At 58.3% G+C, this 54,663-nt stretch carries 56 protein-coding genes and 5 tRNA genes (2 of these 61 running past the window's edge); 30 read left to right on the top strand and 31 right to left on the bottom strand.

What is annotated here, in order from left to right; genetic code table 11:
* Positions 1-325: the 3' portion of a hydrogenase maturation peptidase HycI gene (hycI, locus tag ACMWKK_RS07035; protein ID WP_045330663.1), read on the top strand. It extends 131 nt beyond the left edge of the window; the window shows 325 of its 456 coding nt (coding positions 132-456); its start codon lies off the left edge, out of view; its stop codon occupies positions 323-325.
* 67 nt (positions 326-392) lie between these two features.
* Here the strand turns inward: hycI and ACMWKK_RS07030 are convergent, their stop codons facing one another.
* Both ACMWKK_RS07030 and ascF read right to left on the bottom strand, forming a co-directional pair.
* On the bottom strand, positions 393-1,817 hold the full coding sequence (locus tag ACMWKK_RS07030) for a 6-phospho-beta-glucosidase (protein ID WP_112780940.1): 1,425 nt from the start codon (positions 1,815-1,817) through the stop codon (positions 393-395).
* An 18-nt stretch (positions 1,818-1,835) separates the two neighbouring features.
* Positions 1,836-3,287, bottom strand: a complete 1,452-nt coding sequence (ascF, locus tag ACMWKK_RS07025; protein WP_112780939.1) for a PTS cellobiose/arbutin/salicin transporter subunit IIBC — start codon at positions 3,285-3,287, stop codon at positions 1,836-1,838.
* A gap of 214 nt (positions 3,288-3,501) precedes the next feature.
* Here ascF and ACMWKK_RS07020 point away from each other — a divergent pair, with 214 nt between their 5' ends.
* From ACMWKK_RS07020 to ACMWKK_RS07005, 4 genes are all read left to right on the top strand, one after another.
* On the top strand, positions 3,502-4,515 hold the full coding sequence (locus ACMWKK_RS07020; protein ID WP_112780938.1) for a LacI family DNA-binding transcriptional regulator: 1,014 nt from the start codon (positions 3,502-3,504) through the stop codon (positions 4,513-4,515).
* Between the two features lie 134 nt (positions 4,516-4,649).
* Complete coding sequence (gene hydN / locus ACMWKK_RS07015; protein ID WP_045330675.1) at positions 4,650-5,195, top strand: electron transport protein HydN; 546 nt, start codon at positions 4,650-4,652, stop codon at positions 5,193-5,195.
* A gap of 6 nt (positions 5,196-5,201) precedes the next feature.
* Entirely contained in the window at positions 5,202-7,418 is a 2,217-nt protein-coding gene (gene hypF, locus ACMWKK_RS07010) for a carbamoyltransferase HypF (RefSeq protein WP_112780937.1), read from the top strand.
* A 1-nt stretch (position 7,419) separates the two neighbouring features.
* Positions 7,420-8,442: a HoxN/HupN/NixA family nickel/cobalt transporter gene (locus ACMWKK_RS07005; protein WP_112780936.1), complete on the top strand. Its 1,023-nt coding sequence runs from the start codon at positions 7,420-7,422 to the stop codon at positions 8,440-8,442.
* A gap of 57 nt (positions 8,443-8,499) precedes the next feature.
* On the opposite strand, the gene gutQ is transcribed toward ACMWKK_RS07005, so the two are convergent.
* From gutQ to srlA, 7 genes are all read right to left on the bottom strand, one after another.
* Complete coding sequence (gutQ, locus tag ACMWKK_RS07000; RefSeq protein WP_112780935.1) at positions 8,500-9,465, bottom strand: arabinose-5-phosphate isomerase GutQ; 966 nt, start codon at positions 9,463-9,465, stop codon at positions 8,500-8,502.
* A complete protein-coding gene (srlR, locus tag ACMWKK_RS06995) occupies positions 9,458-10,231 on the bottom strand; it encodes a glucitol operon DNA-binding transcriptional repressor SrlR (RefSeq protein ID WP_021241949.1) in 774 nt (257 codons plus the stop codon). The genes gutQ and srlR overlap by 8 nt, the downstream gene beginning before the upstream one ends.
* Before the next feature lie 63 nt (positions 10,232-10,294).
* Complete coding sequence (gutM, locus tag ACMWKK_RS06990) at positions 10,295-10,654, bottom strand: transcriptional regulator GutM (protein ID WP_045330685.1); 360 nt, start codon at positions 10,652-10,654, stop codon at positions 10,295-10,297.
* Between the two features lie 93 nt (positions 10,655-10,747).
* On the bottom strand, positions 10,748-11,527 hold the full coding sequence (gene srlD / locus ACMWKK_RS06985) for a sorbitol-6-phosphate dehydrogenase (protein WP_112780934.1): 780 nt from the start codon (positions 11,525-11,527) through the stop codon (positions 10,748-10,750).
* Between the two features lie 14 nt (positions 11,528-11,541).
* The gene (gene srlB / locus ACMWKK_RS06980) at positions 11,542-11,904 is read right to left on the bottom strand and encodes a PTS glucitol/sorbitol transporter subunit IIA (protein WP_024907705.1); all 363 of its coding nucleotides are present in this window, start codon (positions 11,902-11,904) and stop codon (positions 11,542-11,544) included.
* 12 nt (positions 11,905-11,916) lie between these two features.
* Complete coding sequence (locus tag ACMWKK_RS06975) at positions 11,917-12,876, bottom strand: PTS glucitol/sorbitol transporter subunit IIB (protein WP_112780933.1); 960 nt, start codon at positions 12,874-12,876, stop codon at positions 11,917-11,919.
* On the bottom strand, positions 12,873-13,436 hold the full coding sequence (srlA, locus tag ACMWKK_RS06970) for a PTS glucitol/sorbitol transporter subunit IIC (protein ID WP_023333189.1): 564 nt from the start codon (positions 13,434-13,436) through the stop codon (positions 12,873-12,875). Before srlA ends, ACMWKK_RS06975 begins: the two co-directional genes overlap by 4 nt.
* Before the next feature lie 253 nt (positions 13,437-13,689).
* Between srlA and mltB the strand changes: the two genes are divergently transcribed.
* The 18 genes from mltB to luxS all read left to right on the top strand — a co-directional run bounded on the left by mltB (position 13,690) and on the right by luxS (position 27,441).
* Complete coding sequence (gene mltB / locus ACMWKK_RS06965; RefSeq protein WP_112780932.1) at positions 13,690-14,790, top strand: lytic murein transglycosylase B; 1,101 nt, start codon at positions 13,690-13,692, stop codon at positions 14,788-14,790.
* A gap of 313 nt (positions 14,791-15,103) precedes the next feature.
* Entirely contained in the window at positions 15,104-15,757 is a 654-nt protein-coding gene (locus ACMWKK_RS06960; protein ID WP_112780931.1) for a metal ABC transporter ATP-binding protein, read from the top strand.
* The gene (locus ACMWKK_RS06955) at positions 15,754-16,614 is read left to right on the top strand and encodes a metal ABC transporter permease (protein WP_112780930.1); all 861 of its coding nucleotides are present in this window, start codon (positions 15,754-15,756) and stop codon (positions 16,612-16,614) included. Before ACMWKK_RS06960 ends, ACMWKK_RS06955 begins: the two co-directional genes overlap by 4 nt.
* 14 nt (positions 16,615-16,628) lie before the next feature.
* Positions 16,629-17,507: a metal ABC transporter substrate-binding protein gene (locus tag ACMWKK_RS06950; RefSeq protein WP_112780929.1), complete on the top strand. Its 879-nt coding sequence runs from the start codon at positions 16,629-16,631 to the stop codon at positions 17,505-17,507.
* 128 nt (positions 17,508-17,635) lie between these two features.
* Positions 17,636-18,133: a nicotinamide-nucleotide amidase gene (pncC, locus tag ACMWKK_RS06945; RefSeq protein ID WP_032643004.1), complete on the top strand. Its 498-nt coding sequence runs from the start codon at positions 17,636-17,638 to the stop codon at positions 18,131-18,133.
* An 89-nt stretch (positions 18,134-18,222) separates the two neighbouring features.
* Complete coding sequence (gene recA, locus ACMWKK_RS06940; protein WP_008499546.1) at positions 18,223-19,281, top strand: recombinase RecA; 1,059 nt, start codon at positions 18,223-18,225, stop codon at positions 19,279-19,281.
* Positions 19,282-19,349: 68 nt separating this feature from the next.
* On the top strand, positions 19,350-19,850 hold the full coding sequence (gene recX / locus ACMWKK_RS06935; protein ID WP_045330702.1) for a recombination regulator RecX: 501 nt from the start codon (positions 19,350-19,352) through the stop codon (positions 19,848-19,850).
* Between the two features lie 130 nt (positions 19,851-19,980).
* Positions 19,981-22,608: an alanine--tRNA ligase gene (alaS, locus tag ACMWKK_RS06930; protein ID WP_045330704.1), complete on the top strand. Its 2,628-nt coding sequence runs from the start codon at positions 19,981-19,983 to the stop codon at positions 22,606-22,608.
* A 241-nt stretch (positions 22,609-22,849) separates the two neighbouring features.
* Positions 22,850-23,035, top strand: coding sequence for a carbon storage regulator CsrA (gene csrA, locus ACMWKK_RS06925; protein WP_000906486.1), 186 nt, complete (start codon positions 22,850-22,852; stop codon positions 23,033-23,035).
* Between the two features lie 342 nt (positions 23,036-23,377).
* Positions 23,378-23,470, top strand: a tRNA-Ser gene (locus tag ACMWKK_RS06920).
* Positions 23,471-23,474: 4 nt separating this feature from the next.
* Positions 23,475-23,551, top strand: a tRNA-Arg gene (locus tag ACMWKK_RS06915).
* Positions 23,552-23,615: 64 nt separating this feature from the next.
* A tRNA-Arg gene (locus ACMWKK_RS06910) sits at positions 23,616-23,692 on the top strand.
* Between the two features lie 161 nt (positions 23,693-23,853).
* Positions 23,854-23,930 (top strand) — tRNA-Arg (locus ACMWKK_RS06905).
* A gap of 28 nt (positions 23,931-23,958) precedes the next feature.
* Positions 23,959-24,035, top strand: a tRNA-Arg gene (locus tag ACMWKK_RS06900).
* Between the two features lie 117 nt (positions 24,036-24,152).
* Positions 24,153-24,719 (top strand): fructose-1-phosphate/6-phosphogluconate phosphatase, encoded by a 567-nt coding sequence (gene yqaB / locus ACMWKK_RS06895; protein WP_112780605.1) that lies wholly within the window; start codon positions 24,153-24,155, stop codon positions 24,717-24,719.
* Entirely contained in the window at positions 24,716-25,144 is a 429-nt protein-coding gene (locus tag ACMWKK_RS06890; RefSeq protein WP_008499541.1) for a YqaA family protein, read from the top strand. The genes yqaB and ACMWKK_RS06890 overlap by 4 nt, the downstream gene beginning before the upstream one ends.
* Before the next feature lie 83 nt (positions 25,145-25,227).
* On the top strand, positions 25,228-26,772 hold the full coding sequence (gshA, locus tag ACMWKK_RS06885; protein ID WP_112780604.1) for a glutamate--cysteine ligase: 1,545 nt from the start codon (positions 25,228-25,230) through the stop codon (positions 26,770-26,772).
* A 153-nt stretch (positions 26,773-26,925) separates the two neighbouring features.
* The gene (gene luxS, locus ACMWKK_RS06880) at positions 26,926-27,441 is read left to right on the top strand and encodes an S-ribosylhomocysteine lyase (RefSeq protein ID WP_008499539.1); all 516 of its coding nucleotides are present in this window, start codon (positions 26,926-26,928) and stop codon (positions 27,439-27,441) included.
* A 106-nt stretch (positions 27,442-27,547) separates the two neighbouring features.
* On the opposite strand, the gene emrB is transcribed toward luxS, so the two are convergent.
* From emrB to ACMWKK_RS06820, 12 genes are all read right to left on the bottom strand, one after another.
* Complete coding sequence (gene emrB / locus ACMWKK_RS06875; protein WP_045331065.1) at positions 27,548-29,095, bottom strand: multidrug efflux MFS transporter permease subunit EmrB; 1,548 nt, start codon at positions 29,093-29,095, stop codon at positions 27,548-27,550.
* Positions 29,096-29,111: 16 nt separating this feature from the next.
* Complete coding sequence (gene emrA, locus ACMWKK_RS06870) at positions 29,112-30,284, bottom strand: multidrug efflux MFS transporter periplasmic adaptor subunit EmrA (RefSeq protein ID WP_045331067.1); 1,173 nt, start codon at positions 30,282-30,284, stop codon at positions 29,112-29,114.
* Positions 30,285-30,410: 126 nt separating this feature from the next.
* The gene (mprA, locus tag ACMWKK_RS06865; RefSeq protein WP_032642977.1) at positions 30,411-30,941 is read right to left on the bottom strand and encodes a transcriptional repressor MprA; all 531 of its coding nucleotides are present in this window, start codon (positions 30,939-30,941) and stop codon (positions 30,411-30,413) included.
* Positions 30,942-31,254: 313 nt separating this feature from the next.
* The gene (locus tag ACMWKK_RS06860) at positions 31,255-32,439 is read right to left on the bottom strand and encodes an MFS transporter (RefSeq protein WP_112780603.1); all 1,185 of its coding nucleotides are present in this window, start codon (positions 32,437-32,439) and stop codon (positions 31,255-31,257) included.
* Positions 32,440-32,621: 182 nt separating this feature from the next.
* Positions 32,622-33,617 (bottom strand): glycine betaine/L-proline ABC transporter substrate-binding protein ProX, encoded by a 996-nt coding sequence (gene proX / locus ACMWKK_RS06855; RefSeq protein WP_045331073.1) that lies wholly within the window; start codon positions 33,615-33,617, stop codon positions 32,622-32,624.
* A 9-nt stretch (positions 33,618-33,626) separates the two neighbouring features.
* Complete coding sequence (proW, locus tag ACMWKK_RS06850; RefSeq protein ID WP_045331074.1) at positions 33,627-34,691, bottom strand: glycine betaine/L-proline ABC transporter permease ProW; 1,065 nt, start codon at positions 34,689-34,691, stop codon at positions 33,627-33,629.
* Entirely contained in the window at positions 34,675-35,886 is a 1,212-nt protein-coding gene (gene proV / locus ACMWKK_RS06845; RefSeq protein ID WP_045331076.1) for a glycine betaine/L-proline ABC transporter ATP-binding protein ProV, read from the bottom strand. The genes proW and proV overlap by 17 nt, the downstream gene beginning before the upstream one ends.
* Before the next feature lie 331 nt (positions 35,887-36,217).
* Entirely contained in the window at positions 36,218-37,177 is a 960-nt protein-coding gene (gene nrdF / locus ACMWKK_RS06840) for a class 1b ribonucleoside-diphosphate reductase subunit beta (protein WP_045331078.1), read from the bottom strand.
* 9 nt (positions 37,178-37,186) lie between these two features.
* Entirely contained in the window at positions 37,187-39,331 is a 2,145-nt protein-coding gene (gene nrdE, locus ACMWKK_RS06835; protein ID WP_112780602.1) for a class 1b ribonucleoside-diphosphate reductase subunit alpha, read from the bottom strand.
* The gene (nrdI, locus tag ACMWKK_RS06830) at positions 39,304-39,714 is read right to left on the bottom strand and encodes a class Ib ribonucleoside-diphosphate reductase assembly flavoprotein NrdI (RefSeq protein ID WP_045331082.1); all 411 of its coding nucleotides are present in this window, start codon (positions 39,712-39,714) and stop codon (positions 39,304-39,306) included. The genes nrdE and nrdI overlap by 28 nt, the downstream gene beginning before the upstream one ends.
* Positions 39,711-39,950, bottom strand: a complete 240-nt coding sequence (nrdH, locus tag ACMWKK_RS06825; protein WP_045331084.1) for a glutaredoxin-like protein NrdH — start codon at positions 39,948-39,950, stop codon at positions 39,711-39,713. Before nrdH ends, nrdI begins: the two co-directional genes overlap by 4 nt.
* Positions 39,951-40,193: 243 nt before the next feature.
* On the bottom strand, positions 40,194-40,520 hold the full coding sequence (locus ACMWKK_RS06820; RefSeq protein WP_045331085.1) for a DUF883 domain-containing protein: 327 nt from the start codon (positions 40,518-40,520) through the stop codon (positions 40,194-40,196).
* Positions 40,521-40,680: 160 nt separating this feature from the next.
* On the opposite strand from ACMWKK_RS06820, the gene ACMWKK_RS06815 reads away from it, so the two are divergent.
* Positions 40,681-41,025, top strand: coding sequence for a DUF2002 family protein (locus ACMWKK_RS06815; protein ID WP_023333165.1), 345 nt, complete (start codon positions 40,681-40,683; stop codon positions 41,023-41,025).
* A gap of 32 nt (positions 41,026-41,057) precedes the next feature.
* On the opposite strand, the gene alaE is transcribed toward ACMWKK_RS06815, so the two are convergent.
* Positions 41,058-41,507 (bottom strand): L-alanine exporter AlaE, encoded by a 450-nt coding sequence (alaE, locus tag ACMWKK_RS06810; RefSeq protein WP_045331087.1) that lies wholly within the window; start codon positions 41,505-41,507, stop codon positions 41,058-41,060.
* A gap of 494 nt (positions 41,508-42,001) precedes the next feature.
* Between alaE and stpA the strand changes: the two genes are divergently transcribed.
* Positions 42,002-42,406 (top strand): DNA-binding protein StpA, encoded by a 405-nt coding sequence (gene stpA / locus ACMWKK_RS06805; RefSeq protein ID WP_045331089.1) that lies wholly within the window; start codon positions 42,002-42,004, stop codon positions 42,404-42,406.
* Between the two features lie 37 nt (positions 42,407-42,443).
* Here the strand turns inward: stpA and ACMWKK_RS06800 are convergent, their stop codons facing one another.
* From ACMWKK_RS06800 to ACMWKK_RS06790, 3 genes are all read right to left on the bottom strand, one after another.
* Positions 42,444-42,623 (bottom strand): hypothetical protein, encoded by a 180-nt coding sequence (locus ACMWKK_RS06800; RefSeq protein ID WP_045331090.1) that lies wholly within the window; start codon positions 42,621-42,623, stop codon positions 42,444-42,446.
* 79 nt (positions 42,624-42,702) lie between these two features.
* Positions 42,703-43,224: a rhodanese family protein gene (locus ACMWKK_RS06795; RefSeq protein WP_112780601.1), complete on the bottom strand. Its 522-nt coding sequence runs from the start codon at positions 43,222-43,224 to the stop codon at positions 42,703-42,705.
* 9 nt (positions 43,225-43,233) lie between these two features.
* Positions 43,234-43,533 (bottom strand): ArsR/SmtB family transcription factor, encoded by a 300-nt coding sequence (locus tag ACMWKK_RS06790; RefSeq protein ID WP_045331094.1) that lies wholly within the window; start codon positions 43,531-43,533, stop codon positions 43,234-43,236.
* 179 nt (positions 43,534-43,712) lie between these two features.
* On the opposite strand from ACMWKK_RS06790, the gene ACMWKK_RS06785 reads away from it, so the two are divergent.
* Positions 43,713-43,871, top strand: coding sequence for a YqaE/Pmp3 family membrane protein (locus ACMWKK_RS06785; RefSeq protein WP_032642954.1), 159 nt, complete (start codon positions 43,713-43,715; stop codon positions 43,869-43,871).
* A gap of 121 nt (positions 43,872-43,992) precedes the next feature.
* Positions 43,993-44,745, top strand: coding sequence for a class I SAM-dependent methyltransferase (locus tag ACMWKK_RS06780; protein ID WP_112780600.1), 753 nt, complete (start codon positions 43,993-43,995; stop codon positions 44,743-44,745).
* On the opposite strand, the gene ACMWKK_RS06775 is transcribed toward ACMWKK_RS06780, so the two are convergent.
* A complete protein-coding gene (locus ACMWKK_RS06775) occupies positions 44,742-45,344 on the bottom strand; it encodes a short chain dehydrogenase (protein WP_112780599.1) in 603 nt (200 codons plus the stop codon). The two genes, ACMWKK_RS06780 and ACMWKK_RS06775, sit on opposite strands and share 4 nt — an antisense overlap.
* A gap of 97 nt (positions 45,345-45,441) precedes the next feature.
* Here ACMWKK_RS06775 and ACMWKK_RS06770 point away from each other — a divergent pair, with 97 nt between their 5' ends.
* The 3 genes from ACMWKK_RS06770 (at position 45,442) to ACMWKK_RS06760 (ending at position 48,135) form a co-directional block, all read left to right on the top strand.
* A complete protein-coding gene (locus ACMWKK_RS06770; protein ID WP_112780598.1) occupies positions 45,442-46,329 on the top strand; it encodes a LysR family transcriptional regulator in 888 nt (295 codons plus the stop codon).
* Between the two features lie 20 nt (positions 46,330-46,349).
* Positions 46,350-47,531 (top strand): PLP-dependent aminotransferase family protein, encoded by a 1,182-nt coding sequence (locus ACMWKK_RS06765; RefSeq protein WP_112780597.1) that lies wholly within the window; start codon positions 46,350-46,352, stop codon positions 47,529-47,531.
* Positions 47,532-47,616: 85 nt separating this feature from the next.
* Positions 47,617-48,135, top strand: coding sequence for a DUF6622 family protein (locus ACMWKK_RS06760; protein WP_112780596.1), 519 nt, complete (start codon positions 47,617-47,619; stop codon positions 48,133-48,135).
* Positions 48,136-48,155: 20 nt separating this feature from the next.
* Here the strand turns inward: ACMWKK_RS06760 and ACMWKK_RS06755 are convergent, their stop codons facing one another.
* From ACMWKK_RS06755 to ACMWKK_RS06735, 5 genes are all read right to left on the bottom strand, one after another.
* Positions 48,156-48,458, bottom strand: a complete 303-nt coding sequence (locus tag ACMWKK_RS06755) for a HigA family addiction module antitoxin (RefSeq protein ID WP_112780595.1) — start codon at positions 48,456-48,458, stop codon at positions 48,156-48,158.
* 78 nt (positions 48,459-48,536) lie between these two features.
* Entirely contained in the window at positions 48,537-49,706 is a 1,170-nt protein-coding gene (locus ACMWKK_RS06750) for an HlyD family efflux transporter periplasmic adaptor subunit (RefSeq protein WP_112780606.1), read from the bottom strand.
* Positions 49,707-49,716: 10 nt separating this feature from the next.
* Complete coding sequence (locus ACMWKK_RS06745) at positions 49,717-51,915, bottom strand: type I secretion system permease/ATPase (protein ID WP_112780594.1); 2,199 nt, start codon at positions 51,913-51,915, stop codon at positions 49,717-49,719.
* Positions 51,912-53,315 carry a TolC family outer membrane protein gene (locus ACMWKK_RS06740; protein ID WP_112780593.1) on the bottom strand — a complete coding sequence of 468 codons (1,404 nt, stop codon included), beginning with the start codon at positions 53,313-53,315 and terminating at the stop codon, positions 51,912-51,914. The genes ACMWKK_RS06745 and ACMWKK_RS06740 overlap by 4 nt, the downstream gene beginning before the upstream one ends.
* A 78-nt stretch (positions 53,316-53,393) precedes the next feature.
* Positions 53,394-54,663, bottom strand: the end of a protein-coding gene (locus ACMWKK_RS06735) for a BapA/Bap/LapF family large adhesin (RefSeq protein ID WP_112780592.1). Its footprint extends 8,843 nt past the window's final position; the window shows 1,270 of its 10,113 coding nt (coding positions 8,844-10,113); the start codon falls outside the window, past its right edge — the gene reads right to left on this strand; the stop codon is at positions 53,394-53,396.

Genomic DNA, 54,663 nt, shown 5'->3' with positions numbered 1-54,663 from the left:
AAATGACGTGGTCGCCATCCGCGAGCTGCGCCCGGACAGGCTGTTAATCGTCGATGCCACCGATATGGGGCTCAATCCCGGCGAGATCCGCCTGATTGACCCGGACGACATTGCCGAAATGTTTATGATGACCACCCACAATATGCCGCTGAACTACCTGGTCGATCAGATTAAAGACGACGTCGGCGAGGTGCTTTTTTTGGGCATTCAGCCGGATATCGTTGGGTTTTATTACCCGATGACGCCACCGGTGAAGGAGGCGGTGGAGGTGGTGTATTCACGACTAGCCGGGTGGGCTGGAGACGGAGGGTTTTCTCAGCTTTGAGCAGCGGCTTACCGGGCCTACGGTTTTGTAGGCCGGGTAAGGCGAAGCCGCCACCCGGCAAAGCAGGCTACTCCAGATCCCCCCCGTTACTGGCAATCACCTTCTTATACCATCCGAACGATTTCTTGCGTTTCCGCTCCAGCGTGCCGTTCCCGGCGTCGTCGCGGTCCACGTAGACAAACCCGTAGCGCTTGCTCATCTCGCCCGTTGATGCAGCCACCAGGTCGATGCAGCCCCAGGTGGTGTAGCCCATCAGCGGCACGCCGTCCTCAATCGCGTCGCCCATCGCGCGGATATGCTCGCGCAGGTAGCTGATGCGGTAGTCGTCGTTGATCTCGCCGTTTTCATCAATGACGTCTTTCGCGCCGAGGCCGTTTTCCACCAGGAACAGCGGCTTCTGGTAGCGGTCGTACATCATGTTCATGGTGATGCGCAGGCCGAGCGGGTCAATGCCCCAGCCCCATTCGCTCACCTGAACATGAGGGTTGCGCAGGGATTTGACGATGTTCGCCGCATTAGTGTTGTTCGCGTTCATATCCGCCGACGCGCAGCGCGAGGCGTAATAGCTGAACGAGACAAAATCGACGGTGTTTTTCAGCAGCTCATCGTCGCCCGGGTCTTTCACAATCACCACGCCTTTCTCGCGGAACACGCGGGCAGAGTAGGCCGGGTAGCTGCCGCGCGCCTGCACGTCGATAAAGAACAGGTTCTCGCGGTCTTTCTCCAGCGCCATCCACACGTCTTCCGGCTTGCAGGAGTACGGGTAGAAGTTACCGCCCGCCAGCATGCAGCCGACCTGGTTTTCCGGGTTCACCTCGTGGGCGATTTTGGTCGCCAGCGCGCTCGCCACCAGCTCGTGGTGCGCGGCCTGGTATTTCACCTGGTCTTCGTTTTCACCTTCCTCAAACACCAGCCCCGCGCCGGAGAACGGGCTGTGCAGCATGATGTTGATTTCGTTGAAGGTCAGCCAGTATTTCACCAGGCCGTTAAATTCCTCAAAGCAGGTGCGGGCGTAGCGGGCGAAGAAATCGACCATCCTGCGGCTGCGCCACGAGCCGTACTCCGTGACCAGGTGCATCGGCACGTCGAAGTGGCAGAGCGTCACCAGCGGCTCGATGCCGTACTTTTTGCACTCCTCAAATACCGCGCGGTAGAAGGCAATGCCCTCTTTGTTGGGCAGCGGTTCGTCGCCGTTCGGATAGAGGCGGCTCCAGGCAATCGAGGTGCGGAACACCGTAAAGCCCATCTCCGCCATCAGGGCGATGTCTTCTTTATAGCGATGGTAAAAATCAATTGCCTCGTGGCTCGGGTAGAACTCGTCGTCACGCAGCGAGAAACGCTTTTCCTTACCCAGCTTCACCGCCAGACGGTTCGCGCCGTGGGGGATCATATCGACCGTCGTCAGCCCTTTGCCCCCTTCACGGTAAGCCCCTTCACTCTGGTTGGCGGCAAGCGCGCCGCCCCATAAAAATCCTTGTGGAAAAACAGACATTCTTACCTCGCTTTCAATTTATGCTTTTGCTGCGCCGTTCGGTACCGGCGCGGTCTGCAGGGCGCGCGCTTTTTCGGCCTCGTCTTCGACCGGGATATCCTCAAACCCTAACAGCAGGGTCAGAACAAACGACAGCACCACTGCCAGCCCCATCACGCCAAACACCCAGACGATGGTCATCGGGTTGGCCGGATCGAAGAACTGCACGCTGGTAAACAGCCCCGGCGCTGCCATCGAGTGGCTGGCAAGACCCGCCATGCCGGCTACCGCGCCGCAGATAAAGCCGCTGATCAGGCTCGCAACCAGCGGACGTTTAAGACGCACCGCCACGCCGTACAGGGCCGGTTCGGAGATCCCCGCCATAATGGCGGAGGCTGCCGCCGCCAGCGCCGTCTGGCGCAGCTCCGGGTTTTTGGTTTTCCACGCCACCGCCAGCGACGATCCGCCGAGCGACAGGTTGGCGCCGATTTCCGACGGCATCACCATCCCTTCTTTGCCCGTTTCGGCAATGGTCTGAATGATGGTTGGCGTAAAGACGCGGTGCATCCCGGTCATGACCAGCAGCGGCCAGAGTGCGCCCATAATGGCGACGGAGAGCCAGCCCAGGTAGCCGTGAATGGTGTAGACCAGCGCGGAAATGGCGCTCCCGATCCAGATCCCCAGCGGCCCAATCAGCACGATGGCGAGCGGGGCGGCAATCAGCACGATCAGCATCGGCTTGAGGAAGTTCTTCGTCACCGCCGGGGTAATGCGATCCACCCAGCGTTCGATGTACGACAGGCACCAGGTCATCACCAGCGCGGGGATGACGGTGTAGGTGTATTTCACCGCCGTCACCGGAATAAAGGCGAACTCAACGTGCTCGCCCTGCGCGGCCTTCGCCATCAGCTCGATAAAGCTCGGGTGCACCAGCACGCCCGCAATGGCGATCGCCAGCGACATGTTGGTTTTGAACTTCACCGCCGCCGAGGCCGCCACCATGAGCGGCAGGAAGAAGAACGCCCCGTCGCCAATCACCGTCAGAATGGTGAGCGTCGGCGCGCCTTTTGGCAGCACGCCGGTCATCTCAAGGATCATCGCCAGCAGCTTGACCATCGAACCGCCGATGATCGCCGGGATCAGCGGGGACATGGTGCCGATCAGCGCGTCGAGGATCCCGGCGCCGATGCGGCGTAAGGTCATCTTCTGCGGCCCTTCCGGCACGGCGGGCTGCAGGTCAGTAGGCAGCAGGCTCACCACTTCGCGGTAAGCCTGTGAAACGGTATTGCCAACGATCACCTGGCACTGGTTGTCGTTGCGCACTACGCCGAGCACGCCGCTGATGCTTTTCAGGCGCGCCGCGTCGGTAAGGCTCTCGTCTTTCAGAACGAAGCGTAAACGCGTCATGCAGTGGGTGACGGCGACGATGTTCTCTTTGCCGCCCAGCGCGCTGATAACGTCGTTCGCCAGCGCAGCGTAATTTTTGGCCATCGGATGTGATCCTGTTATCGTTGTGAGAAGTGTAGGAAACCGGTTTCACATAATCATCATGAGTTTTTATGATTGAAACAAGATCGCTTTTTGACCATTTTTTCGTTTCGTGATGCGGATCGCGATAGGGTGTCGAAAGCGTGATTTCGACGCCAGGACAATTTTTTTGCAGTGCAGTACACTGCGCTTCATCGGATTCAGATGGAATAACAACATGACCACGATGCTTGAAGTGGCGAAGCGGGCAGGCGTTTCGAAGGCCACGGTATCTCGGGTGCTGTCGGGAAATGGCTACGTCAGCCAGGAGACCAAAGACCGGGTGTTTCAGGCCATTGAAGAGAGCGGCTATCGCCCGAATTTGCTGGCGCGCAATCTGGCAACTAAGCGTACCCAGACGCTGGGGCTGGTAGTGACCAATACCCTTTATCACGGCGTCTACTTTAGCGAACTGCTGTTTCACGCCGCGCGCATGACGGAGGAGAAAGGGCGGCAGCTGATCCTTGCGGACGGCAAGCACAGCGCGGATGAGGAGCGCGAAGCGATCCAGTACCTGCTCGATATGCGCTGCGACGCGGTGATCATCTACCCGCGTTTCCTGAGCGTGGAAGAGATGGATGAGATCGTCGAGAAGTGCGATCAGCCCATTATGGTGCTCAACCGCCGCCTGCGGAAAAATAGCAGCCACAGCGTGTGGTCCGATCATAAGGCCTCCAGTCAGGAGGCGGTGTTAAAGCTGATTGCCAAAGGGCACCGGGAGATCGCGTTTATTACCGGCTCGCTGGATTCTCCCACCGGGGTTGAGCGTCTCTCAGGCTATAAGGACGCGCTGGCGCAGCACGGTATTCCGCTGCGCGAGGGGCTGATTGCGCAGGGCAAGTGGCACCCCGCCAGCGGCGCGGCGGCGGTGTCCGAGCTGCTGGCTCGCGGCGAACGCTTTACGGCGCTGGTGGCGAGCAATGACGATATGGCAATCGGTGCCATGAAGCAGCTGCACGACAGCGGCGTCGCCACCCCGGACGCGGTATCGGTGATCGGATTCGACGACGTGGCCATCGCGCCCTACATCGTGCCGTCGCTCTCCAGCGTGCGTATTCCGGTGACGGAGATGATCAAAGAGACCATCAGCCGGCTGATCTTCATGCTCGACGGCGGTGAGTTTAAATATCAGCAAACCTTCTCCGGCGAGCTGGTCCTGCGCGACTCGGTTATTGACGGCCCGCACCGCTGATGTCGACAGCTGTCATCGTCATAAGTGACGATGACGGCACTGAAGTGATTTTTAAATTCCTATAAAATCAATGTGTTAATTATTGGCACGTTTTATGAATATCTCCGCGCATAACTGTAATGCTGGAGAAGCAGATGAACCGTTTTATTATGGCCGATGCCAGTAAGTGTATCGGTTGCCGTACCTGTGAAGTGGCGTGCGTGGTTTCCCATCAGGCGGAGCAGGACTGCGCGTCGCTGACCCCTGACACCTTCCTGCCGCGCATCCACGTCATCAAAGGCGTGAACATTTCCACCGCCGCCATTTGTCGCCAGTGCGAAGACGCCCCGTGCGCGAACGTCTGCCCGAACGGGGCGATTAAACGCGAGAAAGGTTTTGTGCACGTCATGCAGGAGCGCTGCATCGGCTGCAAAACCTGCGTGGTCGCCTGCCCGTATGGCGCGATGGAGGTGGTGGTTCGTCCGGTGGTGCGCAACAGCGGCATGGGTCTGAGCGTGCGCGCAGACAAAGCCGAAGCCAACAAATGTGACCTTTGCTACCACCGTGAAGCCGGCCCGGCCTGTATAGAAGCCTGCCCGACGCACGCGCTGGTCTGCGTGGATCGCGAAAAGCTGGAGCAGATGAGCGCCGAAAAGCGCCGTCGCGCGGCGTTCGACACGTCGTCATCACTGCTGTTCTGAACCGTCATGAGCAGCAACGGCGTTCAGCTGCGCGTGCGCGGCAAAGTGCAGGGCGTAGGGTTTCGTCCCTTCGTCTGGCAGCTTGCGCAGGCGCTTCAGTTGACCGGTGACGTCTGCAATGACGGAGAGGGCGTGCTGGTGCGCCTCGCGGGTAATGGGGGGGCCTTTACCGCGAGGCTGCATCAGGACTGCCCGCCGCTGGCACGCATCGATCGCGTTGAAACGCAGCCGTTTACCTGGGCGCACGTGCCGGAGGACTTTACCATCCGCCACAGCGTGGGCAGCGCGATGAACACCCAGATTGTGCCGGATGCCGCGACCTGTCCGGCGTGTCTGGCTGAAATGCGCGACCCCGGCGAGCGCCGTTACCGCTATCCGTTTATCAACTGCACCCACTGTGGGCCGCGGTTTACCATTATCCGCGCCATGCCCTACGACCGCCCGGCCACCTCAATGGCGCTTTTCCCGCTCTGCGCGCCGTGTGAAGCGGAGTACCGCAATCCTGCCGACCGCCGCTTTCACGCCCAGCCGGTCGCCTGTCCGGACTGCGGGCCCGCGCTGGAGTGGCAGGCGGGCGGCGTCGCGGCTGCCCGCGAGGCTGCGCTGCACGCGGCGGTGGCGATGCTGAAAAGCGGCGGTATCGTCGCGGTCAAAGGGCTGGGCGGTTTTCATCTCGTCTGCGACGCGCGTAATCCGCAGGCGATCGCGACGCTTCGGGCGCGCAAGCAGCGTCCCGCGAAGCCGCTGGCTGTGATGATCCCCCATGCGGACGATCTGCCGGAGACGATTCAGACGCTGCTGCGCTCACCCGCCGCACCGATTGTGCTCACGCCAAAAGCCTGGCTGCCCGTGTTCCCGGAAGATATCGCGCCCGGTCTGGATAGCGTGGGCGTCATGCTGCCCGCTAACCCGCTGCAGCATCTTCTGATGATGGACTGTCAGCGGCCGCTGGTGATGACCTCCGGCAACCTCAGCGGCAGGCCGCCTGCCATCACCAACCCGCAGGCGCTGGACGATCTCCGCGGCATCGCGGACGGCTTCCTGCTGCATAACCGCGACATCCTGCAGCGGATGGACGATTCGGTGGTGGACCGCGACGGCGCAATGCTTCGCCGCGCGCGCGGTTTTGTGCCGGATGCCGTCACGTTGCCTGCGGGTTTCGAGAATATTCCCGCCATGTTGTGTACCGGTGCGGAGATGAAAAACACCTTCTGCCTGGTGCGCGGCAACCAGGCGGTGCTGAGCCAGCATTTTGGCGATCTCGGTGACGAGGGTGTCGACGCGCAGTGGCGCGGCGCGCTGTCGCTGATGCAGGACATTTACGCCTTCCAGCCGGAGCGCGTGGTGTGCGACGCCCATCCGGGGTACCGCGCTCGCCGCTGGGCGCAGGCGCAGGGGCTGCCCGTTGAAACCGTGCTGCATCATCACGCCCACGCCGCGGCGTGCCTGGCGGAAAACGGTTGGCCGCGCGAGGGCGGAGACGTTATCGCCCTGACGCTGGACGGCATCGGCATGGGCGAAAACGGCGCGCTGTGGGGGGGAGAGTGCCTGCGGGTGAACTACCTGGAGTGCGAGCGTCTGGGCGGGCTGCCCGCCGTTGCGCTGCCGGGTGGCGATCTGGCGGCCCGGCAGCCGTGGCGCAATTTGCTTGCCCACTGTCTGGCGTTTACCCCTGACTGGCAGCGCTATCCGGAAACGCGCGCGGTTCAGCGTCAGAACTGGGCGCTGCTGGCGACGGCGATCCGGCGCGGTATCAATGCGCCGCGGGCGTCGTCCTGCGGCCGCCTGTTTGATGCCGTCGCCTGTGCGCTGGGTATTGAAACCCAATCCTGGGAGGGGGAGGCGGCCTGTCGGCTGGAAGCGCTGGCATCGCAGTGCGCGGGTGTCGATCATCCGGTGACGCTGGAAGCGGATAACCTCGCACTTTTCTGGCAGCAGTGGCTGAGCTGGCAGGCGGAGCCCAGCGCGCGCGCGTGGGCGTTTCACGACGCGCTGGCTAAAGGGCTGGCAGAGCTCGCCGCCTTTCATGCCCGGCGCCTGTCGCTGTCGACAATCTGTCTCAGCGGCGGCGTGCTGCACAACCGTCTGCTGCGCGCGCGCCTGCGTCATTATCTTTCTGACTTTACGCTTCTTTTTCCTTCGCGCCTGCCCGCAGGCGACGGAGCGATCTCCTTCGGGCAGGCGGCGATCGCCGCCGCCCGGTCATGTTTACAAAGGACTTAAAATGTTACGACTCTTACGCAATGAACCTCGCGCCGCGCTTCTGCTGCTGGCTCTGGTAATGGCAAACCTGCTGGCCTGGGGATGGGCATGGCACACCTTTAGCGGCAGCACGGCGCTGATGGCCGCCAGCCTGCTGGCGTGGTGCTACGGGCTGCGTCACGCGGTGGACGCCGACCACATTGCCGCCATTGATACCGTGACGCGTAAGATGATGCAGCAGGGCCAACGCCCGTCCGGCGTGGGGGCGTGGTTCTCGCTGGGACACTCCACCATCGTGGTGCTGGCCTCCATTGCCATCGCCGCCACCGCCACGGCGTTTCAGAAAAACATGGCATGGTTCCACGAAACCGGCAGCCTGATTGGCACCGCCGTTTCCGCCGCTTTCCTGCTGGCGATGGCGCTGGTGAATATGGTGATTTTGCGCGGCGTCTGGCGCAGTTTTCAGGCGCTGAAAAGCGGCAGGCCGGTGCAGGGCGATATCACCCTGCCCGCGCAGGGCGGCGTCATGAACTGGCTGTTTGGCAAAACCTTCCGCCTTGTCAATAAAAGCTGGCAGATGTACCTGGTAGGCTTCCTGTTTGGCCTCGGGTTTGATACCGCCACCGAAATCGGCGTGCTGGGGATCTCTGCCGCCAGCGCCTCCAGTGGAATGTCCGTGTGGTCAATCATGATCTTCCCGGCGCTCTTCGCCAGCGGCATGGCGCTGGTGGATACCCTCGACAACCTGCTGATGGTCGGCGCCTACGGCTGGGCGTTTAACAAGCCGCAGCGCAAGCTCTACTACAACATGACCATCACCGGCACCTCCGTAGTGGTGGCGCTGTTTATCGGTGGGCTTGAGGCGCTGGGCCTGCTGATGGATAAATTTGCCCTCAGCGGCGGCGTGTGGGATCTGGTGGGCGCGGTGAACGACAACCTCGGCAACGCCGGGTTTGTGGTGGTCGGGCTGTTTGTCGCCTGCTGGCTGATCTCCATGGTCAACTACCGCTGGCGCGGCTACGACGCGCTGGTGGTGCGTTCCTGAGGAGGTGCTGGGCGTCGCCAGCCTGCACCGGTTGGCGACGCGCATGGGGCTGAAGGGTTAGATAATCCCGGCCTGGTAGAAGTCCTGCAGGTTGATGGCGCCGCACAGTCTGCCGGTGTCATCCACCACCGGTGCGGCGGTGATTTTGCGCTTCATCAGCACCTCTTTGGCTTCAGTGGCGCGGCTCTCGGCGTTCAGCGTCAGGCCGCCCTGGGTCATGGCGTCAGACACGCGTGTTTCCAGCCTGCCGCCGCCCACCAGCCAGCGGCGCAGGTCGCCGTCGGTGAATACGCCTTTGACGTAACCGTCGTCGTCGCACACCGCCACCAGCCCCAGACCGGTGCGGCTCAGCTCCAGCATCGCGTCCATCACGCTGGTATCAAGTTTGACCTGCGGAATGGCATCGTCGGTGCGCATCAGGTGGTGAACCTTGTTGAGCAGGCGTGCGCCGAGCGCGCCCGCCGGATGCGAGCGGGCGAAATCTTCTTCGTTAAAGCCGCGCGCCTGCATCACCGCCATCGCCAGCGCGTCGCCCATCATCAGGGTGTTGACGGTGCTGGAGGTCGGGGCAAGGTGCATTGGACAGGCTTCACGCTCAACGGAAATATCCAGCGTCGCCTTGGCGGCCAGCGCCAGCGGCGAGCGGGACTTGCCGGTCATCGCCAGCAGGGCGACCGATTTCTCCTGCAGGCGAGGAATGATGAGATCCAGCTCTTTGGCCGAACCGGAGTAGGAGATAAACAGCATCACGTCGCGGCTCTCTATCATCCCCAGATCGCCGTGCAGCGCCTCCGCGGGATGCACGAAGAAGGCCGGGGTGCCGGTGCTGGCGAGCGTCGCGGCAATCTTTTTGCCGATATGGCCGGATTTACCGATGCCCGCCACGATCACTTTGCCTTCGCAGTGGATAATGGTGTTGGCGGCGCGGACAAAGTCGTCGCCCAGACGTTCCGGCAGGCGGCTGGCTTCCTGCAGCTCCAGCATCAGCGTCTGGCGGCCCGTTTCTAACAGAAAATCACTCATCTCTCTCTCCGGTTACGATCACGTCGATGCCTTTCTCTTCCAGCGCTTTCCTGAACGCCGGATCGATACCTGCGTCGGTAATCAGCTTATCGACGCTCTCCAGGCTACAGACAATATTGGGGCTTTTACGGCCAAACTTCGACGAGTCCGCCATCAAAATCACTTCCCGCGCGGCGTTGCACATGGCTTTACTGACGCTGAACACCTCGTTGAACGTCGTGACGCCCGCGTTCAGGTCGATGCCGTCGGTGCCCATGAACAGCTTATCAAAGCTGAAGTGGTCGAACGCGTTCTCGGCCAGCTGACCGTGAAACGACGCCGATTTTTTGCGAAAGGTGCCGCCGGGCATCAGGATGGTCTGCTCGCTGTCGAATTCCGACAGGGCGTTGACGATATGCAGGCTGTTGGTCATCACCGTGATGTTGTTAAAGCGGCTGAGCAGGGGGATCATCTGCAGGACGGTGCTGCCAGCGTCAAGGATAATCGAGTCGCCATCGTGGATAAATTTCACCGCCGCTTCGGCGATAAGCGCCTTCTGGTGGGTGTTGATCAGCGTTTTGTGATCGATGGGCGGGTCCGCTTCGTCCTTATTGAGCACCACGCCGCCGTAGGTTCGAATGACGGCCCCTGAGTTTTCGAGCAATACCAGGTCCTTGCGTATCGTCGTGCCGGTGGTGTCAAAGTAGTGGGCCAGGTCCTCTACCGAACATTTTCCCTGCTTTTGCAGATGTTCCAGAATGGCCGCCTGCCGCTGACGAGGTTTCATAGGCGCTTCGTTCCTTAGGTTGCGAAATGATAATTTCGCAAGCCTATAGCTTTCACAACGAAATTATCCATGTTTCAGATTAAGCGCTAATGATAGTGCATTCTGACAGAGCGGATCATGGGGAAAGATCACATCAGGCCGCAATTCCTGCAGCGAAATGCCGTTGATTGCCTGGATTTTCACCGGACGGGCGAATACGGTCAGGCCGCGCATGATGAGGGAATCGCAGACGGTGTTATTTTCATCCAGCGCAATCGCCACGACGACGCGCGGCTTAAAGCGTCCGCCGGAACGCCCGACGCCCACGCGGCCTTTCTGGCACAGGGCATCAAACGCGCGGTTGAACTGGTGGATTTGCCAGCCGCCAAACGCCATCTGGCAGATCCAGGCGAGGGCGGCGACGGTGATGAGTGCGGTGACCATATCGGCTCCTTTAATTGCCGGGGGGCGGCTGCGCCTTACCCGGCCTACGGGGTTTTGTAGCCCCGGTAAGCGCAGCGCCACCGGGGAATGAACTCAGAACATCACCTGCCCGCCGGTGACGTTAATCGACTGCCCGGTGCAGTACGAGGCTTTCGGGCTGGCGTAAAACAGCAGCATGTTCAGCACGTCCTGATAGTCGCACCCGCGCTTCAGCGGCACTTTGTCGATGTAGTACTGCTCCACTTCCTCAGCCTTGATGCCGAGCTTGGTGGCGTACTGCGGCAGCAGGGACTGGAACATCGGCGATTTCAGCAGGTTGCCCAGCATCAGCGAATGCACGGTAATGCCGTATTCGGCGAGATCCAGCGCCAGAGACTGCGTCAGCCCCACGCCGCCAAACTTCGCCGCGCTGTAGCCGGAGTTGTGCTTGCTGCCCACCTTCCCGGATTTGGAGTTGATCTGAATGATGCGCCCCTGAATGCCGTCGCGGATCATCAGACGGGAAAACTCGCGGGCGCAGAGGAAATAGCCCACCAGATTGACCTGCAGCGAGCGGTCAAAATCCCCCAGTTCGAAATCGCTGATAAAGGCCGCTTTCGCAATTCCCGCGCTGTAGACCAGCAGGTCGGTTCGGCCAAAAATCTCGTCCACCCCGCGGGCCAGCGCCATTACGCTCTGCTCGCTGGTGGCGTCGGCACCAAACCCGTACGCCATCTCTTCACCAAACTCGGTGTTGATGGCGTCCGCCACGCGGGCGGCTTTTTCACTCTGAATGTCCACTACCGCGACGCGGTAACCTTCTGCGGCAAGCCCACGGCAGAGGAACTCGCCTAAGGTTTGTCCCCCACCAATGACAACGGCAACCTGACTCATGTCTATCTCCTTAATTACGCAACAAATTTTAACGTACAGCCTGGGGTAACAGCCTGCGGAACGGGGCCGTCCACATGAACCGTGCCGGGATATTCCGCCTGCGGCTGGCCGTCGAAACGCAGGGTGATGTGGCCCAGTTCGCGCAGGTTTTGCTCGGCCACGTCGCCGACGGCGGTGACGGCATAGCGCGCCTCGCCCAGCTCCAGCTGGCTCCCGGCCTTCAGCTCGCCCTTAAGCTCGCCGTGGCAGTGGATAAAGCAAAACTCTTCGATATCCGCAGGGGCCCCTTCGCGGAAGGTGATCAGCATCTGGTCGCTCAGCGCATCCGCCGCGCTCTGCCCGATGCGGGTAATGGTGGTCTGGTAAATCACGGTCATCGCAGGAACCTCTTATTGATAAATAAAGCCGGAGACAAACCAGGCAATCAGCACCGCCGGCGCGCCCGTCAGGAAGCGGCTCACCAGCACGGAGGGCACGCCCACGCGCACGGTGTCCTGACGCGCTTCGGCCAGCGACAGCCCAACGGGGATGAAGTCGCACGCCGCCTGGGCGTTAATGGCAAACAGGGCTGGCAGGGCGAGGTGTGGGGGAATGTTCCCGAGCCCAATCTGCACGCCAATCAGCACGCCGATGACCTGAGCGATCACCGCGCCCGGGCCGAGGAACGGCGACAGCAGCGGGAAGGAGCAGATCAGCGCCAGCGTCACCAGCCCGAGCGGGTGGCTGGCGAGCGGGGCGAGGCCGTGGGCAATCCAGTCGCCCAGGCCGGACGCCATGATGATGCCGATCAGCGCCGAGACGAACGCCATAAACGGCAGGATGGTTTTCAATACCGTGTCGATGGTGTCGCGCCCGGACTGGAACAGCACCGCCACGGCGGACCCCATGCCCATCCCGACCTTCGCCAGCAGTCCATCGCTCTGCTCGGTGATTTTCTTGCTGGTGTCGTACTCGCGGGGAGCCGCTTTTTGCGGCGCGGGGCTGCCATTCACCAGAGCGATGTTGTCCTCCTTCACGCCCGAGACATAAATGTCTTCAAGGATGTACTGCGCCAGCGGGCCGGATTTTCCGGTGGAGTGAATATTCACCGTTGGAATGCGACGCTTTGGATAGATGCCGCAGCGCAGCGTGCCGCCGCAGTCGATCACCGCCACGCCGATTTCCGCTTCCGGCGGCTCGCCCTCCTTGAAGCCGTCGACCGCTTCCCAGCCGGTCAGCTCGCGCAGCCTGTCGACGATTGCCGGGCGCGTGCCCGCGGTGATGTAGACGATCTTTTTGCCTTCGGTGGCGTCGAACTCCAGCGGGCCACCCCAGCCGCCCGTGCCTTTCTCAATGCGGATCCGGTTCATGCTGTGGCTCCTGATAGATGGACTTTCTGTTCAAGCTGGATGCCCATTTTTTTCTCGAAAATAGCGGTAGTGAGATCGGTCACCCAGCCGCGGAAAAAGTTGGTGACCAGGCCGACCAGCAGGTAGCTCACCGCCAGCGGGCCGAGCGGCAGGCCAAGCGTGGTCAGGCCGCTGGCGATCCCGAGATAGACAAACAGCTCGCCGGGGTTGATGTGCGGGAACAGGCCGTTCATGGAGTGGCAGCTGTAGGAAGCGGCGGCGTAGTAGCTCGGCTTGTACTTTTCCGGCATGAACCGACCGAGGCTTAAGGTCATCGGGTTACAGAACACAAAGGTGCCGATGAACGGCAACACCAGGTAGCGGGACAGCGGGTTGCCGGCGCAGCGCTGGGCGAAGCGTTCAATGCGCTGCTGGCCGATAAAGTTTATCAGCGCGTTCATGATCACCAGCAGGCTGATTAGCAGGGGCAGGATCCCGGTCACCATGCCGGTGAACACTTCTCCGCCTTTCTGAAACAGCCCGATGAACCACTCGGCGCCGTGGGTGATGGTTTCTATCATTCTTCTCTCCTGTGGGGCTTTTTTGTTTTTGTCTGACTGGGCTAATAATAATCACTTTGAAAGGTTTTAAAGTGTTAGTTAGATCTCACAATGAAAGAAAAATGGATTATTTTGAAAGTTTATTGATGGCATCAATGCTTTTCGGTGGAAAAAAGCACCGATTTGCGTTGGGGAGGTGCGTACCGCTTCCTTGAGGTGTTGCGGATGCTTTACCATACTGGGATTCTTATCGAACCCGTTAAATGGATGTCTCATGTTCAAGCGTCGTTATGCAGCGCTGTTGCCTGCGCTTATTCTGCTGTCTGCCTGTAGTAGCAAACCTAAGACCGAAGCCGTTCAGCAAACGGCAGGCGCGCCTTCCGGAGGATTCCTGCTGGAGCCGCAGCACAACATGATGCAGATGGGCGGCGACTTCGCGAATAACCCGGCGGCCGAGCAGTTCATCGATAAAATGGTGAGCAAACACGGCTTTGACAGGCAGCAGCTGCACGAGATTTTGTCTCAGGCCAGGCGTCTGGACTACGTGCTGCGCCTGATGGACAGGCAGGCGCCAACGGCCCAGGTGCCGAGCGGGCCGAACGGCGCGTGGCTGCGCTATCGCAAACAGTTTATTACCCCGGACAACGTGCAAAACGGCGTGGCGTTCTGGAATCAGTATGAAGATGCGCTCAACCGCGCCTGGCAGTTGTACGGCGTACCGCCGGAAATCATCGTCGGGATTATCGGCGTGGAAACCCGCTGGGGCCGCGTGATGGGGAAAACCCGCATCCTCGACGCGCTGGCGACGCTCTCCTTTAACTACCCGCGCCGCGCGGAGTATTTCTCTTCCGAGCTGGAAACCTTTCTGCTGATGGCGCGCAGCGAGCAGGACGATCCGCTCGATCTGAAAGGGTCGTTTGCCGGCGCGATGGGCTACGGCCAGTTTATGCCGTCCTCCTATAAACAGTATGCGGTCGACTTTAACGGAGATGGCCATATCAACCTGTGGGATCCGGTAGATGCCATCGGCAGCGTGGCGAACTACTTCAAAGCACACGGCTGGGTGCCGGGCGGCCAGGTGGCGGTGCAGGCGAACGGCGAGGCGTTTGGTCTGGAAAACGGTTTTAAAACCAAATACAGCGTCGCGCAGCTGACGGCGGCAGGCTTAACGCCAACGCAGCCGCTGGGCAACGTTGACCAGGTAAGCCTGCTGCGCCTGGACGTGGGAACCGGCTATCAGTACTGGTACGGTCTGCCGAACTTCTACACCATCACCCGCTATAACCACAGCACCCACTATGCGATGGCCGTGTGGCAGCTGGGGCTGGCGGTATCTCAGGCCCGTACTCCAGCGGCATCACCGTTTAGTCAATAAGCCGCTCTGACGGGTAGGCCGGGTAAGGCAACGCTGCCACCCGGCATGGCTGCGCGCACGGTGCGGCCTGATGCCCTCACCCTGACCCTCTCCCACGGGAGAGGGAAGTTTTGCAGAAACATTTCGCCACACTCCCTTTTCAAACCCGCCATTTACATCTTCACTACCTTTCATTATTGTTATGTTATAACATTTATTTCGGTATCACTATGTCAACGACCCTTTTCTCCCTGTCTGCCGCGATCCGCGTTTTGCTGGCGCTGGGGCTTGTTGTCTTTATCGCGCTGGCCGTGCGCTGGGCGGTGGCGCTGCCATGATCGTGATGAATGAACTGGTCGCAGGCTATGAACGCCAGCCCGTGACGCGGCCACTCTCGGGCACCATTGAACGCGGAAGCATGACCGCCATCATCGGCGCTAACGGCTGCGGGAAATCCACGCTGCTGAAAACGCTCGCCGGGTTTATGCCTGCCGTGAGCGGCGGCTTCCGCTGGCAGGGCAAGCGCCCGGTCATCGGCTGGCTGGCACAGCGCCACGCGCTGGAGGCGCAGTATCCCCTGACCGTGCAGGACGTGGTCAGCATGGGCGGCTGGCCGGGCATATCGCTGCTTTCCGGGTTTCGCCGCGAAGCGCGGTTGCGCATTGTCAGAGCGCTGGAGCGCGTTGGGCTGGAATCCATGGCGCTATCCACCATTGATGAACTCTCCGGCGGCCAGTTTCAGCGCATGCTGTTTGCCCGCGTCCTGGTGCAGCAGGCGCCGCTGGTGATGCTCGATGAGCCCTTTACCGGGGTCGATGAAGTCACCTGCAACGTGCTGATGGATGTGATGCTGGAGATGTATATGCAGGGGCAGACGCTGCTGGCGGTACTGCACGATAGCGAGCGCGTGTCGCGCCACTTTCCGCAGACCTTACGCCTGGATGCTGACGTACCCCAGTGGAAAACCGAACGGGTGAGGGTGGCATGATCTGGCATCTGTTCTTCCAGCCGTTTATTGAGTACGGCTTTATGCGTCGGGCGCTGGTGGTTTGCCTGGCGCTCTCCGTCAGCACCACCGCGCTCGGCGTGTTTCTTCAGCTGCGTCGGATGAGCCTGATGGGCGACGCGCTTTCTCACGCCATTTTACCGGGCGTCGCCGTGGGGTATTTGCTTAGCGGCATGTCGCTGCTGGCAATGAGCGTTGGTGGTTTTATCGCGGGCATTACCGTGGCGCTGCTCGCCGGTCTGGTCAGTCGCCGCACGCCGCTTAAGGAAGATGCCAGCTTTGCCGGGTTTTATCTTGGCTCGCTGGCGCTGGGAGTCACGCTGGTGTCGCTGCGCGGGTCGAATGTCGACCTGCTGCACCTGCTGTTTGGCTCTATCCTCGCCGTGGACAACGACGCCGCGCTGTTTGTCACGGGCGTGTGTATGTTCACCCTAATCATGCTGGCGCTGTTCTATCGCGGTCTGGTCACCGAAGCGTTTGATACCGCCTGGCTACAGGTGAACGCCCGCTGGCTGCCTGGCGTGCTGCACGGACTGTTTCTGGCGCTGCTGGTGCTTAACCTGGTGGCCGGTTTTCAGGTGCTCGGCACGCTGATGGCCGTCGGGCTGATGATGCTTCCGGCCGTGGCGGCACGCTGCTGGGTGCGCACGCTACCGGCGTTACTCCTGATGGCGGGCATCAGCGGGATTGTCTGCGCATGGCTGGGGCTGAGCCTCTCCTGGGCGATGAGTCTCCCGGCCGGGCCATCCATCGTGCTGACCGCCAGCGCGCTGTTCTTTATTTCCATTTTATTGGGTACGCGAAGCAGGCTCGCTGGCAGTCTGAGGGCGTATTTTTAACGCAAGGGGAAACGATGAAACGTACAGGGTTAGCAGTGGCGCTCGCGCTGGGGATGATGTCGCACGGCGTAATGGCGAAAACGCTGAATGTGGTCACCAGCTTTTCGATACTGGGGGACATCACGCAGGAGGTCGGCGGTGACCATGTGAAGGTGACGACGCTGGTCGGGCCGGACGGCGATCCGCACACCTTCGAGCCGTCGCCGAAAGACAGCGCGGCGCTGAGCAAGGCTGACGTGGTGGTGGTCAACGGCCTGGGGCTGGAGGGCTGGCTTGACCGTCTGGTGAAAGCTTCCGGGTTCAAAGGACAGCTGGTCGTCGCCTCAGCCGGGGTGAAAACCCATACGCTTGAGGAAGATGGCAAGACCGTGACCGACCCGCACGCGTGGAACAGCGCGGCAAACGGGGCGCTGTATGCGCAAAATATTCTGAACGGGCTGGTGAAAGCGGACCCGGAGGACAAAGCGGCGCTGGAGGCGTCAGGCAAGCCGTATATCGCGCAGCTGACGCAGCTGGACGGCTGGGCCAGAACGCGCTTTAGCCAGATCCCACAGAAAAAGCGTAACGTGCTGACCAGCCATGACGCGTTCGGCTATTTCAGCCGCGCCTATGGCGTGACGTTTATGGCGCCGCAGGGGCTCTCTTCAGAGAGCGAGGCGAGCGCGGCGCAGGTGGCGGAGATTATCAATCAGATTAAAGCCGACGGCGTGAAAACCTGGTTTATGGAAAACCAGCTCGACCCGCGTCTGGTGAAACAAATTGCGTCGGCGACAGGCGCACAGCCCGGGGGCGAACTTTACCCGGAAGCCCTGTCGGCAAAGGGCGGGGTGGCCGACACCTACGTTAAGGCGTTCCGTCACAATGTGAATACGCTTGCCGACAGCATGAAATAACCTTCCGCAGCCGGTGCACCCGTACCGGCTTTTTTCTGAAGCCCCCTCGTAAAACCTGAAGCGCATCCCCACATCTGACGAGAAAGTGCTATCTTGTGCAGCACGTTTTTCTGATGCCTGGAGCGAGAATGACTGACCATGAATTGATGCAGCTTAGCGAGATCGTTGGCCTTGCCCTTAAGCAGCGTGGCGCGACAATCACCACCGCGGAGTCCTGCACCGGCGGCTGGGTGGCGAAGGCGATTACCGATATTGCCGGCAGCTCCGCCTGGTTTGAGCGCGGCTTTGTGACCTACAGTAACGAAGCTAAAGCGCAGATGATTGGCGTACGCGAATCCACGCTGGAACAGCACGGCGCGGTCAGCGAGCCGGTGGTGATCGAGATGGCGATTGGTGCGCTCAAAGAGGCGCGTGCAGATTACGCGATTTCCATTAGCGGCATTGCGGGCCCGGACGGCGGCAGCGATGTGAAGCCGGTCGGCACCGTCTGGTTTGGCTTTGCCACCTCAAAAGGTGAAGGCATTACCCGGCGGGAATGCTTTAGCGGCGATCGTGAAAGCGTGCGTCGTCAGGCAACGGAATATGCGTTAAAAACGCTCTGGCAACAATTTCTACAAAACACTTGATACTGTATGACCATACAGTATAATTGCACCAACAGAACAGAAATCCACGGTGAAGCACAGTCGCTTCTCCCGGCATGACAGGAGTAATAATGGCTATCGACGAAAACAAACAGAAAGCGTTGGCGGCAGCACTGGGCCAGATCGAAAAGCAATTCGGTAAAGGCTCCATCATGCGCCTGGGTGAAGACCGTACCATGGATGTGGAAACGATCTCCACCGGTTCGCTTTCTCTGGATATCGCGCTGGGCGCGGGCGGTCTGCCAATGGGCCGTATCGTAGAGATCTACGGGCCAGAGTCCTCCGGTAAAACCACCCTGACGCTGCAGGTGATTGCTGCGGCACAGCGCGAAGGTAAAACCTGTGCGTTTATCGATGCCGAGCACGCGCTGGACCCTGTTTATGCGCGTAAACTGGGCGTGGACATCGACAATCTGCTGTGTTCTCAGCCGGACACCGGTGAGCAGGCGCTGGAAATTTGTGACGCGCTGGCGCGCTCGGGTGCCGTTGACGTTATCGTGGTCGACTCCGTTGCCGCACTGACGCCAAAAGCGGAAATCGAAGGCGAAATCGGCGACTCTCACATGGGCCTCGCGGCACGTATGATGAGCCAGGCGATGCGTAAGCTGGCGGGTAACCTGAAGCAGTCCAACACGCTGCTGATCTTCATCAACCAGATCCGTATGAAAATTGGTGTGATGTTCGGTAACCCGGAAACCACGACTGGTGGTAACGCACTGAAATTCTACGCCTCTGTCCGTCTGGATATCCGCCGTATCGGTGCGGTGAAAGAGGGTGAGAACGTGGTGGGTAGCGAGACCCGCGTGAAGGTTGTGAAGAACAAAATCGCCGCGCCGTTTAAACAGGCTGAATTCCAGATCCTCTACGGTGAAGGGATTAACTTCTACGGCGAGCTGGTTGACCTGGGCGTGAAAGAGAAGCTGATTGAAAAAGCGGGCGCCTGGTACAGCTATAACGGCGACAAAATTGGTCAGGGTAAAGCGAATGCCATTTCCTGGCTGAAAGAGAACCCGGCTGCAGCGAAAGAGATCGAGAAGAAGGTGCGTGAGCTTCTGCTGAACAACCAGGACTCCAAACCTGATTTCGTAGTGGATGCTGCGGATGCTGAAGAAACCAACGAAGACTTCTAAGTCTCTCGTTTAAAAATGAAGGGCTGCTGATGCGGCCCTTTTTGCATTTCTGAATCAGCAGGTTTTTTATGAGTGAACCGACAACACGTCGACCCGCGTATGCGCGCTTGCTGGACCGCGCGGTGCGCATCCTGGCCGTTCGCGACCACAGTGAACAGGAGCTGCGGCGAAAACTGTCGGCTCCGGTAATGAGCAAAAACGGGCCGGAAGAGATTGATGCCGCTGCGGAAGATTATGACCGCGTGATTGCCTGGTGCTATGAACATCATTACCTTGATGACGAGCGTTTTGCCGCCCGCTTTCTTGCCAGCCGCAGCCGTAAAGGCTACGGGCCTGCGCGCATTCGCCAGGAGCTGAACCAGAAAGGCGTGGCCAGGGAGTCGATTGAAAAAGCGATGCGTGAATGCGACGTTGACTGGTGCGAACGGGCGAAAGAGCAGGCGATTCGTAAGTACGGCGAACCGCTGCCGCGCGATTTTTCAGATAAAGTCAAAATCCAGCGCTTTTTGCTCTACCGCGGCTTCCTGATGGAAGATATTCAGGATATCTGGCGCAATTTTGCCGATTGAACGCATGCGGGATTTTACTTCCCTCCAAAGAAAACTTATCTTATTCCCACTTTTTCAGTAGCTGGTCTGTCCAACGGTTTACCGAGACAGGCTGGCTGCGACATTTCGTTAGCTTGATTTCAGGATAATTATGAGCAAGAGCACCGCTGAGATCCGTCAGGCGTTTCTCGATTTTTTCCATAGTAAGGGACACCAGGTTGTTGCCAGCAGCTCCCTGGTACCGAACAACGACCCGACTCTGCTGTTTACCAACGCCGGGATGAACCAGTTCAAGGATGTGTTCCTTGGTCTCGACAAGCGTAATTATTCCCGCGCCACAACCTCACAGCGTTGCGTGCGTGCGGGCGGTAAACACAACGATCTGGAAAACGTCGGTTACACCGCGCGTCACCACACGTTCTTCGAAATGCTGGGTAACTTCAGCTTCGGCGACTACTTCAAACACGATGCCATTCAATATGCGTGGGAACTGCTGACCGGTGAAAACTGGTTCAACCTGCCGAAAGAGCGTCTGTGGGTTACCGTCTATGAAACCGATGACGAAGCCTACGAAATCTGGGAAAAAGAAGTCGGGATCCCGCGCGAGCGCATTATTCGCATCGGTGATAACAAAGGCGCGCCATACGCGTCTGACAACTTCTGGCAGATGGGCGATACCGGTCCTTGCGGTCCGTGCACCGAGATCTTCTACGATCACGGCGACCACATCTGGGGCGGTCCTCCAGGCAGCCCGGAAGAAGACGGCGATCGCTACATTGAGATCTGGAACATCGTCTTCATGCAGTTCAACCGTCAGGCCGACGGTACGATGGAGCCGCTGCCGAAGCCTTCCGTTGATACCGGTATGGGTCTGGAGCGTATTGCCGCAGTACTGCAGCACGTTAACTCTAACTATGAGATTGACCTGTTCAGCACCCTGATCAAAGCCGTTGCCGAAGTGACCGGCGCGACCGATCTGAACAACAAATCGCTGCGCGTTATCGCGGACCACATTCGTTCCTGTGCGTTCCTGATTGCCGACGGCGTTATCCCGTCGAATGAAAACCGTGGCTACGTGCTGCGTCGTATCATTCGCCGTGCCATCCGTCACGGCAACATGCTGGGCGCGAAGGATACCTTCTTCTATAAACTCGTTGGGCCACTGATTGGCGTGATGGGTGCTGCCGGTGATGAGCTGAAACGCCAGCAGGCGCAGGTAGAGCAGGTTCTGAAAACTGAAGAAGAGCAGTTTGCCCGTACGCTGGAGCGCGGCCTGGCCCTGCTTGACGAGGAGCTGGCAAAACTTAAGGGCGACACGCTGGATGGCGAAACCGCTTTCCGCCTGTACGACACCTACGGCTTCCCGGTTGACCTGACGGCGGACGTTTGCCGCGAGCGCAACATCAAAGTTGACGAAGCGGGCTTCGAAGCCGCGATGGAAGAGCAGCGCCGTCGTGCGCGCGAATCCAGCGGTTTCGGTGCAGACTACAACGCGATGATCCGCGTTGACAGCGCGTCAGAGTTCAAAGGCTATGAGGCGCTGGAGCTGACCGGTAAAGTGACCGCTCTGTTTGTTGACGGTAAAGCCGTGGACAGCATCAGCGCCGGTCAGGATGCGGTTGTCATTCTGGACAAAACGCCGTTCTATGCGGAATCCGGCGGTCAGGTTGGCGATAAAGGCGAACTGAAAGGTAATGGTTTCAGCTTCACCGTCAGCGACACCCAGAAATACGGTCAGGCGATTGGTCACCAGGGCAAACTGGTTTCCGGTTCTCTGAAAGTGGGCGAGGGCGTCCAGGCGAACGTGGATGAAGCTCGCCGCGCGCGCATTCGTCTTAACCACTCTGCAACCCACCTGATGCACGCTGCCCTGCGCGACGTGCTGGGCACCCACGTTGCACAGAAAGGTTCTCTGGTTAACGACAAAGTGCTGCGCTTCGACTTCTCGCATTTTGAAGCGATGAAACCGTCGGAAATCCGTGCGGTGGAAGATCTGGTTAACGCCCAGATCCGACGTAACCTGCCAATCGAGACCCATATCATGGATCTCGAGGACGCGAAGAAAAAAGGTGCGATGGCGCTGTTCGGCGAGAAATATGACGAACGTGTGCGCGTACTGAGCATGGGTGACTTCTCCACCGAGCTGTGCGGCGGTACGCACGCCTCGCGCACCGGTGATATCGGCCTGTTCCGCATCGTTTCCGAATCGGGGACGGCGGCTGGCGTGCGTCGTATTGAAGCGGTAACCGGTGAAGGTGCGATTGCCAGCCTGCATGCGCAGAGCGATCAGCTGCACGACATCGCGCAGCTGCTGAAGGGTGATAGCCAGAACCTGGGCGAGAAAGTGCGCGTTGCGCTGGATCGCACCCGCCAGCTGGAAAAAGAGCTGCAGCAGCTGAAAGAGCAGGCTGCGGCGCAGGAGAGTGCAAACCTCTCCAGCAAGGCTGTAGACATTAAGGGCGTCAAACTGCTGGTCAGCGATCTGGCGGGCGTGGAGCCTAAGATGCTGCGTACTATGGTCGACGATCTCAAGAACCAGCTTGGTTCTACCGTTATCGTGCTGGCGACGGTGGCAGAAGGTAAGGTTTCTCTGATTGCGGGCGTCTCTAAGGATGTGACCGACCGCGTAAAAGCAGGGGAACTGATTGGTATGGTCGCCCAGCAGGTGGGCGGCAAGGGTGGCGGCCGTCCGGACATGGCGCAAGCCGGTGGTACGGATGCGGCGGCACTTCCAGCGGCATTGGCCAGCGTTGAAAGCTGGGTAAGCGCGAAACTGTAATAACTACAAAGCACAAGCAGACGCCATAGCGGTAACGTTATGGCGTCTTGTTCACTGCGCTATCGATAACGATAAAGTCAGGTTGAGTTTGTGTATATCGGCTAAACTTACGTTTAACAGAATGTGATGCCGTGACTGCTTACACATTACGTGTTTGTCATCGCTTACTTTTTGGCGTTATATGATGGATAATGCCGGGATACAAGAGACCCGACTCTTTTAATCTTTCAAGGAGCAAAGAATGCTGATTCTGACTCGTCGAGTTGGTGAGACCCTCATGATTGGGGATGAGGTCACCGTGACAGTTTTAGGGGTAAAGGGTAACCAGGTACGTATTGGTGTTAACGCTCCTAAAGAAGTATCTGTCCACCGTGAAGAGATCTACCAGCGTATCCAGGCTGAAAAATCCCAGCAGTCCAGTTACTGATATTGTCGCGTCTCGCTGTCGGGCGAGACGCAACCCTCCTGTCATTTTTCCTGCTCAACGTTACCGTTTCATTTCAATCGCTCTCTTTTTGACCAGCCCAACATTCTTAACTCGTCCCAATCCCCTCTTTTCTGCATACGTTTTTTGCGAAGAACGCTGCAAAATCCGCTTATAAAACACCCTCTTTGCGGCTTTTACATGCGAATTGCGTGTGATTTGTGCAAACGATAAAAGCTTTTGGAAAATTGTTTGACTTATAAGTCCCAGAAAGTAATATATGCGCCACGCAGCGACGAGAAGCTCTTAACGAGTTACTCGAAGCACTCGAAAGAGGCGTTGTGTGGTGAGGTGGCCGAGAGGCTGAAGGCGCTCCCCTGCTAAGGGAGTATGCGGTCAAAAGCTGCATCCGGGGTTCGAATCCCCGCCTCACCGCCATTTTGCATCCGTAGCTCAGCTGGATAGAGTACTCGGCTACGAACCGAGCGGTCGGAGGTTCGAATCCTCCCGGATGCACCATCTATTACTTCATATTGCTTTCGAAGTGATATGAATATCGAGCAGTACAGTAGTAAATCCCGATGCATCCGTAGCTCAGCTGGATAGAGTACTCGGCTACGAACCGAGCGGTCGGAGGTTCGAATCCTCCCGGATGCACCATATTCTCCGAGATGACAGCGACGCTGTTGTTTCAAGGTCTGCGAGTTAATCGCAAGCACCAGGGAGGATAACGTTGCTTCAGCAACGGCCCGAAGGGCGAGGCGCAGCCGAGTAATCCTCCCGGATGCACCATTTACTATTTCTGAAAGCAGTACCCTGATGCATCCGTAGCTCAGCTGGATAGAGTACTCGGCTACGAACCGAGCGGTCGGAGGTTCGAATCCTCCCGGATGCACCATTTACTGTTTCTTAAAGCATTTCCCGATGCATCCGTAGCTCAGCTGGATAGAGTACTCGGCTACGAACCGAGCGGTCGGAGGTTCGAATCCTCCCGGATGCACCATCTTCTCCTTCTTTGTTTATTCCTTCAACGTTCCGTCAGCAATCACACTCTCAGTCAGCGACAAAAACCACCATTTACGATAAAGTAATGCTTTGTTAATCGGTTAGCGAGAGCACGATGTACGCACAGTATGACGGTTTGATCTTCGATATGGATGGTACCCTGCTGGATACCGAACCCACGCACCGTCAAGCCTGGACTGATGTCCTGGGCCGCTACGGCATGCGTTTCGATCTCCAGGCGATGATTGCCCTCAACGGATCCCCCACCTGGCGTATTGCGCAGGCCGTGATTGAACTCAATCAGGCCGATCTCGACCCGCACCTGCTCGCGCGTGAAAAAACCGATGCGGTAAAAGCTATGCTTTTAGATACCGTACGCCCTCTGCCGCTGATAGATGTGGTCAAAGAGTGGCACGGGCGTCGGCCTATGTCGGTAGGAACAGGCAGCGAAAGCGCGATTGCTGAGGCATTACTCAACCATCTTGGCCTGCGCCACTATTTTTCTGCCGTGGTCGCCGCCGATCATGTTAAACATCACAAGCCCGCACCGGACACCTTTCTGCTCTGCGCAGAATTAATGGGCGTCCCGGCGACAAAATGCGTCGTGTTTGAAGATGCCGATTTTGGTATCCAGGCCGCGCGTGATGCCGGAATGGATGCGGTGGATGTGCGCTTACTGTGAGTGACGCGCTGTCACTCGCCTCATTATTCGCCAGCAGTTTTTTAAGCGCCACGCTGTTACCGGGCAATTCGGAAGTGGTGCTGGTGGCGATGCTGTTGTCCGGCGTGAGTCAGCCCTGGCTGCTTGTATTAATAGCAACAATGGGTAATAGCCTTGGAGGGCTGACTAACGTTATTCTTGGGCGTTTCTTTCCGCTGCGCGAAAAATCGCGCTGGCAGGAAAAGGCAGTGGGCTGGCTAAAACGCTATGGCGCTGCCACGCTGTTATTAAGCTGGATGCCTGTAATAGGCGATTTACTGTGTCTGCTGGCGGGATGGATGCGCATCTCCTGGGGACCGGTGCTCTTTTTTTTGTGCCTTGGCAAGGCGTTGCGCTATGTTCTCGTGGCGTGGGCAACACTACAGGGTATGACGTGGTGGCACTAATTGGTGGAATGAATACGCGACCTTCAATCGTCAACCATTACAATTATGCTGAGTAACATTACTTTGACAGGCGGGAGGTCAATTTGATCCCGGACGTATCTCAGGCGCTGGCCTGGCTGGAAAACCACCCTCAGGCATTGAAGGGTATTCAGCGTGGTCTTGAGCGTGAAACGCTGCGCGTTAACGCGGACGGTAGCTTAGCGACAACGGGTCACCCGAAGGCGTTAGGCTCGGCGCTGACACATAAATGGATCACAACCGATTTTGCTGAAGCGCTGCTGGAGTTCATTACGCCAGTAGAGGGTGATATTGATCATATGCTGACGATCATGCGCGATATCCATCGCTACACCGCGCGCAACATGGGCGACGAACGTATGTGGCCTCTCAGCATGCCGTGCTATATCGAGCAGGGCCAGGAGATTGAGCTGGCGCAGTACGGCACGTCAAATATCGGACGGCTGAAAACGCTCTATCGCGAAGGGCTAAAGAACCGCTACGGCGCGTTGATGCAGACGATCTCGGGCGTGCATTATAACTTCTCGCTGCCCATGGCGTTCTGGCAGGCGAAATGCGGTGAAACGGATAAAGACGCGATTTCAGCGGGCTACTTCCGCCTGATCCGCAACTATTACCGTTTCGGCTGGGTGATCCCGTATCTGTTTGGTGCTTCCCCGGCGATCTGTTCTTCGTTCCTGCAGGGGAAACCGACCACGCTGCCGTTCGATAAAACCGAGTGTGGGATGTACTATCTCCCGTACGCCACCTCTCTGCGCCTGAGCGATCTCGGCTATACCAATAAATCGCAAAGCAATCTCGGTATTACGTTTAACGAATTGCACGAATATGTGGCAGGATTGAAGCGGGCGATCAAAACCCCGTCGGAAGAGTACGAGAAAATCGGCCTCGAAAAAGACGGCAAGCGCCTGCAGATCAACAGCAACGTGCTGCAGATTGAAAACGAGCTGTATGCGCCAATTCGTCCTAAGCGCGTGACGCGCAGCGGTGAAACGCCGTCGGATGCGCTACAGCGCGGCGGAATTGAATACATCGAAGTGCGTTCGCTGGATATTAACCCGTTCTCACCGATTGGCGTTGATGAGCAGCAGATTCGCTTCCTGGATCTGTTTATGGTCTGGTGCGTGCTGGCGGATGCGCCGGAAATGAGTGCAGATGAACTGCTCTGCACCCGCACAAACTGGAACCGCGTGATTCTGGAAGGGCGTAAACCGGGCCTGACGCTGGGTATCGGCTGCGAAACGGCACAGTTCCCGCTGACCAAAGTCGGCAAAGATCTGTTCCGTGACCTGAAGCGTGTTGCCCGAACAATGGACAGCATCGACGGCGGCGACGCGTATCAACAGATCTGCGACCAGCTGGTGGAATGCTTTGATAACCCGGAACTGACGTTCTCAGCACGCATTCTGCGTTCTATGATCGATCAGGGCATTGGCGGCACGGGGCGTTCACTCTCAGCCGAGTACCGTGAGATGCTGATGCAGGAGCCGTTAGAAGTGCTGAGCGAAGCGGATTTTGCAGCGGAACGCGATGCGTCCGTTGTGCGTCAGAAAGAGGTTGAAGCGGCGGATACCGAGTCGTTTGAGGCGTTTCTGGCGAAGCAGGCTTAAGCAGAAAAGAAAAAGGCCACATCGCTGTGGCCAAAATATACATCTCTGAATTCAGGGATGATGATAACAAATGCGCGTCTTTCATATACTCAGACGCGCATTCTGTAGAAGAGTTCAGTTTATTTTAAAAAAAATCACTATCGGAGGTGACGTATGCCGTTATTAGATAGCTTTACTGTCGACCATACCCGTATGGAAGCACCTGCAGTCCGCGTGGCGAAGACCATGCACACCCCGCACGGCGACACGATCACCGTCTTCGATCTGCGTTTCTGCGTGCCGAACAAAGAAGTGATGCCGGAGAAAGGCATTCATACGCTGGAACACCTGTTCGCGGGTTTCATGCGTGACCACCTGAACGGCAACGGCGTTGAGATCATCGACATCTCTCCGATGGGCTGCCGTACCGGTTTCTACATGAGCCTGATTGGTCAGCCGGAAGAGAAACGCGTTGCAGATGCGTGGAAAGCGGCGATGGAAGACGTGCTGAAGGTGAAAGAGCAGAACCAGATCCCTGAGCTGAACGTTTACCAGTGCGGGACTTACCAGATGCACTCTCTGGAAGAAGCGCAGGAGATCGCGCGTCACATTATCGAGCGTGATGTTCGCGTGAACAGCAACGAAGAGCTGGCTTTGCCAAAAGAAAAACTGCAGGAACTGCACATCTAGTACTGTGCCTGCAGGTGCCCGGTAGCGCTGCGCTTACCGGGCCTACAAAACCTCAAACCGTAGGCCGGGTAAGGCGTAGCCGCCACCCGGCATCCAGCGCACAGGATTAGTGCGCGCCGCCACCCCCGCCACCGGCGCCAAACGGCGGCCTCGCAAACCACACCAGCCCCAGCAGGACGATGAAGATCCCTGCCGATATCCAGAAAATCTCGTTTGCAGAGATTATCAGCCCCTGGTTAGTGATCTGCTGGGCTATCCAGCCGGATGCCTGCTGCTCCGTCATGCCCATCCCCTGAAGCTGGCTGTACATCTCCCGGGAGTTCGGGTTAAACGGGTTCACCGCTTCCGTTAGCTGCGCGTGGTGCATCGACTCGCGGTTGGTCCAGAGGGTCGTGGTGATCGACGTCCCGATGGAACCCGCCAGCGTACGCGTAAAGTTCGACAGGCTTGATGCTGCCGCCATGCGCTCGGGCGGTAAGCCGGAAAGCGTAATGGTCGTCAGCGGCATAAAGAAGCACGCCACGGCGAAGCCCTGAATGAACTGCGGCCACGCGGACGCGCCAAAGTCCATGCCCGGCTCGAACGTATACGCGCGCCAGTAGAAGCACACCGCGTACATGATAAAGCTGAACGTCACCAGCCTGCGCATGTCGAGCTTGTGGGCGAAGCGGCCGATAATTGGCGACAGCAGGACCGGAATGACACCCACCGGCGCAGAGGCTAACCCTGCCCAGGTGGCGGTATAGCCATAGACCTCCTGCAGCAGCTGCGGCAGCAGAACGATCGCGCCGAAGTAGAGCATGTAGGCGAGGCTAATACACAGACAGCCGATGGTGAAGTTTCGCGACTTAAACAGCGAGAGATCGACGATCGGGTTATCGTCCGTCAGCTCCCAGACGATCAGGAAGCTCAGCGATATCACCGCGACAACGGTCAGCACGATAATCTCTGTCGAGTTAAACCAGTCCAGCTCTTTACCCTGATCGAGCATGACCTGCAGGCTACCGATGCCGACCACCAGCAGCGCCAGGCCAACGGCGTCAATGCGCCGCTGCTCCGTTCGGGTCTCGCGACCGCGCAGCGTTTGCAGGGTGAGCATCACCACCAGCGCACCAATCGGCACGTTGATGAAGAAGATCCAGCCCCAGTGGTAGTTATCGCTGATATAGCCGCCGAGGATAGGCCCGCAAATTGGCGCGACAATGACCGTCATCGACCACAGCGCCAGCGCGACAGAGCGCTTAGCGGGTGGATAGTTGTTAAGCAGCAAACTCTGCGACAGCGGAATCAGCGGCCCGGCCACGATCCCCTGAATGACGCGGAAGAAGATCAGCATCGTCAGGCTGCTGGACATGCCGCACGCCCAGGAGGCGAGCACGAACAGTATCGTTGACCAGAGGAACAGCTTCACCTCACCGACGCGCTTTGCCAGCCAGCCGGTGATCGGAATGGAGATGGCGTTCGCCACCCCGAATGAGGTAATGACCCAGGTCCCCTGGCTCAGCGACGAGCCAAGGTTACCGGCGATGGTTGGGATCGCCACGTTTGCGATGGTGGAGTCCAGCACCTGCATGAATGTCGCCAGCGACAGCGCAATGGTCATAATGACCAGCTGCGCGCCTTCCAGCGGTTTTTGCGGCTTTTGCTGTTGCATAACGCTCACCTTCGGATTAACCGGCGTTTGCCTTCACGATGTCATCGATCAGCTTGTTGACCGGATCGAGGCTAATTTCACGGGCGTTACTTTCATAAGCCGGGCTGCTGCGCACCTGGCTTGCCAGGATCTGACCGTCGCGGTTGGCGGTGTCCACCGTCACAAGCGTAGAGAGGCCAATACGCAGCGGATGGTCGGCGAGCTGTTTCGCATCCAGCTCGATACGCACCGGCAGACGCTGAACCACTTTGATCCAGTTACCGGTGGCGTTCTGCGCGGGCAGCAGGGAGAAGGCGCTGCCGGTCCCCATATCCAGGCCGACCACTTTCCCGGTGTACTTCACGTCATCGCCGTAGATGTCGCTGACCACCGTCGCGGTCTGGCCGATACGCATGTGCGCAAGCTGCGTCTCTTTAAAGTTGGCGTCGACCCACAGGTTGTCTGCCGGTACGACCGCCATCAGCGGCGTGGTTGGGCTAATCTGCGCCCCTGGCTGGACGGAACGACGGGAGACGTAGCCGGTCATCGGGCTGACGATTTTGGTACGCTCAAGGGCAAGCCACGCGTTGCGCACTTCGGTCGCCGCCTGCTGAACGGCGGGCTGGTTTTCCAGGCTGGTGCCCAGCACCATCGCCTGGTTGGCGTTGTACTGTTGAATCGCCACATCCAGCTGCGCCTGGGCGCTGGCAACGGCGTCGCGGGCGTGCTGCAGCTCTTCACGGCCAATCAGGTTGGCGGTGCCGAGCGGCACGCGGCGGTTCAGGTCGCTCTGCGCCTGCGCCAGCGCGGTTTTCTGCACGTCGATGTTGGCCTGTAGCTGTTTGCTGTTGATCATCAGCTGGCGGGTCTGACGGACGCTGGAGGCCAGCGCGGTCTTTGCTTTTTCAAATGCCTGCTGCGCGTCGGTTGGATCGAGGGTCACCAACACATCGCCTTTTTGCACAAAGTCGGTATTGTCAGCCCAGACTTTCGTCACGCTGCCCGACACCTGCGCCATAATTTGTACCTGGTTCCCTGCCACGTAGGCGTCGTCTGTCTCTTCAGCATGACGCAATACTAAAAACCAATAGATCCCATATGCCACGGCAATAATGATAAAGAGCAAGGTCAACAGAAGAAGGGCGCTCTTACGTTTGCCTTTCTTGTTGCCCGGCTGCTGCGGGGTAGTGCTCTCCGCATTTGCGCTCATTGTAGTTCTCCACGATCTTCTTATTTTCACATCGGCTGAGCCGACCTGTTGTCAGAAAGGCCAGCAGTGTGACGTGCTGGCCTGTCGGTTTTCTTATGAATCTGGAATGGTGAGCGTGTCGTCGCCTTAGCGCAGCGCCTCAAGAATGGCGCCGTCTTCATCCATCTGGTCCAGACGGGTGAGCAGCTTGCGAGTGATGTGCTCAAGCTGGTCGCGCTCGGCGGTGCTGAGGGCGGACCAGAGTTTGTGCAGGCAATTGTGCTGAGGTGGCAGCACTTCGCGCAGGAATTCGTGACCTTTCTCGGTCAGCTGCAGATGCAGGCAGCGGCGATCGTTGTCGCTTTCACGGCGCTCAATCCAGCCGCGCTTTTCGAGTTCATCGGCAATACGGGTGGCATTGGTGCGGGAGGAGCCCAGCGCGCAGCTCAGTTCGGAAGGCTGAATGCTGTGATTTTCCTGAGACTCCAGCGTAATCAACGCCATAAACAACGTCTCGTTAATCCCTTGAGCTTTCAGCATTTTATTGCGGTTTTCCAGTAGCTTACCCTGCATGTGCATGCACAGGCGAGTCAGCAGGATTTCCTGATACGGGAAGTCCTCATGGCGACTGGCGCGGAATTTAAGCATTTGTTCAATGGGCGTAAACGAACTATCCATTTGGGCATAACCTCATTAATTACAGCCGATATAGTAACGATAGTGACAAATAATGTAAATGAATTATTTGTGCGGTTATATCCGCCAAACTTATGTCACTATCAGAAAGCGCCGGGTAAGTCCGTGACCCGGTGAGCACAGTAAGCGTAGGGTGTGAACCCGTGGAAGAGAGGATGTGAGGACGGGGGTCTGAACTATTCATGCCAATTGTAGATATGTCACCCACATTAAAATTTCTGGGATAAATGATTACGTTTACCTTAACAGACTGCAGGGCCTCTTAACACCCTAAGAGGCCAACGCAATGTAAAACTTAGTGTATTGCTTCCTGGCGATGGTAGCCGCGCCACCATACAAGAAGGTTGAGCGCGGCGACGATGGCCCCAATCCCACACACGCCCGACCAGCCAGCATGCTGCCATGCCGATGCAGAAATTAATGAACCGGCTGCGCCCCCGATGAAGTAGCTGGTCATGTATCCGGCGGTGAGGCGGTTACGCGCCTCTGGCTTGACGCGATAGATGACGGTCTGGTTGGTAATGTGAACGCCCTGAACGGTGAGATCCAACACCAGGATACCGACGATCAGCGCCAGCACCGAGATGTGCCCATACCAGATTGCCCCCCAGGAGAGCAGGAGTAAAACCAGCCCTGCGGAGGTGGTCACGTGGGATTTGCCCTTGTCGGCCAGCCCGCCAGCGGGACGCGCGCCCAGTGCGCCAGCGGCACCTGCCAGACCGAACAGGCCAATCACCCCTTCGGAATAATTGAACGGCGGCGCGGCCAGCAGAAATGCCATCGACGTCCACAGAATGCTGAAGTTGGCGAAGGTGAAACAGCCCAGCAGGGCGCGGGTACGCAGAAGCTTATCCTGGGTGAACAGACTGAAAACGGAGGCCAGCAGCTGCGGGTAGTTCAGGTGATTTTCCTGCTTCACCTTTGGCAGCCCGCGCCACAGCGCCAGCGCCATCACCACCATCAGCACGCTCGCCACCCAGTAGACGGTGCGCCAGCCGCCGAGGCTTGCCAGCAGCCCTGCCACGGTTCGGGCCAGTAAAATCCCCAGCAGCAGGCCGCTCATGATGGTGCCCACCACCTTGCCGCGTTTTTCCGGGGAGGCGAGGGTCGCAGCGAGCGGCACCAGAATTTGCGCCACCACGGAGAACAGCCCCGTGAGCGCGGTACCGACGATCATCATCGTCAGCGACTGGCTGCTGGCGGTGATCAGCATCCCACCGGCGGCCAGCAGGGTCATGGAGACGATGAGCATTCGCCGTTCAAACATATCGCCGAGCGGCACCAGGAATAGCAGCCCGGCGGCATAGCCGAGCTGTGCTGCCGTCACGATGAAGCCAGCGGAGCTGGCGGAAAGGTTGAACGCGCGGGCGATGGTGTCGAGAAGCGGTTGCGCGTAATAGTTACTGGCGACCGCCAGACCCGTTGCCACGGACATTAAAAGGATGAGTGCGGGGCTAAGCCCCTGAGCTGTTTTTGTCATTTGTTTCAGGAATCGTTAGTTAAGTGATTATTTTTCCGGAAACAATAATAGCGAATGATTGTGAAGGGTGGGGGATTGTTGGGTGATGGATTGTGCGGTTTAGGTTGGGTGCGGTGTGATCCCCTTCACCCCGGTCCTCTCCGCTTGGGAGAGGATTAGGGTGAGGGGTAGGGTTTTGTTTTTTACTTCTGCGCCGCCAGCGCCTCTTTCACCCAGCCGTCAAACTGCTGCTGGTGGGCTTTGATCCAGCCGTCAACGTGGCCTTTAACATCCGCTTCAGACGATTTGCCCGCATGCATCATCGCATTCTGGGCATTGATGTCCGCCAGCGGCAGCTTCATCACCGAGAACAGCTTCGCCGCCGCCGGGTTTTTCTCCGCCCAGGCTTTGTTGGCCACGATATGCATCGTGTTCACCGGGAAGCCGTAGTTCATGCCGTTCGGCAGCCTGGTGTCGATATCCTTCTGCTCGCCCGGCAGGGAGGAGAACGGCACCTGCAGCCACACCACGTCTTTACCCGGCTTCAGCACGTCGCTCACCCAGTACGGCGTCCAGGTGTAGTAGATCACCGGTTTCCCCTCTTTGAAGCGGGCAATGGTGTCGGCCATCATCGCAGAATAGTTGCCGTGGCTCACGTCGACCGTTTTCGCCAGATCGAAGGCTTTGTTCTGGTGGTTAATCACCGCTTCACAGCCCCAGCCGGGCGAGCAGCCCATCATGTCGGCCTTGCCGTCACCGTTGGTGTCGAACAGTTTGGCGATCGCTGGATCTTTCAGCTGTTCAATGTTGGTGATGTGGTACTTGTCGGCGGTTTTCTTGTCGATCAGATACCCCTGCGCGGCGCCGGTCACGAAGGTGCCCTCGCGATAGAATTTCTTGTCGCCACCGGCGGCGGCATACATGTCGTCATGCAGCGGCTGCCAGTTGACGGCGGTAAAGGTGGCATCGCCGGAGGCAATCGAGGTGTAGCCGACGTTGTAATCCACTTCACTCGGCGTGTTGACCGTATAGCCCAGCTTCTCCAGCGCGCGGCTGACGAGCTGGGTCTGGAAGCTCTCTTCGGAAATGGTGCTCTGCACCGGCTGTACGGTAATGCCTTTTCCCGGCAGGTCTGCCGCAAACGTGCTGGTGGAGACAAGGGTGGCAAACGCTGTGGCAAAAAGTACGTTATGTCGCATCGTTGTTCCTTATTTTGTAAATGGGCGGGTGATTAACCCGACAGGGCCGGTGCTATACCAGCGACGGTTGCCGCGACTGCGTGAATCACGACCAACGGCCTGAGTCAGGCGGTCAAGAATAATGGCGAGGATCACAATCCCGACGCCGCCGACGGTAGCCAGCCCCATGTCGAGGCGGCCAATGCCGCGCAGCACCATCTGTCCCAGGCCGCCCACGGCGATCATCGAGGCAATTACCACCATCGAGAGCGCGAGCATCAGCGTCTGGTTAACGCCCGCCATAATGGTCGGCATCGCCAGCGGGAGCTGAACCTTAAACAGCATCTGGCGCGGGCTGGCACCGAACGACCGTGACGCTTCAATCAGATCCGCTGGCACCTGGTTAATCCCCAGAATGGTCAGACGGACGATCGGCGGCAGGGCGAAGATAATGGTCACCACCACGCCCGGCACGTTGCCGATGCCGAACAGCATCACGATAGGCACCAGATAGACGAACGCCGGGGTGGTCTGCATCGCATCCAGCAGCGGACGAATAATCTTCGCCGCCCGCGGGCTGCGCGCCAGCCAGATCCCCATCGGCAGGCCGATGACAATGCAGAAGAGCAGGGCGGTCAGCACCAGCGCCAGGGTGATCATCGCCTGCGACCAGGCGCCAATCGCGCCGATGGCAACCAGCGAAATCAGCGTGGCGACCCCCATTCCTGCGCTACCGAACTGCCAGGCGATCAGGGAGAAGAGGATAATCGCCACCGGCGCCGGCATGCCCAGCATCAGCTGCTGGAAGCCGTTGAGGATGTAATCCACCGGGATGCGTATCCCCTGGAAGACCGGACGGAAGTGCGTGACTACCCAGTCGATCCCCTCCGTGACCCAGCTGTCGAGCGGGATCAGCGTCTTGTGGAATGGATCCATAATGTTGAAATGCTCTGGCGCAGGCGCGGGAGCGCTGTTAAGCCAGTCAGCCGCGCCGCCGCCGTCGGCGGGGGCTGGCGTGGAACCCCACGCATCGGCGGATTGTGCAGCGCTGTCCGCTGCTTCGGTCGTGCCCCACGGGTTAGATTGATCGGTCATTGTTTGCCCCCTCGCGATCTAAAGCCTGCAGCAGCATCCGTTTTGAGATGATGCCGACGTACTGTTGCTCCTCACCCACGACCGGCACGGCGCACGGTGCCTGGCCGACGTGAGAGAGTAATTCGCTGAGCGGCGTTTCGGCGTCCACGGCAAGCGGAGCGTCAATTAGCGCCGCATCGATCCCCTGGTTTTCACCAAGCGCGGATTTCAGGGAGTCGATGGAGACAATGCCGACAAATCTATTGCCGCGTTCAACCAGATAACCGTATTCACGATCTTCGTCCTGCAGCAGCTTCAGCGCCGATCGCGGGCCAAAACCCGGCGTTTTACGGATGATGCCGTTTGGCGTTCGACGGGCAATATCTTTGGCGCTAAACACCTGACTAATATCCACGCCGCGGAAGAAGGTGCGCACATAATCATTCGCCGGATTATTGAGAATTTCATCCGGCGTGCCGACCTGCACCACTTCACCGTTTTGCATAATGGCAATACGGTCGCCAATACGCATGGCTTCATCCAGATCGTGGGAAATAAAGACAATCGTTCGCTGATGTTTAGCCTGTAATTTTACCAGCTCATCCTGCATCTCGGTGCGAATTAACGGATCGAGGGCGGAGAAGGCTTCATCCATTAATAAAATGTCGGGATTAATGGCTAATGCACGGGCTAATCCCACGCGCTGACGCATCCCGCCGGAAAGTTCATCCGGATAAGCATGCGCATAATTTTCCAGCCCGACCTGACGCAGTGCGTCAAGGGCTTTTTCCTGACGTTCCTGCGCGGGCGTGCCGGCTAATTCCATCCCGAAAGCGGTATTATCCAGCACCGTCATGTGCGGCATCAGCGCGAAGGACTGGAACACCATCGCAATCTTCTTTCTGCGCACCTCGCGAAGCTCGGCCTCTGATATTCTGGCGATATCCACGCCGTCAATCAGCACCTGTCCGCGGGTGGGTTCAATCAGGCGATTGAGAAGGCGAACCATAGTGGATTTACCCGAACCGGATAATCCCATGATGACAAAAATCTCGCCTTCTTCAATGGCCAGACTGGCGTCTTTAACGCCAAGCGATAGCCCGGTTTTTTCCAGAATTTGCTCTTTGGTAAGGCCTTTCTCAATATATTTGAATGCGCGCTGCGGATGCTCGCCAAATACTTTATAAAGATTTTTCACTTCTAATTTAATTGCCATGCAATAGGGTGTTTCCTGTTATTTGTTTATGCCAATATGATTACCATGGTAAATTGTTAACGGGCATAACCCTAACATACTGAGAATCTGAGACAACCCTGAGTCAGGCTGAGGCCGTAATTTTGACGCAAGCGAAACGGCTGAATTTCCCATGAATAAAGGGCTGAGGGCGGTTTGAATTTTTCTCAATTTTTTGCTGCTGCACTGGGGAATTTCGCCTGAACCGGAATGATTCAGGCGAATATGACGCGGAAATGACAGTGTAGTTGTTATGTAAATATTAGAGAGGAAATTGTTGGGTTTATATTAAATTAACAAACGTTAGCGTTCATCAAAAATCCCAATCTTCATCCTCGGTTTCTACCGCTTTGCCCATCACGTACGATGAACCCGATCCCGAGAAGAAATCGTGGTTTTCGTCAGCGTTAGGCGACAGCGCGGAGAGAATAGCCGGGTTCACCTCGGCCATCTCCGGCGGAAAAAGCGCGTCGTAACCCAGGTTCATCAGCGCCTTGTTGGCGTTGTAGCAGAGGAACGCTTTGACATCCTCTTCCCAGCCCGTTCCGGCATACAGTTCCTCGGTATAGCTCAGCTCGTTGTCGTACAGATCCATCAGCAAATCGAGCGCAAAGCCTTTAAGCTCCTCGCGCTTCGCCTGGTCCACTTTCTCCAGCCCTTTCTGATACTTATAGCCAATGTAGTATCCGTGCACCGCTTCATCCCGAATGATGAGGCGAATCAAATCGGCGGTGTTGGTGAGCTTGCCCCGGCTCGACCAGTACATGGGCAGCCAGAAGCCGGAATAGAAGAGGAAAGATTCCAGGAACACGCTGGCGATCTTCTTCTTCAGCGGCTCGTCGGCCCGGTAATACGCCAGCACCAGCTCCGCCTTTCTCTGAAGTGATTCGCTCGCTTCGCTCCAGGCGTAGGCCGCGTCCACGTCTTTGGTCTGGCACAGCGTGGAAAATATCGAGCTGTAGGAGCGGGCATGTACCGCCTCCATAAAGCTGATGTTCGACATCACCGCCTCTTCGTGCGGCGTCAGCGCGTCGCCCATCAGCGCCGGTGCGCCGACGGTATTCTGAATGGTGTCCAGCAGCGTCAGGCCGGTAAAGACGCGGATCGTCAGCTGCTGTTCGGCGTGGCCGAGCGTTTGCCAGGCCGGAATATCGTTGGAAAGCGGAACCTTTTCCGGCAGCCAGAAGTTGCTGGTCAGGCGGTTCCACACCTCCAGATCTTTGTCATCCTGGATTTTGTTCCAGTTAACGGCGCTCACGCGTGACAGTTTCATCCTTTCTCCTTACAGCGCGCAGGACACGCAGCCTTCAATTTCGGTGCCTTCCAGCGCAAGCTGGCGCAGGCGAATGTAGTAGAGCGTTTTGATGCCTTTCTTCCAGGCGTAGATCTGCGCTTTGTTGATATCCCGCGTGGTGGCGGTATCCGGGAAGAACAGCGTCAGCGACAGCCCCTGATCCACATGTTTTGTCGCCTCGGCGTAGGTATCGATGATTTTTTCCGGGCCGATCTCATACGCGTCCTGATACAGCGCCAGGTTTTCATTGGTCATAAACGGGGCAGGGTAGTAAACGCGTCCGGTTTTGCCTTCCTTACGAATTTCAATTTTCGACACGATCGGATGAATGCTCGACGTGGCATGGTTAATGTAGGAAATCGATCCGGTCGGCGGCACGGCCTGCAGGTTCTGGTTATAAATGCCGTAGCGCATCACGTCGTCACGCAGCTGCTGCCACATCTCGCGCGTCGGCAGGGTAATCCCCGCGCGGGCAAAGAGATCGCGCACTTTTTCGGTTTTCGGCTGCCAGTCGCCTTCCAGATACTGGCTGAAATAGGCCCCGCTGGCGTAGCGCGACTGTTCAAAACCCGCGAACCGCTGGCTGCGCTCGCGCGCCAGCATCATTGAGGTGTGCAGCGCGTGCCAGGTAATGGTGTAAAAATAGAGGTTGGTAAAATCCAGCCCTTCCGGACTGCCGTAGGCGATGCCTTCCCGCGCCAGATAGCCGTGCAGGTTCATCTGCCCCAGCCCGATGGCGTGCGATGCGGCGTTGCCCGCTTCAATAGACGGCACGCTGCGGATGTGGCTCATGTCCGACACCGCCGTCAGCCCGCGGATGGCGGTTTCCACCGTGCGGCCAAAGTCGGGTGAATCCATCGTGTGTGCGATATTCAGCGACCCGAGGTTGCAGGAGATATCTTTGCCGATATCCGCGTAGTCCAGGTTTTCGTCGTAGGCTGACGCGCTGTTGACCTGCAAAATCTCCGAGCACAGGTTGCTCATGTTGATGCGCCCGGCAATCGGGTTCGCGCGGTTTACCGTATCTTCATACATGATGTACGGATAGCCGGACTCAAACTGGATCTCCGCAAGCGTCTGGAAGAAATCGCGGGCGTTGATATATTTTTTGCGAATGCGATCGTCGGCCAGCAGCTCCTCGTAGCGCTCGCTGATGGCTACGTCGCCAAAGGCTTTACCGTAAATACGCTCAACGTCATACGGGGAGAAGAGCGCCATCCCGGCATTCTCTTTGGCCAGCTTAAAGGTGATATCCGGGATCACCACCCCCAGCGACAGGGTTTTGATACGGATTTTCTCGTCGGCATTTTCGCGTTTGGTATCGAGAAAACGCAGAATGTCCGGGTGGTGCGCGTGCAGGTAAACCGCCCCCGCTCCCTGACGCGCGCCAAGCTGGTTGGCATAGGAGAACGCATCCTCAAGCATTTTCATTACCGGGATCACGCCGGAGGACTGGTTTTCGATGCGCTTGATCGGCGCGCCCGCTTCGCGCAGGTTAGAGAGCAAAAACGCCACGCCGCCGCCGCGTTTGGAAAGCTGCAGCGCCGAGTTTACCGCGCGGCCAATCGACTCCATATTATCTTCGATACGCAGCAGGAAGCAGGAAACCAGCTCCCCGCGCTGGGCTTTGCCGCAGTTGAGGAAGGTGGGCGTGGCGGGCTGGAAGCGACCAGAGAGGATCTCGTCGCTGAGCTGCTCCGCCAGCGCTTCGTCGCCCTGCGCCAGCGTCAGCGCCACCATCACCACGCGATCTTCAAAGCTTTCCAGGTAGCGTTTACCGTCGAAGGTTTTCAGGGTGTAGCTGGTGTAGTACTTCCACGCGCCAAGAAACGTCTGGAAACGAAAGCCGCTGGCGTGCGCGCGTTCAAACAGCTTCACCACGAAGGTACGTTCGTAGCGGGTGAGCGTGCGCGCGTCGTAGTAACCCTCGTTCACGAGATAGTCGAGACGCTCATTCTGGTTTGCAAAAGCCACGCTGTTGGGCCGCACGTGGGCGGCAAAAAAGGCGTCCACCGCCTCCTTGTCTTTATCGAACTGAATGCGCCCCTCGCGATCGTAGAGGTTAAGCATTGCGTTGAGTGCGTGGTAATCCGGTGTCGCCTGAATCACCCGTTCTGCGGTTGTCGTTGCCAAAATTCGTTCACTCCTTTACGCACGTTTTCGACGTCCTGCTGTGTCCCCATCAGCTCAAAACGATAGAGATACGGCACGCCGCATTTTTGAGAGATGACGTCCCCGGCGCGGCCAAAAGCATCGCCGAAATTGCGATTCCCTGCCGCGATAACCCCGCGGATCAGCCCGCGATTGTGGGGATCGTTCAGAAAGCGGATCGCCTGGCGAGGCACGGCACCTGCCGTACCGCCACCGCCATAGCTGGGCACCACCAGAATGTAAGGCTCTTCTACCCGGATCCGCTCCCGCTCGTTAAGCGGAATGCGTACCGCAGGCAGCCCGACGCGCTCAATGAAGCGGAGCGTGTTTTCCGAGCTGCTGGAGAAGAAAACGAGTCTGCTCATGCCCGTGCGGCCTGTGCGGCGAGGCGGTTAATCATGTCCGGGCGAAAGCCGGACCAGCTTGTCTCCCCGGCAACCACCACGGGAAGCTGACGAAACCCTTGGGCGCGCAGGGTATCGGCGGCCTCGGGGACCTGGTCAATATTCACCATCTCAAACGCCACGCCGCGGCTCTCCATCGCCCGTTTGGTGGCGTGGCACTGAACACAATCGTTACGTGTGTAAATAATAATGCTCATGATTCGTATTTCCATTTAAAATGAGGGGGCGGCGCGAATCATCGCGTCAGGTTGTGTGTGTCTTGCTTATAGGGATACTAGATGTAGTTGCCTTAAGTTTCAACCATACAAGATATGGGAAATTCAGATTGATGTTGCCCTAGTGATGAGCTCAGCGGGGCAGGGCAGACTATGCGGGTTTTACAGGCGAGAAGGCAAAGAAAAGCCCCGGCGCCTGAGGCGGCCGGGGCTAAGAAGGTAAGCTTATTTACGCAGGCTAAGCAGGGCGCCGACGAAGATCCCGACCGCCGCGACCGTGCCCAGCGTGTAAAGCGGTTTTTCGCGCACGAAGCTGGTAGCGCAGCTGACCGCATCGCAGGCGGCCTGAGTGGTTCGCGTACGCCCGTTTAAACGCGCGCGGGTTTCACGGAGCAGAGACTGAGCCTTACGTTTTGCGGCATCCGCTTCGTCCTTCGCGTCACTTCCCCAGGACTTCAGCACCTCTTCCAGCGTGTCCGCTAATTGGCTGACATCATTACGAATATCCTGAGCGTCGTCATTAATATCGTTTCGGTTCGGTCTGTTAAACATACGATCCTCCGTAATTTTGTGTTCCCGTTCAGTTTAGTTCATAAATTTAATATCTGAAGCGCATCACGCGTTATCCGCCAGTTTATGGACTATTCTGAAAGCCCTGCTAATGCTGAATACTGTAAGGTTGCCGGGCAGGAAAAGATAACGAGGAAAAGATATGTATTTACGACCTGATGAGGTGGCACGCGTTCTTGAAAAAGAGGGATTCACCATGGACGAGGTGACATCAAAAGCGTATGGATATCGCCGCGGCGAGAATTATGTTTACGTTAATCGCGAAGCAAGAATGGGACGTACCGCGCTCATTATTCACCCGACGCTGAAAGACAGAAGTCTGTCATTTGCTGAGCCTGCCTCGGATATTAAAACCTGCGATCACTATCAGCAATTCCCGCTCTATTTAGGCGGGGAACGGCATGAGCATTATGGTATTCCGCATGGTTTCAGTTCGCGTATGGCGCTGGAACGGTTTTTGAAGGGACTGTTTGGCGACGTGCAGTAAATTCGCGACTGGCGTGCGCCAGTCGCTTCACATTACGCTTTTGCCTGGCCGTAGTGGCTGACCTTAAACAGGCGGCGGCAGTAGTCAAGGAAATAGCCGTATACCGCCCCCATCAGCATTGAAACCACAATATTCGAACTCACTGCCGCGGCGATCTGGTGCCAGTCCGCACCCACCGTCAGCAGAATGGCCACGTAAACCGGCGACTGGAACGTCACATACGCCAGAACGTCCGCCAGGTTTTTCACCCAGCCAGCGGGGCTGATACGACGCGCGAAACGCATAACCGCATCGCGATATAGCCCGTAAGGCCATGCAATAATAATATTGACCGGGATCGCCACCAGACGAGAAGAAAGTGACTGCTCGAAGGTCATTCCGGAGAGGAATATTTCGATCAGCATGTTCACAACGGAACAGTAGACAACCATCGCGAAAGTATCCGCCACGGCATGGCGAAGGCGTGATTGCGGTGAGAACATGTCTGAACTCCTTGAGAAGAACACAAAAAAGAAACGATTTTCCCGAAGCGACTAGTGCTTTAGGTTGGTTTGTTTGACGTGTATAGCGTATATCTCTGTGTTTGAACTAACAACTAGTGATTAATTTTTATTTAATCGCCTTTTGTCCACAAAATTCTCTAAATTTGGTTGTTTTTTGTTCGGTTCGTTATAATCTGTCTCGATTAAACTTTTTGACATAAAAATCAAATAGTTAAATTTTTGACGTTACGAGGAGAATCCTTCTGCCTGCCTGCGGCGAAGAATGCTGGAATTTGGATTAAAGTTGACCATTTATATTGATGTGATGATTGAATCTGTGAGGATCCCACAAGCAGCATGAGATAATATTAACGGTCCGAGTAAAGGCTATTCCCATTATTGTCTGAACGACCCTGCGGGTAGATATTTCAACGAAAATGAATTATTCTGGCGGCGATTTATCTATTTACCCTAAAGAAAAGGTTTTCAAATATATGTCTTTGACGTTACAGAATCTTAATAATATCCGAACTCTGCGCGCCATGGCCCGCGAATTAACCCTGGACGTTCTTGAGGAAATGCTGGAAAAGGTCAGGGTCGTTGCTGAAGAGAAACGGAGCGAGCAGGCGGAATTAGAGCAGCAGCGTGCTGAGCAGCAGGAGAAAATTAATGCCCTGCTGGAGCTGATGAAAGCCGATGGTATTTCACCGACCGACCTGCTGGGCTCCGAGCTGGCGCAGGCGGGTAAGCCCGCGAAAAAGCGTAAGCCGCGTGAAGCAAAATATCGCTTTATCGACCAGAACGGTGAAGAGAAAACGTGGACCGGCCAGGGCCGCACGCCGAAGCCGATTGCCAGCGCGCTGGCAAACGGGAAATCACTGGATGATTTTCTGATCTAAGGCGTTAACCGGGCGGAATATTCCGCCCGGCTGTCTGTTAGCAGACGCCGAAATCACCTTCTTCGGTATACGGCGCCACATCGGCCGCTTTCAGCGTATATTTCTCGCCCTGTTCATTACTCGCCTGAACCGCCACAATCGTATCACCGTTCACTTCGAGCACTTTCAGTTTCGGACCGCCTTTACGCGGTTGCACATAATCACCGACAGAAAACATATTACCTCCTCATCGTTTTAGCGATCTTCACCTTAGCCCACGCATGACGCCGGGTACAGTGACTTTCACCGATTACTGCTTATGAGGTACGACGGTTCCAGGGCATAACCTTAAGCAGTCTCGCCATGCCGCAAAAGCCCGTCATACCGGCGAACAGCAGCCCGGCTCCCACAAAACCGCTGAGCAGGAAAAAGCCGCTGGAGACGCTATAACCCAGCACCACGCCGCAGAGTATCAACAGCCCGGCGGCAATTTGCACCTGGCGCATCAGCGGCAGCGGCTGGGATCTGTCTTCGACGGTCGGCAGCCCGGCCTGCTTCCAGCCCTGAATACCACCTTCCACCACAAATGCCCGAGCGGGCGCGGCGGCCCGGGCAAGGCGGTCGGCATTGCCCGACGTCCGGGCGCCGGACTGGCAGTGAAAAATCACCGTTTCACCCGCCTGCGCGTTAAGAGCGCCGGATAGGGTTTCCAGCGGCACCAGCCTCGCGGCGGGAATATGCTCGCGGGCGTACTCGTCGCTATCGCGAATATCAATCAGTTTTGCGCCTTCAGCGATGCGGGCATTGGCCTCGCGCGGCGAAAGAAGGGGAAGTGACATGGGCGCTCCTTACGGGCAATAAAGGGTTTTCAGGGTGCTGATGAGCTGATGTACCGCATCGTTTTTAATGAAGTACAGAATGCGCTGCGCCTCGCGGGTGCTGTCGATAAGCCCTTCCTCACGCATGCGTGCCAGATGCTGCGAGGTAGCGGAAGGACTCAGCCCCGTGGCCCGCGCCAGGTCGCCCGCGCGGGTGCCGGGGGTCCCGCATAATGTGCAGAGGATCAGCAGCCGATGCGGGTTGCTCATGGCTTTCAACAGGGCGGCGGCCTGCTCGGCGCTGGCCTGGAGTTGTTCAAGTTCTGTCATGTTATTTTAGCACTCTCTTAATTAAGGTAATGCTAAATTAATCTCGCACTTTACACCAGCGTTAAAAGCGTAAAAGAGGGTAAATGGGACGGGTCTGAATGGCAGAAGCCGATAAGCTGGCTACGCTTACAGTCATTACATTTATTTATTTTCAACTGGTTAGCGTATACGGAGTGTTTATGGGTTTTTGGCGTGTTGTCTTTACGATTATTCTCCCTCCGCTGGGCGTGCTGCTCGGCAAGGGGTTTGGCTGGGCGTTTATCCTGAATATTATTCTGACCTTGCTGGGCTACATCCCCGGACTTATCCACGCGTTTTGGGTACAAACCAAAAGCTAAGCTCGCCTTAGCTGTCGGTCAGCATGCGCGAGTTCTGGCGCGTTTTGCAGGTCGGGTAAGGCGAGGCCGCCGCCCGACAATGCAGTATACTGCTATGCATATTCTTTAAGAGGGATCTGCCATGGCACAAAACATCTACGACAATCCGGCATTTTTCGAAGGCTACGCCCAGCTTCCGCGCTCGGTGCAGGGCCTGGACGGCGCGCCGGAGTGGCCCGCGCTGAAAAACATGCTGCCTGATTTAACCGGTAAATCGGTTGTCGATCTCGGCTGCGGCTACGGCTGGTTCTGCCGCGCCGCGCGTGAACTGGGCGCTTCTGACGTCACGGGCGTTGATATTGACGTCACGGGCGTTGATATTTCCGAAAAGATGCTTGCCCGGGCAGCAGAGCTTACCGCGGACCCACAGATCCGGTATCAGCGCAGCGATCTGGAGTCGCTCAGGCTCGACGAAAACAGCCTCGACCTTGTCTACAGCTCGCTTGCGCTGCACTACCTCCCGGAACTGAACACGCTATTCGCCAGCGTTCAGCGCGCGCTCAAACCCGGCGGCAGCCTGGTTTTTTCGATGGAGCACCCGATCTACACCTGCGCCACGCGTCAGGGCTGGCTGACCGACGATAAGGGCGAGCGGTTCTGGGGCGTGAATCACTATCAGGACGAAGGCAAGCGCGTCAGCAACTGGCTGGCGGACGGGGTAATTAAGTATCACCGCACGCTGGGCACTACGCTTAACGCGCTGATCAAGGCCGGGTTAACGATAAGCGACGTCAATGAGTGGGGACCCACGCAGGCGCAGGTCGATGCCTGGCCCGCGCTGGCTGAAGAGGCGGAGCGTCCGATGCTGGTGCTGATCGCCGCCCGCAAGGCTTAATACCCGACCTTATACACTCGCCCGCTCTGCACTCCTTCCACGCTGCGACGGTAGGCCTGGGCCACGGTTGCGGCGGGGACGCTCTCAAAGCCCGGGAAGAAGCCGTCGTACGCTTCAGCGGATTCCGTCAGGACCGTTGGGCTAATCAGGTTGATGCGGATCCCGCGAGGCAGTTCGCAGGCGGCGGCGCGAACGAACCCTTCCAGCGCGGCATTCACCGTGGTGGCATTCACCCCCTGCGCAATCGGCTCGTGCGCGACAATCCCGCTTATCAGCGTAATCGAGCCGCCTTCGTTGAGGTAGTGCTGGCCGGTCAGCGCCAGGCGCACCTGCCCCAGCAGCTTGTCCTGCAGGCCCTGGTTGAAGTCGCTGTCTTTCATGGTCGCGAGCGGGCCGAAGTGGAGGCCGCCGCTGGCGGACACAATGGCGTCCACCCTAACGATTTTCTCAAACAGCGCCTGCACGCTCGCCTGCGAGGTGATATCTACCCGGTAGTCGCCCTGCGTGCGGCCCACGCGAATGACCTCGTGGCGACGACTCAGCTCTTCCGCTACTGCCCGACCAACCGTACCGCTGGCACCAATAATGACGATTTTCATAGCCGACTCCTTATGTTGTGAGCCTTCATTCTTTAATAAATAAAAACGCAGATAAACTGGGCTAAAGTTAGAAGATTGCTAATCAGAGGTTTGGAATATGGATAAGCTTCGCGGCATGGAGACGTTTATCGCGGTGGTAGAGAGCGGCAGTTTTACCGGTGCGGCTGCACGGCTGGAGATGTCGGCGGTGATGGTGGGAAAGTACGTTGCGCTGCTGGAATCACAGCTCGGCACCCGCCTGCTGGAGCGTAACACGCGGCGTCAGAGCCTGACCGATGCCGGTCGCGTCTATTTTGAAGAGGCCAGACGGGTTCTGGAGCAGGTCTCCATTGCCGAAAACGCGGTTGAACGCCTGCGCGCCGCGCCCGCCGGAACCCTGCGCGTCACGGCGCCTACGTCATTTGGCGGCTGCGTCATTGCCCCGCTGACGGCAACCTTTTTACAGCGCTACCCGGAGGTACGCGTCGAGCTGGATCTCACTAACCGGATGGTCGATCTGGTGGAAGAGGGCGTCGATCTCGCCATCCGCATTGGCGACGTTGGCAATGACGATCTGGTGGCGAAATACCTGTGCCCCTACAACATGGTGATCTGCGCCGCGCCGGACTATTTAGCGCGCCACGGCACGCCGCAAACGCCTGCCGATCTGGTGGATCATCTCTGTCTTTCGCATACGGTGTGGACCGCGCGAAACGAGTGGCGGCTGCCGGGTCAGGAAGGGGAGGTGCGCTGGAAACGCGATGCCGTATTACGGTGTAACGACGGCTACGGGCTGCGGATGGCGGCAAGAGCCGGGGCGGGATTACTGCTGCAGCCGGAAGTGCTGGTGGCGGAAGAACTGGCAAGCGGCAGGCTGATTCGGGTGCTCGAACCGTTCACCCCCGCGCCGAGGCCGGTGCATTTATTGTGGCGTCAGGATTTACGCCCCCTGCCCAAGCTGACGGAATTTATCGCCCATATTCTGCTAAGATTGAGCACACTATAAAAACAGAAGGTAAGCAAAGAATGTCCGTGAGTAAACTCGCCAGCAGCGCGCAGGGCCTGCAATCATCCGCCATCCGTGAATTATTAAAACATAGCAAAATGGCGGGTGTGATCTCGCTGGGGGGCGGTATCCCTAACCCTGACCTGTTCGATCGCGAAGGGCTGAAAATGGCGGCGGATGCCGTATTGTCTCAGCATTTTGGCGAGGCGTTTCAGTACGGCCTGACCGAAGGCGTCCCCGGGCTGCGGGAAGAGATCCAGCGGATTTGCGAGGGGCGAGGCATTCGCTGTAAGGCTGATGACGTGGTGGTGACCTCCGGTTCGCAGCAGTCCCTCGACGTGCTGGCGCGCGCGTTAATTAACCCCGGCGATATTGTCGTCGTCGAGCGTCCAACCTATCTTGCTGCCCTGCAGGTATTTGGCCTGGCGCAGGCGAATTTTGAATCCGTGGGCACCGACGGCGACGGCATGAAGATCGACGAACTCGAAGCGCTGGCGGCAAATAAGACGATTAAAGCGGTCTATATTGTCCCGACGTTTGGTAACCCGGGCGGCGTAACGCTGTCTGAAGCGCGCCGTAAACAGCTGGTGGAATTATCGAAGCGCTATGACTTCGTCATTATTGAAGACGATCCGTACAGCGAAATTAATTATACCGATGAGGTCTTCCGTCCGTTAATTGCCCATGCGAAAGACATCGGCAACGAAGAGAACGTGGTGTACACCTCAACCTTCTCTAAAATTCTCGCGCCGGGCACGCGCGTGGGCTGGGTGCTGGTGCCGGAATGGCTGAAGCGCGCGGTGGTTAACCTTAAGCAAACCACCGATCTGCACACCAGCACGCTGTCGCAGTTAATGACGTATGAGTACCTGAAAACCGGCCGTCTGGCGGCGCAGATCAAGACGATCCGCGAAGCTTATCGCCAGAAATACCAGACGTTTGCAACGGAACTTGAGGCCGAGCTGGGGGATGTGATGTCTTTCCATAAGCCGAAGGGCGGCATGTTCCTGTGGGCCAGAATGAATAATGGCATGAACACCACCCGCTGGCTGGAAAAAACGTTAAGTAACGGCGTAGTATTTGTGCCGGGCGAATTTTTCTATTGCAATGATCCAGACCACTCGACGCTGCGCATGTCGTTTGTCACGCCAACGGATGAAGCGCTGAAGGAAGCGGTTCAACGCCTGAAAAAATCGCTGTAAAAGACCTGCGCATAATGGCTTCTCTGCCGTTATGCGCAATACGCGTTCAGAGCGGCACGGGCCGCAATCGTCCATGGAGATCTCCATGTTTGAATTTCTGTTCGGTGTCGTTACGCACACGCCTGTCTGGGTATGGGTGCTGTTTATCTTCCTTATTTCGCGCGGCATCAAAGCCCGCAGGCCTGCCACCGTTACGCTGGAACGGCTTGCCATCATTCCGGCGATCTTTCTTATCTGGGATATTTACGATCTGGTGGTCTACCGCACGCTGACACCCGGCGCTGTCGCACTTTGGGCGGTTGGGATCCTCGCCGGAGCCGTTCTGGGGTATTTCCTGATTAAGCAGGCGGTGATTACCCGCGCAGAGGCACCGCGTAGCCTTTACCGTCAGGCAGACTACACCGCGCTGCCGTTTATGATGCTGGCGTTCGGGGTGAAGTATGTGCTGGGCGTGATGAGCGCGGTCTCTCCCCAGACGATGCAGCAGCCTGCTATGAGCGCCCTTGCGGTTGTCTCCGGCGGGGTGTTTGCCGGGGTGTTTATCGGCAAGTTTACGCGGTATGTTGAGGTGTTCAGCCGCACCGCGCCGCGCCCGGCGGAGTGAGATCGCTGTGCCCTTTTGAGTCAGGCCACGTCCGGCCGACCGGATTTACGCCTGGCCATCACTTCTGCAACGGTCTTAATACGGCTAAGCTCCTCCTGCGTCCTGGCGTTAGATTGCGCTTCCCAGATATCGACGTTCAGCTGTAAGTTCAGCCAAAACTCAATAGTTGTATCAAAGGCTTTTGCCAGTTTTATCGCCATATCGGCAGTAAGCTTACGGTTGTTGTTGACCAGCGCGCTGACGGTATTGCGGTGGACATTGAGCATCTCCGCCATATCGCTGATTTTCAGATTGAGCGGTTCAAGATACTCATACTGCAACACGTCGCCCGGCGGCGCTACGCTTGCGCGGGCCTGCGGGAACGTAGGCCGGGTAAGGCGAAGCCGCCACCCGGCGATTGACTACCGCTCCCTCAGCGCCTCTTTCGCCCGGTTAAACGGCTTGATCATATAGTCCAGCACCGTTTTCTCGCCGGTCTTGATGTCCACCGTCGCAATCATTCCCGGCACAATCGAGAAGTGCCTGCCCGCCTTGTTCACCAGGTAATCCTGGCTGGTGCGGATGAACACCCGGTAGTAAAACACCTCCGGCTTGGCCTCGTCCTGGATGGTGTCCGGGGAAATCGTCTCCACTACCCCGTGCAGCCCGCCGTAAATGGCGTAATCGTAGGCGGTGATTTTAACCAGCGCCTCCTGGTTCGGGTGGATAAAGGCGATATCGCGCGGCGAAAGGCGGGTTTCAATCAGCAGGCGATCGTCCACCGGCACGATCTCCATCAGCTCGCCGTTGGGCGGGATCACGCCGCCGATGGTGGTCACCTTGATATTTTTTACGATCCCGCGCACCGGGGATTTTACCGTCAGGCGGGTGACGGAATCCTGGCGTCCTTTCAGGACGGCGGAAACCATATCCACCTCCGCGTTGGCCTTGGAGAGCGCCTCCCTGGCCTGAACGTAATACTGCGAGCGCACGTCGGTGAGCTTCAGCTCCAGATCGCTTTTCTGCCGCTGCAGGCGCAGCACCTCCACGTGGCTGGCGGCCCCGGTTTTGACCAGCCGCTGGGTGATGGCCAGCTCCTTATTGGCGAGATCTAACGCGGCGCGCAGCTCCCGCTGGGTGTCCTCCAGCTGCGCCCGGCGGGAGTTGTAGAGCCGCGTTTCGTCTGCAATCAGATCCGGCCATTTTGCCAGCGAAGGGGGGAACTTCAGCGGGAGATCGTTCACCTCGGCGTACAGGCGCGCGCTGGAGGCCAGCGAAGCCCGGTAGCGCGCCGCGCTTTCACCGACGTTCGATTCGGAACGCGTCGGATCGAGCCGCGCCAGAATCTGTCCGGCCTGTACCTGATCGCCCTCGTGGACGTTCAGCTCGGTGAGGATCCCGCCGTCGAGAGACTGCAAGACCTGCTCGCGCGAGCTGGGGATCACTTTCCCCGATCCGGTTGAGACCTCATCCAGCATGCCAAACCACGCCCAGACGCCCAACACCACGAACATCAGCAGCGAGAAGAAAACGATCCGACGCGCGCCGGTGTAGCCGCTCTCGGAATCCAGCGCGTTATCCAGATCGTCCATTGCCGCCACGTCACGCTGACTGATTTTCATTTTTCCACTCCCGTCCGGTTGCTGCCTGCTGCTGCTGTTGCTGCATACGGCTGTTGTTGAGCGCCTGGGCTTTTGGCGCGTCCATGACCAGCATCCCCTCTTTCAACACCACCACGCGCTCCACCAGTTCCAGCACCGGCACGCGGTGGGTGGCGACGATCAGGGTGCGGTTGCCAAGCCAGTCGCCCAGCCGCTGGATAAACTCCCGCTCGGTGTGCTCGTCCAGCGAGGCGGTCGGTTCATCCATTAGCACGATATTGGGATCGCGCAGCAGCATCCGCGCCAGCAGAATCGACTGACGCTGCCCGCCGGAAAGCCCCACGCCGTTTTCCATGATCGGATAGTCCAGCCCCTTGGGCAGCTTCTGCACGAAGCCCGCCGCGCCCGTCAGCTCCAGCGCCTCGAAAATCTCTTCGTCGGTGGCGCGCGGCATGCCGAGGGTGATATTTTCGCGCAGGGTGCCGTAAAACAGCCGGGCGTTCTGGGTCATAAAGCCGACGTTGCGCCGGACATCGGCGACGTCGAGATGCGGCAGGCTGAAGTTATCGAGCCGCAGCTCGCCTGCCGCCAGATCCATCCCGCCCGCCATCGCCTGCAGCAGGGTCGATTTTCCCGCGCCGTTGCGCCCGAGGATCGCCACTTTTTCACCCGGCCGGATCTCCAGCCGGTTAATGCGCAGCGCCATGCGCGGATCGTCCGGCTGATAGCGGAACTGTGCCTGCTCGAAAAGATAGTGTCCGCGCAGCACGTCCTGGCGGATCGGCGTCTCCTCGCGCTGATTTTCGGTGGGAAGCTGCATGATGCTGTCCAGCCCCTCTTTTGCCGCTTTGACCTGCTGCCAGCGCGCCAGCACGCCGCACAGCGTCGCCATCGGGGCAATCATGCGGGAGGCCAGCATCGACGCGGCAACCACCGAGCCGGTGGTCAGGGTGCCGTCGATCACCATCGGCGCGCCGACCACGATCACGGCGGCGTAGACCAGGCTCTGGATGGTCATTCCCCAGCTAATCAGGTTCTGGGTCAGCTCGCGGGTGCGCAGGCCGGATTCGGCGGTGATCTGGATATAGCTGTTCCACTGCTGCAAAAAGCGGTTTTCCGCCTGCATCAGCTTGATGTCCTCCAGCCCCTGTACGCTCTCCACCAGCACCGCATTGCGCAGGGTCGATTCATGGGCCGACTGCTTTGCCAGCTCCGCCAGCTTCTTCTGGAGCAGCAGGCCGGGCAGGACCATGATCACTGCCGCGACCGGGGCGATCCACGCCAGCTGCGGGGCGATGATCGCCAGCACCACTACGAACAGTAAAAAGAAGGGCAGATCGACAATCGTTGAGATGGTGGACGAGGTCACCATCTCGCGGATCTGCTCCAGCTCGCGCAGCTGAGAGATAAAGCTGCCGGTGGAGCGGGGGATCGCGCTGTTGCGCAGCCGCAGCGCGTGGCCGAATACGCGATCCGAAACGCGCATATCCGAGCGCTTGCCCAGCAGATCCATAATGTGCCCGCGCGCCACGCGCAGCACAAAACCAAACAGGGTGGCAATCAGCACCCCGATGGTCAGGACGTAGAGCGTCGGGTAGGACTGGGCGGGGATCACCCGGTCATAGACCTGCATGGAAAAGACGATCCCGGAGAGCGACAGCACGTTGATAAACAGCGCGGCGAGCATCACCCAGCTGTAGGGGCGCAAATCGCGCATCACCAGCCGGTAGAGCCAGTCCGGGCGGTATTTTGAGATATAGGCATCCACGCGGCTGTCCTTCAGCGCGGCGAGTGGACGCAGGGCGATAACGTGGCGGATGGCGGGCAGCGTCGCCGTCATCGACAGCCGGTTGGTGTAGGTCTCCTCGTCGAAGAAGCTGATTTCCAGGGTGTCGTCGCCGTCGAAGTGCTCGATCACGCCGATCCGGCCGTCATTCATCGCTACCACCACCGGCAGACGCCAGCTGTTGATCGACTGCTGGTCAGCGGTGAGCAGCTGAAACGACAGCCCCGCCTCGCGCGCCAGCTGGGTGAGTGCGGGAACCATCGGCTTGCCCTTCAGCCACGGCGCGCCTGCGATCAAGGCGCCGGGAGAGCAGGCGACGCGGTAGCGCGTGGCGACAAAGCCAAAGGCCTGTGCCCACTGCGCCAGCGCCTCGTCCGTCATGTTTTCACCTTGCGGGGTTTCACGCTGCGTCATGGCTGGATCTCCACGGTCTGGATGGTGCGGTTATCAAGATCGAACGCATGGCGCAACTGGCCGGTATTGTACAGGCAGTTGAGCTGCAGCTGGTGCAGCTGACCGAGGGTCTGCTGCTGGGTGAAGCGCGCCTGATAGACCTCCTGCTCGGCGTTAAGTACGTCGAGCAGCGGGCGCGAGCCGAGATCGAGATACTGCTGCTGGTACAGCTCGCGGGTGCGGGCGCTGAGCGCCTCCTGGCGGCCCTGAATTTGCAGCGTGCTTTGCAGGCTCATCACCTGACTGCGGGCTTCCAGCAGCTTCTGGCGGACGTCAAGCCGCGTGCGCTGAATGGTGGACTGCGCCGCCTCCACCGCGTGTCCGGCGGCGTTACGTCGGGCGGTGAGGCCGCCGCCCTGATAGAGCGGCATCTGCACTTTCACCCAGGCGGAATACTGGGTGCGGTCCCGCGTGTCGCTCCCCGCGTAGCGATCGTTCATGTAGTGACGCACTTCAGGCTCCAGCGAGACGGTTGGCGTCATCTGCGCGTCGGCGTAGTCGAGGTTCGCCTGGGCGACGTTAGCCTGGGCCCAGGCGGCAAGCACCGCGGGAACCAGACGGTCGTCCGGCTCGGCGATATCGCAGCTACGTCCCAGCTTCTGCGGAAAATCATTGTCGATCGCGTTCAGGTTGCTCCAGCCGAGAAAGCTCATCAGCGTGGCGCGGGCGCTGTCGAGATTGGCCTGGTACTGCATCAGCTGGGCGCGCGCGCCTTCGATGCGGGCATCGGTCTGCACCACGTCAGAGAGCGAGGTGGCGCCTTCGTCGTTACGCTGGCGGGTCAGCGCGCCGATGGAGGAGAGGGCGTCGAGCTGTTCTTTGGCGGTGTCGACCATCTGCTGCCAGGTTTGCACCTGCACCATGGCGACGGCGGTGTCGTGGGCGATGGTGTCGATACTCACCAGCACGTTAGCCTGCTGCTGGGCGACCCCGGCGCTCTCGGCGCGCACCTGGCTGGCCACTTTGCCAAAGTCGTAGAGCATTTGAGAGAGAGAAAGCACCAGCGACGGCGTAAAGCCGTTCTGGTCGCCGTCGTGAGAGTAACCGTTGTCCACGCCGGCATTAATCTGCGGATAGTATTTCGATTTCGCGACGTCCACCTCTTCACTCTGCTGGTAGAGTTTCCCCACGGCTTCGCTGATGGCCGGGTGCCAGGTGACGGCGCGGTTGACGGCGTCGCCCAGCTGCAGTGTGCCCGGCGCGGCGTTGCCCGCCGCCGGGGCAACGCGGCCGTTGAGCGAGGGGAGTTCCTGCGTGTCGCGGAGTTCGCCGGTATTGATGGTTGCCGCCGGGTTCGCGCAGAGAGCGGGCACAGATATCAGGCAGCACGAGAGCCACCAGTAAGGCATCTTCATTCCCATGTCATGTCCCTAATAAAATAAGTGCAGCTTTATTATTAATGCCCGGGCGCGGTGCGCCCGGGTTAGGTACAACAGGTGCTATGTGGTGATGATGTGTTGCTGGTTAACGAGCTCGTCGTAGGTGGTCTGAACGCCATCAAGCGTTACGAGCGTGGTATTAGTGTAGGTGCTCCCTGCACCATCACGGTCGATGGAGATCACGGTATTACCATTACTATTAGTGACATGGAGATAGTTTCCGAGCGTGGAGGCGCTACCGTTCCAGCCCACCAGCAGGTCGCTAATGTCGATTTTATCCCCCTGCGCCAGCGAGAAGCCGGTCCAGTGGTCGCCCGCGCTGCTGCTGACGTTCCCCCCCGTGCCGTTCCCCACCGTAGTGTTCAGCACCTGGTAAATCAGCGTGTCGCCGTAGGCGGTGCCGGTAATAACGTCGTTATGTTCAGAGCTGATGAACTGCGGCGCCATGTTGATGGTCAGCGTGGCGGTGTCCGTCTTCCCGGTCGCATCCGTCAGGGTGTAGTTGAAGGTCTCCTTCGAGGTGATGGATGAGAGCGATACCCCGCTGTTAAGGGTATAGGTGTAATGCCCGTCTGCGCCGATCGCCAGGATGCCGTAATGGCCGGTGATGTTCACCGTTGCGCTGCCGGTATACGGATCCAGCGTGGTGGTCACGCCGTTATAGCCGGTCACGCTCAGGCGGGTATCCACCGAGTGCAGCTGATCCAGCACGCCGCCCGAGTCGGTGCCGTCGAAGATATTGCCGTTGACGGTGTGGGTGCCGGTCGCGTCGAAATCAGTCAGCGAGTAGGTGGTGCCGTTCACGCTTGGGGTAATGGTGATGTTCCCAACGCTCAGCCCCGGGACGCTGCCGGTAAAGTTCAGCGTATAGGTCCCGGCGTTGAGATCCAGCCCGGTCAGCGGGACGTCGATACTGCCGCCCAGCAGCGAGCCGCCGTTGAAGGAGCCGCTGCGGATCACGCCAGAACCGTCGCTGATGGTCCAGTTGACCGTCAGCCCGCCCAGCGCCAGCAGCGAGGCCACGCTAAAGTGCAGCGACGCGTTGTGCAGGGCAGTGTTGGGATCCACCACAAAGGTGCCGCTGCCGCTGCCCTGGGTCGACGAGAGCAGGGCCGTCGTCCAGCTGGCCACGCCCACGGTCGTGTCGGAGTAGGCCGAGGTGTGGTGCACCGAGGTGACGTCCATGACGGCGCTGACGTCGTTGACCGCATTCATCGCCTGCGCGGTTGGGGTGATGTTGAGCGATGCCGTGTCCTTCGAGCCGTTCGGGGCGGTGACGGTGTAAACGAAGGTATCCGGCGTGCTGATATGATCCGCTCCCACGCCGCTT

The organism is Enterobacter sp. 01-M-03-SI-ECC, from assembly GCF_047530215.1.
Lineage (GTDB): Bacteria > Pseudomonadota > Gammaproteobacteria > Enterobacterales > Enterobacteriaceae > Enterobacter > Enterobacter chengduensis.
Note: the sequence above shows the minus strand (reverse complement) of the source record. Positions and strands in the feature narration are given on the sequence as shown.

Excerpts from the sequence above, each read along its gene's own strand:
- ACMWKK_RS07030 (WP_112780940.1), bottom strand. The coding sequence starts at position 1,817 with ATGTCTGTTTTTCCACAAGGATTTTTATGGGGCGGCGCGCTTGCCGCC.
- ascF (WP_112780939.1), bottom strand. The coding sequence starts at position 3,287 with ATGGCCAAAAATTACGCTGCGCTGGCGAACGACGTTATCAGCGCGCTG.
- ACMWKK_RS07020 (WP_112780938.1), top strand. The coding sequence starts at position 3,502 with ATGACCACGATGCTTGAAGTGGCGAAGCGGGCAGGCGTTTCGAAGGCC.
- hydN (WP_045330675.1), top strand. The coding sequence starts at position 4,650 with ATGAACCGTTTTATTATGGCCGATGCCAGTAAGTGTATCGGTTGCCGT.
- hypF (WP_112780937.1), top strand. The coding sequence starts at position 5,202 with ATGAGCAGCAACGGCGTTCAGCTGCGCGTGCGCGGCAAAGTGCAGGGC.
- ACMWKK_RS07005 (WP_112780936.1), top strand. The coding sequence starts at position 7,420 with ATGTTACGACTCTTACGCAATGAACCTCGCGCCGCGCTTCTGCTGCTG.
- gutQ (WP_112780935.1), bottom strand. The coding sequence starts at position 9,465 with ATGAGTGATTTTCTGTTAGAAACGGGCCGCCAGACGCTGATGCTGGAG.
- srlR (WP_021241949.1), bottom strand. The coding sequence starts at position 10,231 with ATGAAACCTCGTCAGCGGCAGGCGGCCATTCTGGAACATCTGCAAAAG.
- gutM (WP_045330685.1), bottom strand. The coding sequence starts at position 10,654 with ATGGTCACCGCACTCATCACCGTCGCCGCCCTCGCCTGGATCTGCCAG.
- srlD (WP_112780934.1), bottom strand. The coding sequence starts at position 11,527 with ATGAGTCAGGTTGCCGTTGTCATTGGTGGGGGACAAACCTTAGGCGAG.
- srlB (WP_024907705.1), bottom strand. The coding sequence starts at position 11,904 with ATGACCGTGATTTACCAGACCACCATTACCCGCATCGGGCAGAGCGCG.
- ACMWKK_RS06975 (WP_112780933.1), bottom strand. The coding sequence starts at position 12,876 with ATGAACCGGATCCGCATTGAGAAAGGCACGGGCGGCTGGGGTGGCCCG.
- srlA (WP_023333189.1), bottom strand. The coding sequence starts at position 13,436 with ATGATAGAAACCATCACCCACGGCGCCGAGTGGTTCATCGGGCTGTTT.
- mltB (WP_112780932.1), top strand. The coding sequence starts at position 13,690 with ATGTTCAAGCGTCGTTATGCAGCGCTGTTGCCTGCGCTTATTCTGCTG.
- ACMWKK_RS06960 (WP_112780931.1), top strand. The coding sequence starts at position 15,104 with ATGATCGTGATGAATGAACTGGTCGCAGGCTATGAACGCCAGCCCGTG.
- ACMWKK_RS06955 (WP_112780930.1), top strand. The coding sequence starts at position 15,754 with ATGATCTGGCATCTGTTCTTCCAGCCGTTTATTGAGTACGGCTTTATG.
- ACMWKK_RS06950 (WP_112780929.1), top strand. The coding sequence starts at position 16,629 with ATGAAACGTACAGGGTTAGCAGTGGCGCTCGCGCTGGGGATGATGTCG.
- pncC (WP_032643004.1), top strand. The coding sequence starts at position 17,636 with ATGACTGACCATGAATTGATGCAGCTTAGCGAGATCGTTGGCCTTGCC.
- recA (WP_008499546.1), top strand. The coding sequence starts at position 18,223 with ATGGCTATCGACGAAAACAAACAGAAAGCGTTGGCGGCAGCACTGGGC.
- recX (WP_045330702.1), top strand. The coding sequence starts at position 19,350 with ATGAGTGAACCGACAACACGTCGACCCGCGTATGCGCGCTTGCTGGAC.
- alaS (WP_045330704.1), top strand. The coding sequence starts at position 19,981 with ATGAGCAAGAGCACCGCTGAGATCCGTCAGGCGTTTCTCGATTTTTTC.
- csrA (WP_000906486.1), top strand. The coding sequence starts at position 22,850 with ATGCTGATTCTGACTCGTCGAGTTGGTGAGACCCTCATGATTGGGGAT.
- yqaB (WP_112780605.1), top strand. The coding sequence starts at position 24,153 with ATGTACGCACAGTATGACGGTTTGATCTTCGATATGGATGGTACCCTG.
- luxS (WP_008499539.1), top strand. The coding sequence starts at position 26,926 with ATGCCGTTATTAGATAGCTTTACTGTCGACCATACCCGTATGGAAGCA.
- emrB (WP_045331065.1), bottom strand. The coding sequence starts at position 29,095 with ATGCAACAGCAAAAGCCGCAAAAACCGCTGGAAGGCGCGCAGCTGGTC.
- emrA (WP_045331067.1), bottom strand. The coding sequence starts at position 30,284 with ATGAGCGCAAATGCGGAGAGCACTACCCCGCAGCAGCCGGGCAACAAG.
- mprA (WP_032642977.1), bottom strand. The coding sequence starts at position 30,941 with ATGGATAGTTCGTTTACGCCCATTGAACAAATGCTTAAATTCCGCGCC.
- ACMWKK_RS06860 (WP_112780603.1), bottom strand. The coding sequence starts at position 32,439 with ATGACAAAAACAGCTCAGGGGCTTAGCCCCGCACTCATCCTTTTAATG.
- proX (WP_045331073.1), bottom strand. The coding sequence starts at position 33,617 with ATGCGACATAACGTACTTTTTGCCACAGCGTTTGCCACCCTTGTCTCC.
- proW (WP_045331074.1), bottom strand. The coding sequence starts at position 34,691 with ATGACCGATCAATCTAACCCGTGGGGCACGACCGAAGCAGCGGACAGC.
- proV (WP_045331076.1), bottom strand. The coding sequence starts at position 35,886 with ATGGCAATTAAATTAGAAGTGAAAAATCTTTATAAAGTATTTGGCGAG.
- nrdF (WP_045331078.1), bottom strand. The coding sequence starts at position 37,177 with ATGAAACTGTCACGCGTGAGCGCCGTTAACTGGAACAAAATCCAGGAT.
- nrdI (WP_045331082.1), bottom strand. The coding sequence starts at position 39,714 with ATGAGCAGACTCGTTTTCTTCTCCAGCAGCTCGGAAAACACGCTCCGC.
- nrdH (WP_045331084.1), bottom strand. The coding sequence starts at position 39,950 with ATGAGCATTATTATTTACACACGTAACGATTGTGTTCAGTGCCACGCC.
- ACMWKK_RS06820 (WP_045331085.1), bottom strand. The coding sequence starts at position 40,520 with ATGTTTAACAGACCGAACCGAAACGATATTAATGACGACGCTCAGGAT.
- ACMWKK_RS06815 (WP_023333165.1), top strand. The coding sequence starts at position 40,681 with ATGTATTTACGACCTGATGAGGTGGCACGCGTTCTTGAAAAAGAGGGA.
- alaE (WP_045331087.1), bottom strand. The coding sequence starts at position 41,507 with ATGTTCTCACCGCAATCACGCCTTCGCCATGCCGTGGCGGATACTTTC.
- stpA (WP_045331089.1), top strand. The coding sequence starts at position 42,002 with ATGTCTTTGACGTTACAGAATCTTAATAATATCCGAACTCTGCGCGCC.
- ACMWKK_RS06800 (WP_045331090.1), bottom strand. The coding sequence starts at position 42,623 with ATGTTTTCTGTCGGTGATTATGTGCAACCGCGTAAAGGCGGTCCGAAA.
- ACMWKK_RS06795 (WP_112780601.1), bottom strand. The coding sequence starts at position 43,224 with ATGTCACTTCCCCTTCTTTCGCCGCGCGAGGCCAATGCCCGCATCGCT.
- ACMWKK_RS06790 (WP_045331094.1), bottom strand. The coding sequence starts at position 43,533 with ATGACAGAACTTGAACAACTCCAGGCCAGCGCCGAGCAGGCCGCCGCC.
- ACMWKK_RS06785 (WP_032642954.1), top strand. The coding sequence starts at position 43,713 with ATGGGTTTTTGGCGTGTTGTCTTTACGATTATTCTCCCTCCGCTGGGC.
- ACMWKK_RS06780 (WP_112780600.1), top strand. The coding sequence starts at position 43,993 with ATGGCACAAAACATCTACGACAATCCGGCATTTTTCGAAGGCTACGCC.
- ACMWKK_RS06775 (WP_112780599.1), bottom strand. The coding sequence starts at position 45,344 with ATGAAAATCGTCATTATTGGTGCCAGCGGTACGGTTGGTCGGGCAGTA.
- ACMWKK_RS06770 (WP_112780598.1), top strand. The coding sequence starts at position 45,442 with ATGGATAAGCTTCGCGGCATGGAGACGTTTATCGCGGTGGTAGAGAGC.
- ACMWKK_RS06765 (WP_112780597.1), top strand. The coding sequence starts at position 46,350 with ATGTCCGTGAGTAAACTCGCCAGCAGCGCGCAGGGCCTGCAATCATCC.
- ACMWKK_RS06760 (WP_112780596.1), top strand. The coding sequence starts at position 47,617 with ATGTTTGAATTTCTGTTCGGTGTCGTTACGCACACGCCTGTCTGGGTA.
- ACMWKK_RS06750 (WP_112780606.1), bottom strand. The coding sequence starts at position 49,706 with ATGGACGATCTGGATAACGCGCTGGATTCCGAGAGCGGCTACACCGGC.
- ACMWKK_RS06745 (WP_112780594.1), bottom strand. The coding sequence starts at position 51,915 with ATGACGCAGCGTGAAACCCCGCAAGGTGAAAACATGACGGACGAGGCG.
- ACMWKK_RS06740 (WP_112780593.1), bottom strand. The coding sequence starts at position 53,315 with ATGGGAATGAAGATGCCTTACTGGTGGCTCTCGTGCTGCCTGATATCT.